Source organism: Natronorubrum halalkaliphilum, from assembly GCF_009834785.1.
GTDB classification, from domain to species: Archaea; Halobacteriota; Halobacteria; order Halobacteriales; family Natrialbaceae; genus Natronorubrum; species Natronorubrum halalkaliphilum.
Genome location: NZ_WUYX01000051.1, coordinates 230 through 49,682, shown reverse-complemented (window position 1 = coordinate 49,682; position 49,453 = coordinate 230). Strand labels below are relative to the sequence as shown.

General features: G+C 61.8%; 50 protein-coding genes, 3 tRNA genes, 1 rRNA gene and 5 pseudogenes (1 of these 59 only partly in view). 32 read left to right on the top strand and 27 right to left on the bottom strand.

The window, feature by feature from the left end; all coding sequences use genetic code 11:
• Positions 1–85: 85 nt before the first annotated feature.
• The 6 genes and pseudogenes from GS429_RS15600 to GS429_RS21945 all read left to right on the top strand — a co-directional run.
• Positions 86–1,069: pseudogene (locus GS429_RS15600) on the top strand (ISH3 family transposase); the annotation flags it as partial.
• 346 nt (positions 1,070–1,415) lie between these two features.
• Positions 1,416–1,907, top strand: a complete 492-nt coding sequence (locus GS429_RS15595; protein ID WP_160066267.1) for a cupin domain-containing protein — start codon at positions 1,416–1,418, stop codon at positions 1,905–1,907.
• 450 nt (positions 1,908–2,357) lie between these two features.
• A complete protein-coding gene (locus tag GS429_RS15590) occupies positions 2,358–4,439 on the top strand; it encodes a PAS domain S-box protein (RefSeq protein ID WP_328821430.1) in 2,082 nt (693 codons plus the stop codon).
• Between the two features lie 272 nt (positions 4,440–4,711).
• Positions 4,712–5,218, top strand: coding sequence for a GNAT family N-acetyltransferase (locus GS429_RS15585; RefSeq protein ID WP_328821429.1), 507 nt, complete (start codon positions 4,712–4,714; stop codon positions 5,216–5,218).
• A gap of 682 nt (positions 5,219–5,900) precedes the next feature.
• A pseudogene (locus GS429_RS22235) lies at positions 5,901–6,212 on the top strand (metal-dependent hydrolase); the annotation flags it as partial.
• Positions 6,213–6,446: 234 nt separating this feature from the next.
• Entirely contained in the window at positions 6,447–7,292 is an 846-nt protein-coding gene (locus GS429_RS21945; RefSeq protein ID WP_235920830.1) for a hypothetical protein, read from the top strand.
• A gap of 227 nt (positions 7,293–7,519) precedes the next feature.
• Here GS429_RS21945 and GS429_RS15565 read toward each other — a convergent pair whose 3' ends face one another.
• Positions 7,520–8,161: a hypothetical protein gene (locus tag GS429_RS15565; RefSeq protein WP_160066266.1), complete on the bottom strand. Its 642-nt coding sequence runs from the start codon at positions 8,159–8,161 to the stop codon at positions 7,520–7,522.
• Between the two features lie 375 nt (positions 8,162–8,536).
• On the opposite strand from GS429_RS15565, the gene fer reads away from it, so the two are divergent.
• Positions 8,537–9,709, top strand: coding sequence for a ferredoxin Fer (gene fer, locus GS429_RS22510; RefSeq protein WP_160066265.1), 1,173 nt, complete (start codon positions 8,537–8,539; stop codon positions 9,707–9,709).
• A 264-nt stretch (positions 9,710–9,973) separates the two neighbouring features.
• Here the strand turns inward: fer and GS429_RS15555 are convergent, their stop codons facing one another.
• The 3 genes from GS429_RS15555 to GS429_RS15545 form a co-directional block, all read right to left on the bottom strand.
• A complete protein-coding gene (locus GS429_RS15555; RefSeq protein ID WP_160066264.1) occupies positions 9,974–10,591 on the bottom strand; it encodes a metal-dependent hydrolase in 618 nt (205 codons plus the stop codon).
• Positions 10,592–10,766: 175 nt separating this feature from the next.
• Positions 10,767–11,363, bottom strand: a complete 597-nt coding sequence (locus GS429_RS15550) for a class I SAM-dependent methyltransferase (RefSeq protein WP_328821428.1) — start codon at positions 11,361–11,363, stop codon at positions 10,767–10,769.
• A gap of 212 nt (positions 11,364–11,575) precedes the next feature.
• Positions 11,576–11,869, bottom strand: coding sequence for a DUF7521 family protein (locus GS429_RS15545; protein ID WP_160066263.1), 294 nt, complete (start codon positions 11,867–11,869; stop codon positions 11,576–11,578).
• Between the two features lie 142 nt (positions 11,870–12,011).
• Here GS429_RS15545 and GS429_RS15540 point away from each other — a divergent pair, with 142 nt between their 5' ends.
• Positions 12,012–12,260 carry a CDGSH iron-sulfur domain-containing protein gene (locus GS429_RS15540; RefSeq protein ID WP_160066262.1) on the top strand — a complete coding sequence of 83 codons (249 nt, stop codon included), beginning with the start codon at positions 12,012–12,014 and terminating at the stop codon, positions 12,258–12,260.
• Between the two features lie 94 nt (positions 12,261–12,354).
• Here GS429_RS15540 and GS429_RS15535 read toward each other — a convergent pair whose 3' ends face one another.
• Positions 12,355–12,666 carry a DUF7091 family protein gene (locus tag GS429_RS15535; protein WP_160066261.1) on the bottom strand — a complete coding sequence of 104 codons (312 nt, stop codon included), beginning with the start codon at positions 12,664–12,666 and terminating at the stop codon, positions 12,355–12,357.
• A gap of 192 nt (positions 12,667–12,858) precedes the next feature.
• On the opposite strand from GS429_RS15535, the gene GS429_RS15530 reads away from it, so the two are divergent.
• From GS429_RS15530 to GS429_RS15520, 3 genes are all read left to right on the top strand, one after another.
• Complete coding sequence (locus GS429_RS15530) at positions 12,859–13,788, top strand: replication factor A (protein WP_160066260.1); 930 nt, start codon at positions 12,859–12,861, stop codon at positions 13,786–13,788.
• 1 nt (position 13,789) lies between these two features.
• Complete coding sequence (locus tag GS429_RS15525) at positions 13,790–14,428, top strand: RPA family protein (protein WP_160066259.1); 639 nt, start codon at positions 13,790–13,792, stop codon at positions 14,426–14,428.
• Positions 14,429–14,553: 125 nt separating this feature from the next.
• Positions 14,554–15,048 carry a VOC family protein gene (locus tag GS429_RS15520; protein WP_160066258.1) on the top strand — a complete coding sequence of 165 codons (495 nt, stop codon included), beginning with the start codon at positions 14,554–14,556 and terminating at the stop codon, positions 15,046–15,048.
• A gap of 54 nt (positions 15,049–15,102) precedes the next feature.
• Here GS429_RS15520 and GS429_RS15515 read toward each other — a convergent pair whose 3' ends face one another.
• Positions 15,103–15,780 carry an alpha/beta hydrolase gene (locus GS429_RS15515; RefSeq protein WP_160066257.1) on the bottom strand — a complete coding sequence of 226 codons (678 nt, stop codon included), beginning with the start codon at positions 15,778–15,780 and terminating at the stop codon, positions 15,103–15,105.
• Complete coding sequence (locus GS429_RS15510; protein WP_160066256.1) at positions 15,777–16,742, bottom strand: VOC family protein; 966 nt, start codon at positions 16,740–16,742, stop codon at positions 15,777–15,779. The genes GS429_RS15515 and GS429_RS15510 overlap by 4 nt, the downstream gene beginning before the upstream one ends.
• A gap of 154 nt (positions 16,743–16,896) precedes the next feature.
• Here GS429_RS15510 and GS429_RS15505 point away from each other — a divergent pair, with 154 nt between their 5' ends.
• The gene (locus GS429_RS15505; RefSeq protein WP_160066255.1) at positions 16,897–17,319 is read left to right on the top strand and encodes a DUF8146 domain-containing protein; all 423 of its coding nucleotides are present in this window, start codon (positions 16,897–16,899) and stop codon (positions 17,317–17,319) included.
• A 68-nt stretch (positions 17,320–17,387) separates the two neighbouring features.
• Here the strand turns inward: GS429_RS15505 and GS429_RS15500 are convergent, their stop codons facing one another.
• Positions 17,388–17,843 carry a DUF5814 domain-containing protein gene (locus GS429_RS15500; protein WP_328821427.1) on the bottom strand — a complete coding sequence of 152 codons (456 nt, stop codon included), beginning with the start codon at positions 17,841–17,843 and terminating at the stop codon, positions 17,388–17,390.
• 183 nt (positions 17,844–18,026) lie between these two features.
• On the opposite strand from GS429_RS15500, the gene GS429_RS15495 reads away from it, so the two are divergent.
• Together GS429_RS15495 and GS429_RS21940 are read left to right on the top strand one after the other, a co-directional pair.
• Positions 18,027–18,098: transfer RNA gene (locus GS429_RS15495), tRNA-His, on the top strand.
• Between the two features lie 453 nt (positions 18,099–18,551).
• Complete coding sequence (locus GS429_RS21940) at positions 18,552–18,719, top strand: hypothetical protein (RefSeq protein WP_201294033.1); 168 nt, start codon at positions 18,552–18,554, stop codon at positions 18,717–18,719.
• 1 nt (position 18,720) lies between these two features.
• Here GS429_RS21940 and GS429_RS15490 read toward each other — a convergent pair whose 3' ends face one another.
• Positions 18,721–19,581, bottom strand: a complete 861-nt coding sequence (locus GS429_RS15490; RefSeq protein ID WP_328821426.1) for an aldo/keto reductase — start codon at positions 19,579–19,581, stop codon at positions 18,721–18,723.
• Positions 19,582–19,674: 93 nt separating this feature from the next.
• Positions 19,675–20,199, bottom strand: coding sequence for a GNAT family N-acetyltransferase (locus tag GS429_RS15485; RefSeq protein ID WP_160066254.1), 525 nt, complete (start codon positions 20,197–20,199; stop codon positions 19,675–19,677).
• A 130-nt stretch (positions 20,200–20,329) separates the two neighbouring features.
• On the opposite strand from GS429_RS15485, the gene nthB reads away from it, so the two are divergent.
• From nthB to GS429_RS15465, 4 genes are all read left to right on the top strand, one after another.
• Positions 20,330–21,022, top strand: a complete 693-nt coding sequence (gene nthB, locus GS429_RS15480) for a nitrile hydratase subunit beta (RefSeq protein WP_160066253.1) — start codon at positions 20,330–20,332, stop codon at positions 21,020–21,022.
• The gene (gene nthA / locus GS429_RS15475; protein ID WP_160066252.1) at positions 21,015–22,148 is read left to right on the top strand and encodes a nitrile hydratase subunit alpha; all 1,134 of its coding nucleotides are present in this window, start codon (positions 21,015–21,017) and stop codon (positions 22,146–22,148) included. The genes nthB and nthA overlap by 8 nt, the downstream gene beginning before the upstream one ends.
• 197 nt (positions 22,149–22,345) lie before the next feature.
• A complete protein-coding gene (locus GS429_RS15470) occupies positions 22,346–23,596 on the top strand; it encodes an ABC transporter substrate-binding protein (protein WP_160066251.1) in 1,251 nt (416 codons plus the stop codon).
• A gap of 2 nt (positions 23,597–23,598) precedes the next feature.
• On the top strand, positions 23,599–23,901 hold the full coding sequence (locus tag GS429_RS15465) for a hypothetical protein (protein WP_235920829.1): 303 nt from the start codon (positions 23,599–23,601) through the stop codon (positions 23,899–23,901).
• A gap of 55 nt (positions 23,902–23,956) precedes the next feature.
• Here the strand turns inward: GS429_RS15465 and GS429_RS15460 are convergent, their stop codons facing one another.
• Genes GS429_RS15460 through GS429_RS15450 form a run of 3 tightly spaced genes read right to left on the bottom strand, consistent with a single transcriptional unit; the run spans position 23,957 to position 27,057 of the window.
• Positions 23,957–24,940, bottom strand: a complete 984-nt coding sequence (locus GS429_RS15460; RefSeq protein ID WP_160066250.1) for a carbohydrate ABC transporter permease — start codon at positions 24,938–24,940, stop codon at positions 23,957–23,959.
• Between the two features lie 6 nt (positions 24,941–24,946).
• A complete protein-coding gene (locus GS429_RS15455) occupies positions 24,947–25,906 on the bottom strand; it encodes a carbohydrate ABC transporter permease (protein WP_160066249.1) in 960 nt (319 codons plus the stop codon).
• 29 nt (positions 25,907–25,935) lie between these two features.
• The gene (locus GS429_RS15450) at positions 25,936–27,057 is read right to left on the bottom strand and encodes an ABC transporter ATP-binding protein (RefSeq protein ID WP_160066268.1); all 1,122 of its coding nucleotides are present in this window, start codon (positions 27,055–27,057) and stop codon (positions 25,936–25,938) included.
• 422 nt (positions 27,058–27,479) lie between these two features.
• On the opposite strand from GS429_RS15450, the gene GS429_RS15445 reads away from it, so the two are divergent.
• Complete coding sequence (locus GS429_RS15445; RefSeq protein WP_160066248.1) at positions 27,480–28,121, top strand: SOUL family heme-binding protein; 642 nt, start codon at positions 27,480–27,482, stop codon at positions 28,119–28,121.
• A 574-nt stretch (positions 28,122–28,695) separates the two neighbouring features.
• Here the strand turns inward: GS429_RS15445 and GS429_RS15440 are convergent.
• A tRNA-Phe gene (locus GS429_RS15440) sits at positions 28,696–28,769 on the bottom strand.
• A gap of 222 nt (positions 28,770–28,991) precedes the next feature.
• On the opposite strand from GS429_RS15440, the gene GS429_RS15435 reads away from it, so the two are divergent.
• The 3 genes from GS429_RS15435 to GS429_RS21935 all read left to right on the top strand — a co-directional run bounded on the left by GS429_RS15435 (position 28,992) and on the right by GS429_RS21935 (position 31,300).
• Positions 28,992–29,438, top strand: a complete 447-nt coding sequence (locus tag GS429_RS15435) for a DUF7344 domain-containing protein (protein WP_160066247.1) — start codon at positions 28,992–28,994, stop codon at positions 29,436–29,438.
• Positions 29,439–29,845: 407 nt separating this feature from the next.
• Entirely contained in the window at positions 29,846–30,760 is a 915-nt protein-coding gene (locus GS429_RS15430; RefSeq protein WP_160066246.1) for a hypothetical protein, read from the top strand.
• 363 nt (positions 30,761–31,123) lie between these two features.
• A complete protein-coding gene (locus GS429_RS21935; RefSeq protein ID WP_201294032.1) occupies positions 31,124–31,300 on the top strand; it encodes a hypothetical protein in 177 nt (58 codons plus the stop codon).
• A gap of 165 nt (positions 31,301–31,465) precedes the next feature.
• Here GS429_RS21935 and GS429_RS15425 read toward each other — a convergent pair whose 3' ends face one another.
• The gene (locus tag GS429_RS15425) at positions 31,466–32,272 is read right to left on the bottom strand and encodes a hypothetical protein (protein WP_160066245.1); all 807 of its coding nucleotides are present in this window, start codon (positions 32,270–32,272) and stop codon (positions 31,466–31,468) included.
• A 145-nt stretch (positions 32,273–32,417) separates the two neighbouring features.
• Between GS429_RS15425 and GS429_RS15420 the strand changes: the two genes are divergently transcribed.
• Entirely contained in the window at positions 32,418–34,208 is a 1,791-nt protein-coding gene (locus GS429_RS15420) for an ABC transporter ATP-binding protein (protein WP_160066244.1), read from the top strand.
• Positions 34,209–34,383: 175 nt separating this feature from the next.
• Here the strand turns inward: GS429_RS15420 and GS429_RS15415 are convergent.
• Positions 34,384–34,457 (bottom strand) — tRNA-Val (locus GS429_RS15415).
• A gap of 60 nt (positions 34,458–34,517) precedes the next feature.
• Between GS429_RS15415 and GS429_RS15410 the strand changes: the two genes are divergently transcribed.
• Together GS429_RS15410 and GS429_RS15405 are read left to right on the top strand one after the other, a co-directional pair.
• Positions 34,518–35,012 carry a DUF192 domain-containing protein gene (locus GS429_RS15410; RefSeq protein ID WP_160066243.1) on the top strand — a complete coding sequence of 165 codons (495 nt, stop codon included), beginning with the start codon at positions 34,518–34,520 and terminating at the stop codon, positions 35,010–35,012.
• 153 nt (positions 35,013–35,165) lie between these two features.
• Positions 35,166–37,094: an ABC transporter ATP-binding protein gene (locus tag GS429_RS15405; RefSeq protein WP_160066242.1), complete on the top strand. Its 1,929-nt coding sequence runs from the start codon at positions 35,166–35,168 to the stop codon at positions 37,092–37,094.
• 37 nt (positions 37,095–37,131) lie between these two features.
• Here the strand turns inward: GS429_RS15405 and GS429_RS15400 are convergent.
• Positions 37,132–37,571 (bottom strand): annotated as a pseudogene (locus GS429_RS15400) (IS4 family transposase); the annotation flags it as partial.
• 164 nt (positions 37,572–37,735) lie between these two features.
• Between GS429_RS15400 and GS429_RS15395 the strand changes: the two are divergent.
• Together GS429_RS15395 and GS429_RS15390 are read left to right on the top strand one after the other, a co-directional pair.
• Positions 37,736–38,437 (top strand): hypothetical protein, encoded by a 702-nt coding sequence (locus GS429_RS15395; RefSeq protein WP_160066241.1) that lies wholly within the window; start codon positions 37,736–37,738, stop codon positions 38,435–38,437.
• Positions 38,438–38,554: 117 nt separating this feature from the next.
• A complete protein-coding gene (locus tag GS429_RS15390; RefSeq protein ID WP_160066240.1) occupies positions 38,555–38,911 on the top strand; it encodes a hypothetical protein in 357 nt (118 codons plus the stop codon).
• Between the two features lie 17 nt (positions 38,912–38,928).
• Here GS429_RS15390 and GS429_RS15385 read toward each other — a convergent pair.
• The 4 genes and pseudogenes from GS429_RS15385 to GS429_RS15370 form a co-directional block, all read right to left on the bottom strand.
• Positions 38,929–39,147, bottom strand: a pseudogene (locus GS429_RS15385) (IS4 family transposase); the annotation flags it as partial.
• Positions 39,148–39,258: 111 nt separating this feature from the next.
• Positions 39,259–39,666, bottom strand: a pseudogene (locus GS429_RS15380) (IS4 family transposase); the annotation flags it as partial.
• A complete protein-coding gene (locus tag GS429_RS15375) occupies positions 39,665–40,009 on the bottom strand; it encodes a DUF5789 family protein (protein ID WP_160066239.1) in 345 nt (114 codons plus the stop codon). The gene GS429_RS15375 and the pseudogene GS429_RS15380, both read right to left, overlap by 2 nt.
• 87 nt (positions 40,010–40,096) lie before the next feature.
• A complete protein-coding gene (locus GS429_RS15370; RefSeq protein ID WP_160066238.1) occupies positions 40,097–41,089 on the bottom strand; it encodes a phosphatase PAP2 family protein in 993 nt (330 codons plus the stop codon).
• 119 nt (positions 41,090–41,208) lie between these two features.
• On the opposite strand from GS429_RS15370, the gene GS429_RS15365 reads away from it, so the two are divergent.
• Positions 41,209–41,946 carry a creatininase family protein gene (locus GS429_RS15365; RefSeq protein WP_160066237.1) on the top strand — a complete coding sequence of 246 codons (738 nt, stop codon included), beginning with the start codon at positions 41,209–41,211 and terminating at the stop codon, positions 41,944–41,946.
• 25 nt (positions 41,947–41,971) lie between these two features.
• On the opposite strand, the gene GS429_RS15360 is transcribed toward GS429_RS15365, so the two are convergent.
• Positions 41,972–42,454 carry a DUF5790 family protein gene (locus tag GS429_RS15360; RefSeq protein WP_160066236.1) on the bottom strand — a complete coding sequence of 161 codons (483 nt, stop codon included), beginning with the start codon at positions 42,452–42,454 and terminating at the stop codon, positions 41,972–41,974.
• Between the two features lie 131 nt (positions 42,455–42,585).
• Positions 42,586–42,996, bottom strand: a complete 411-nt coding sequence (locus tag GS429_RS15355) for a dihydroneopterin aldolase family protein (RefSeq protein ID WP_160066235.1) — start codon at positions 42,994–42,996, stop codon at positions 42,586–42,588.
• Positions 42,997–43,136: 140 nt separating this feature from the next.
• On the opposite strand from GS429_RS15355, the gene azf reads away from it, so the two are divergent.
• Together azf and GS429_RS15345 are read left to right on the top strand one after the other, a co-directional pair.
• Positions 43,137–43,880 (top strand): NAD-dependent glucose-6-phosphate dehydrogenase Azf, encoded by a 744-nt coding sequence (gene azf, locus GS429_RS15350; protein ID WP_160066234.1) that lies wholly within the window; start codon positions 43,137–43,139, stop codon positions 43,878–43,880.
• A 119-nt stretch (positions 43,881–43,999) separates the two neighbouring features.
• On the top strand, positions 44,000–44,971 hold the full coding sequence (locus tag GS429_RS15345) for an aldo/keto reductase (protein ID WP_160066233.1): 972 nt from the start codon (positions 44,000–44,002) through the stop codon (positions 44,969–44,971).
• A gap of 69 nt (positions 44,972–45,040) precedes the next feature.
• Here GS429_RS15345 and GS429_RS15340 read toward each other — a convergent pair whose 3' ends face one another.
• The 3 genes from GS429_RS15340 to GS429_RS15330 form a co-directional block, all read right to left on the bottom strand.
• Positions 45,041–45,655 carry a DUF309 domain-containing protein gene (locus tag GS429_RS15340; protein ID WP_160066232.1) on the bottom strand — a complete coding sequence of 205 codons (615 nt, stop codon included), beginning with the start codon at positions 45,653–45,655 and terminating at the stop codon, positions 45,041–45,043.
• 397 nt (positions 45,656–46,052) lie between these two features.
• Positions 46,053–47,147 (bottom strand): aminopeptidase, encoded by a 1,095-nt coding sequence (locus GS429_RS15335; protein ID WP_160066231.1) that lies wholly within the window; start codon positions 47,145–47,147, stop codon positions 46,053–46,055.
• A gap of 102 nt (positions 47,148–47,249) precedes the next feature.
• Entirely contained in the window at positions 47,250–47,987 is a 738-nt protein-coding gene (locus GS429_RS15330) for a queuosine precursor transporter (RefSeq protein ID WP_160066230.1), read from the bottom strand.
• A 337-nt stretch (positions 47,988–48,324) separates the two neighbouring features.
• On the opposite strand from GS429_RS15330, the gene GS429_RS15325 reads away from it, so the two are divergent.
• The gene (locus GS429_RS15325; RefSeq protein ID WP_006182670.1) at positions 48,325–48,519 is read left to right on the top strand and encodes a cold-shock protein; all 195 of its coding nucleotides are present in this window, start codon (positions 48,325–48,327) and stop codon (positions 48,517–48,519) included.
• A gap of 353 nt (positions 48,520–48,872) precedes the next feature.
• On the top strand, positions 48,873–49,145 hold the full coding sequence (locus GS429_RS15320) for a PadR family transcriptional regulator (RefSeq protein WP_160066229.1): 273 nt from the start codon (positions 48,873–48,875) through the stop codon (positions 49,143–49,145).
• A 269-nt stretch (positions 49,146–49,414) separates the two neighbouring features.
• Here the strand turns inward: GS429_RS15320 and rrf are convergent.
• Positions 49,415–49,453, bottom strand: a 5S ribosomal RNA gene (gene rrf, locus GS429_RS15315); it runs 98 nt beyond the window's last position.

Genomic DNA, 49,453 nt, shown 5'->3' with positions numbered 1-49,453 from the left:
GTTCATAACAATCGCCACTATCCCGCTTCAACTCCTTTGATCTACTGCCGCACCTCGACGCCACCTAGTGATTCAATGGAGCCCCTCGATCAATCACGTCTGTGAGACGACCGAGGACTCGCCACACGCCAATACCGTTCGAGGACACCTTACCGATCAGTTTGATCTTGAAACCGTCGAGGCGGTCGGAAACACGCTCCTTCAACGGGATGTCCTTGAGACGCTCCCAGATCGACCGGTGGAGGTCGTCGCCGACCTCCACCTCGATCCCTACTACGGTGAGGAGGACGAGACAGAGGCGTTGTACTTCTCGCAGGCGAAACGAGGTACCACTGCGTTCCATGCTTACGTCACGCTGTATGCGCGGGTGCGCAACAAGCGATACACGCTGGCGGTTCGCCAGCTGGTCGCTGGCGAAACCACCAGCGATGCCCTCGGTGAGTTCCTCGAACTCCTTGACGGCCTTGACCTGCGCGTCAAGGCCGTCTATCTCGATCGCGGATTCTACAACAGCACTTGCCTCGAACTACTGTACACGCACAACTACGCCTACGTCATGCCGATCGTCAAGTGGGGCGAGACGATTCAAGACGAACTCAGCAGAGGCTGGAGTCGCGTGATCGAACACGAACTCGCTGGGCGAGTAACGTTCCCTGTGTTCATCGACTGTGTCTACCAGCGAGGACGATACGACGAGCACGGGGTGGCGCGTCACGGCTACGCCGCTGACGCGCCGTTCATCGACACACCACGGGATGCACGGGAACACTATAGTAAGCGCTTCGGCATTGAATCGAGCTACCGGTTAGGCAACCAGAGCCTCGCTCTCACCAGTTCTCGGGACGCCGGGCTTCGGTTGTTGCTGTTCATCGTGAGTCTGTTGCTGCAGAACGTCTGGCGCTATCTCCACTGGATGTACGTGGCGGCGCCCCGCCGTGGGGGGCGCCACCTCTGGGAGTGGTCGTTCACGGAGTTCTGTGAGATGATCGTTCGTGCTGCCTGGACAGCCCTCGGTGTGCGCAGAGCTGTCCCAGCGAATCAACCACTCGACGATCGGTTCTTCCGGTAGCTGTCCCTGAATTGGGACAGCGGTCGTGAGTGGCGACACTGTCGCGTCGGCGGCGATTCGCCGCCGACAGCGACTCTTCAGTGCCGAAACTTACTGCTGCCATCTCTTCGAGACGACCCGAGCACAGTTCAAGCAGATTCAGCGCCTACTGGACAAGACAGTGAGGCTGTCGGTGTGATCGACTGAATCTGAGTCGGGCATTCGGTCGCTGCTGAATACAAGGCGCAAATCGGTCAGTGACGGGGCTGAGAGAGGGTCACGCGCGGTGGTTGTAGCCGGATTCGCCGACTCTCTGGTTTATTGCGAATACTGCTTTATCTCCTCATAAGTCCAATTATCATTCGTGATGAGTTCACAGGTTACGCCTGCGGAGGAGTACGACGTTATGCTCGGAAAGTTCGGTGCACGGCTCGACGTCCCCCGGACCGAGAACGAGGCAAATGTAGCCATCGTCGAGCACACGCTCCCGCCGCACACGCTGGCGGCACCGCTCCACCGCCACAGCCGTGAGGACGAAATCTCCTACGTACTGGATGGCGAGATGACCGTATTGGCCGACGACGAACTGACGACCGTTCCAGCCGAGGAGTCGATCGTGAAAGGCCGTAACGTCTGGCACACGTTCTGGAACGCCGGCGACGAACCGCTTCGCTTCCTCGAGATCATCGCGCCGGGCGAATTCTCGGAGTTCTTCGAGGAGATTTCGCAGATCTACCCACTCGACCCAGCGGACGAGGAGGCACTCGCTCGCTTCGCGGAGATCTGCGAGCGATATGACTTCGAGGCCGATCTCGAAAGTATCCCCAAGCTCTGCGAGGAACATGGCCTCCAGATCTAGAGGACAAGTCTAGCCGATTCCCACGATTTTCCATACTGTATTCATCCGTTGCGTGTTGCAAGCTGCTTCTGACAACAGTTCGGTAGCTCATTGAATTTCTGCAAGACACAGGCCGTGAATGAGCCATCACGAAGGAATCAGTAACAGCTTCGTGATGTGAGTCGATCACAGATCGGCAGCAACCAGCACGACGAAGGCATCCGTCCACTAATTCTCGTGCATCCAAGGTGGAAGGCGATTGATTGCCAGTTAACGGAAGAGCCATAATGTACTCCCCCCATAAGGGGGCTAATGCTTCCTCGGAGACGCCTGCTGTCCGCAACCAGTGCGAGACGCGTCGTCGGCCTTCTCGGCACCTTATTCATTGTATTTGCGGCCGGACGTGCGATCTTCGAGAGTGGTCACGGACAACCAACAGTGAATATATTTGTTATTACGATGCTGATTTCCGTGCCGGGATTCCTCCTCGTATACGGTACATATTGGCTCGCACAAGCCGATATCGATCCCGACTTCTATCCGCGTATTGCTGGCTGGTGTCTTGCCGGATTCGGCGTCATGGCCGGCATCATCATTGTTTACCACCTTCAGCCCGGAGAAAGCGTTTCCACGAACGCTCCGCCGATCCTGACCGCACTTGCCAGCGTTGCCGGCTTTGCCGTGGGTATCAACGACGGGCAAGCGAGAACGCGAACGTATGAAGTCGAAACTCGCAACGAGCAACTCGAACGCTATCGAGAGTACACGGATGACGTGCTGAACGCGATTGACGACGTTTTCTACGTGCTCGAAACCGATGGTACGCTCCACCGCTGGAACGACAGTCTCTGTGAGGTCACGGGCTACGAAGATCCGGAGGTCGCATCGATGCACGCGCTGGAGTTCTTCGACGAGGGCGATCACGACCGGATCGCTGATGCAATCGAGGAAGGATTCGAAACGGGGAGTGTGCAGCTCGAAGCGGAGTTTCGCACCAAGGACGGTGCTACCATCCCGTACGAGTTTTCGGCATCACGGCTCGCCGATCCGGAGGGTGAGACGGTGTTGGCGGGCATCGGACGAGACGTTACTGAACGGAAGCGACGTGAACGAGGATTGGCCCGCTTCGAAACGATCGTCGAAACGAGTCCGATCGGCATCACGATCGTCGACAGTGACGGCGAGATGGAGTTCGCCAACGACCGCGCCGAGGAGATTTACGGGCGGAGCAAAGCCCAGATCAACGATCTCTGCTTCGACGACTCCGACTGGAACGAAGTCGACATCGACGGCGAACCCCTCCCGGATGACGAGAAACCCTTCCCGCAGATTACGGAGTCCCGAGAACCGGTGTTCGATTATCTCAGCGGCGTCTCCCGTCCGGATGGAGAGCGGGTCTGGATCTCCGTCAACGGAGCGCCGGTCTACGACGAGCGCGGAGAGATCGACAGTGTCGTGTTCACCATCGAAGATGTCTCCGACCGACTCGAGCGGGAACGGGAGCTTGAACAGTACGAAACAATCGTTGAAACGGCTCACGATGGCATCTACGTCCTCGACGACGAGCGACGGTTCGTACTCGTCAACGAGTCGTTTGCGGATCTGAGTCCGTTTTCCCGAACGGAGCTACTGGGTCAACACGCCTCGTCGGTGTTCGGCGAGGAGTTCGCATCAATCGAGGCCGAACAGTGGGAGCGTGCGACTCCGGACGAGTTCCCGTCGTTCGAGGAGACGGTAGAGGCAGGCCCGAACGAGACCCGAACGGTCGAGAACCGGTTCGTTCTTCTGGGCGAAGACGCTCGAGAACGGCGAATCGGCGTCATCAGAGATGTCACGGAGCGCGAGGGGTATCGCCGAAAGCTGGAGGAATCGAACGAACGGCTCGAACAGTTCGCGTACGCCGCCAGCCACGACTTACAGGAGCCGCTTCGGATGATCACGAGCTACGTACAGTTGCTCGAACGGCGCTACGGCGACGAACTCGACGAGGATGCAGAGGAGTTCATCGACTACGCGGTCGACGGTGCCGAACGGATGCGGGAGATGATCGACGGGCTGCTCGAATACGCCCGCGTCGAAACGCAAGGCGACCCGCTCGAGCCCGTCGAGTTGAACGAGGTGCTCGACGACGTGCGCACCGATCTCCAGTTGCAGATTGAGGACTCCGACGCTCATATCGAGGTTGGCTCGCTCCCGCGGGTCAGCGGGGACGAGGGTCAACTCCGCCAGGTGTTCCAGAACTTGGTGACGAACGCGATCGAATACAGCGGCGAGGAACCGCCCCAGGTTGCCGTCTCGGCGGAGCGGAATGGATCGATGTGGCACATCTCGCTTCGCGACGAAGGGATCGGCATCGATCCGGACGAGACTGATCGCGTCTTCGAAGTGTTTCAACGACTCCACAGCCGCGACGAGTCCGAAGGAACTGGTATCGGACTTGCGCTCTGTCGACGAATCATCGAGCGCCACGGCGGCGACATCTGGATCGAGTCCGAACCCGGTGAGGGGGCGACGTTCTCGTTCACGCTGCCCCAAGCGCCTAATCACGCGTAAACGACTCGAGTCTGAGTGATTATCGACCTCTATTGTTCACTCATGCTCTGCATACTGCAAGCCGGTTCTGACAACAGTCCGGTAGCTCATTGAGTCTCTGTGAAATACAGGGCACGAGTGTAGTACGAACCGAAAGGTGACTACTGAGGGATGCGCCTCCCCTGAGAGCGACCAGTGATCACCTACTTACCGAGAGGGCCTTTTGATGATTCTACTGACCAATAAGTGGAGGAGAGTAACAGTTTATCTCTCCGGGTGGCAAACGAAGAGGCGTGTCTCTGGACGTACGATGTGCGGTCCCGGACGACGCGGCGGCAATCCGTGAAATCGCTCGCAAGAGCTGGCACGCCGCCTACGACCCGATCCTCGGAGAGGAAACCGTCACGGAGACGATCGACCAGTGGTACGCACTTGAGAACCTCAAGGCGTCGATCACCGAGTCACGTGCCCGTGAGGATGCCGTCTGCCTGATCGCCGAGGAAGCGGACGAACCTGTTGGCTTCGCGCATGCCAGTCCGCACCGCGAGCGGCCAGCAGTTGCATCGCTGAACCGGATCTACGTCCGTCCCGAACGGTGGGGCGAGGGAATCGGTACGGCGCTGCTCAAGCACGTCCAAGACTCCCTTCGCGGAGAATACGATCGACTGTACCTTGCCGTCCTCGCGGACAACGAGGTGGGCGTCTCGTTCTACGAATCAACCGGCTTCGAACGGATCGGAAGCCAGGAGAGCGACCTGAAACCGGAAGTCGAGGAATACGTCTATGAGAAACCACTCTGATCCGGCACCATAGTGTAATATTCATCGTATGTCACAGTGTTACCTTCGCATCCGCATGAATCGGTCAGATCCGGCTCGAGTGGCAACATAAGTGTCCTTATTGAAATCCCCATCCAGTGATAGGTTTCAGCGGGCTGCTGTATACAGGGTGCAAATGCGGGACGGGTTGAGAACAGGTCTACAAAAGGTAATATTGGTCGCAGGAGTCAGCAAACAAATATGTTCCAAGAACACTCGTGTGATCTGGCGATCAAAGAGTAACAGGAGGAGGTCGAACATTAATATCCACCAACCAATAGAGCAGACATGGTCGCTGACCACGTCACGAGACGTACGTTCAGTTTCGGTGTCGTCTCTGTGCTTGCACTAGGTTTTGGTGCGAACCAGTACGGGACAGACGCTGATCGGTCTGAATCCACGACTTCGGAGTCACCTGACAATGGTGTATCGACTGAAAATGAAGCGACATCCACCCGAACTGAGGAGCGAAACGGTGAGTCGGAGCAAATGGAAGACGTGTTCGCCGGTGCTCACGAACGACTCTGTACCTGTCCGACGTGTATGGGCGGGTTCTGATTTGGTTCGTCGGACGGTACTATCCGTCTAATCGAGAACAGGAGCATCAACGACGTACGGCGATTTGTGACGTGTAACTACTAGCGAATGCGGACTGTCGCCGCCGATGTGGCTTTGGGAACACGGAATAATGGGTTATCCCGTCTATTCGCTGTTTTGTCACCTCTACTACCGGGATTCACCCCAGTGGACTCGAGGTATTCACGGTCGTGTTCGGCTCCGTTCTGCCGGATTTAATCGATAAACCGCTGGCGTGGGAGTTTGGCGTCTTCGAGACCGGATATGCGCTCGGACACTCGGTCTTCGTTGCCGTCCCACTACGATTGTCGTCGGAATGTTCGCGCGCTCACAAGGATGTTCACGAGCGGTTCTCGCCTTCGGGATAGGCTATCTCCTCCGTCTTTCGGCCGACGTGATCGCTGTTTCGAGACCTATCTGATGCTGATGTCACAGTCTTACTGATCGGTTGATTCGCCGTAGTTCGGCCGGAATCACCTTTGAGAGCCCTTTCCGTCTGATTTTCGGGAAAATACGCGAAATCGCCGCAAATGTTCATCATCTTTCACGGCGTCTATACACCTACACTCATGTCATCGAGAGTTATCCACAGCCAAATCGTACAGCTTCTGATCGCCTCTCTCGAGGGTCGCCAATGAGCATGTCCTCGAGTGCCGTTCGCGTCGGCCACCAGGTTCGAAGCGGAGCGGGCTACGGGGCATCCCGTGTCCGAAAGCCCGCGTTTTACCTTCTGACGGCCGCGTTCGTGGCGTTCCTCCTGTTCGCCTTACGCGAGACGATGACGATGGTCGTCACCGCGTGGTTCGGCGGCTACGCCTTTCCCATCCACCGCGTCCACCACGTCATGATCGGCGGTACTTTGGCGGTATTCGCGGCGACGGTCGCCGTGCAGTTATACCGACCAACGAAGCGCGTGGGAGCGTTACAGGCGGCGCTCGCGTTCGCCGTCGCCGCGTTCGTGCTCACTGCGATCGCATCGGGACCGGCGGCAGTCGCCGAAATACTGGTGTTCCTCGTTCCGGTCGCCCTGATCGCCCTGTTGCATCCTGCCCGCAGCGAACTCGTGCCCAGACTCGAGGGAGCGGACCGCCGCGTACTCGCCGTCGCGGGGGTCGGCGCGATCGGATTCGCGGCGCTCGCCGCCACCGAGTTCGTGAACCATACGACGCTGGCCGACGAGCACGTCCTGATGGGCCACTACGAGTTCATGCTGTTCGGACTGGTCTCGATCGGTCTGTTCGGCCTGCTCGGCGCATTGAAGCCGGTCGGCTGGCGGATCCCGCTCTACGCCGCCGGCATGCTGGCGCTCCTCTTTGGCGCCAGTTCGCTCGCCTTCCCCGGGGCAGAACAGGGTTCGAGCCTCGGCACCGTCGGCGCGATCGCGGTGATACTCTGGGCAATCGCACTCATCGGCGTCTCAGAGTACGTCGAGCGTAGCGACTCGAACGAATCGCCGGCCGACAACGTCTCATCGGCGTAAGCGCAAGACCCGAAGAGAAAGTGGCACCACTCGTTTTTCGAGCGTGAACCACGACTATTCGCTCAAGTAGCTCGACGGATTATGGGATGGACAGGCGCAAAAGCTCGCGCTTCAGCACGGGGAGAATGCCAAGCCGATCTCGGACCCCATCTGCGCGCGTTCGCAAGTCAGCAGTTTCGGTCGCGATTTGCTCAACAGTCTGTTCTGCGAGCGCGCTGTCGAGTCGATCAGTTCAGCCCGGACGGGTACTCACCCGTCTTCTGGTAGTGGGAGACGACCTTGGCGAACGCGGCGATCTGGAGCACGACGACGAGGACGAGCGTGAGCAAGTACAGCCAGTGGAGCGGGTCGTCGGACGGAAACCCGGGTCGGAGATAGGCCCTGTCGTAGATGTGGACGGTAACGAGCCAGAAGATCGTGTACGCCCCGACGGTCTGATGCCACTTCCAGGCCTTCCCGCCCATGTAATCGTAGGCTCTGTTGTTCGAGGTAGTCGCGAGACCGACCGCGATGATCACGGCCACGAACGAACCGAACGCCCACGGACTCATGTCGGCCAGATAGCCGACGATATCCCAGTCCCTTGCCTGAAACACGAAGAGCAGGTGAACGACACTCCAGATAGCGAACCAGATCCCCAGTTCCGCTCGCCAATTCACCGGAAAATTCCCCGAGAACCGGCGTCTGATACCGGGCCAGAGCCGTACCGTTGGTCCGACGATCATCACCAGAACCAGGAGAAGCCACGGAACTGCTCCCACGACCCGCTGCTCGTGATACCCGGCGACCCACAGCAACACGGCGAAGACGACGCTACCGATACCCACTGCCAGATGGTGTGTGAGATCGTTGTTCGTATCTACCGACATATCGTTCTCAACGCCGAGATACGGCACTGTCCATTAAAATTCTACGTGTCCTACCGATCCATAGAATACGGCTGTCTCCCTGCAATTTCCCCGTGAGGGACCGGACAGATCAGATCCCTGGCTGGTGTTCGAAATGAACTAACGGACGATCCGGACGCTACCATCTGTGTTCCGGACGGGGACGACATCGCGTCAGTTTCGCACGAGTCCGCGTCCCGTCCCGACAAAGTCGCGTTTCTCTCGAGTCCGGATTGGCTGGTGTCGTTCCGAAAGCGGGGTATCGCGCCAGCGCTGACGGAACGGACGAGCAGGTGGCTCTCTTTCGACTGGAAACACGGGCGGGTTTGATATGGCACAGCGACTGTAGTTCCGTGTATGTACAACGAGATCCTCGTCCCGACGGACGGGAGCGAAGTGGCGGAGCGAGCCGGAGCCGTCGCCGTTCGGATGGCCGAACTCTTCGGCGCCGATCTGACCATCGTCTCCGTTCGAGAGTCGGGCGACGACGCGCAAGCGAAACGCGCCGTGGAAGATATCCAGGAGGACGCTATCGAGGCCGGCCTCACCCCACAGACCGAGATTATCGAGGACGAGGAAACGCCGATCCACCGGGTGATCATCGACTACGCCGAGGACCACGGCGTCGACGTCGTCGTGATGGGGACTCACGGGCGGACGGGAATCAGTCGATTCCTGCTCGGCAGCGTGGCCGAACAGGCCCTTCAGGAGTCACCGATTCCCGTCGTGACCGTTCACGAGGACACCGCCATCGACTTCGAGATCGACAACGTCCTCGTCCCGACCGACGGGAGCGAGGGGGCCGAGGCCGCCACGGAGCACGCGATCGACCTCGTGACTGAAACCGGCGGGACGCTCCACGCACTCCACGTCACCTCCAGCGGGCGCGAAGCGGAGTCGTCACCGGCCGACGACGTAGGCGATCGGGGTGAAGCCGCCGGCGTAGAGGTTGTTACGGCCACGCGGAGCGGTCGACCACACGAGGCGATCGCCGGATACACGGCAGAGGCGGAGATCGACGTCGTCGTGATGGGGACCCACGGTCGGACCGGTCTCAGGCGGTACCTACTCGGGAGCGTCACCGAACGCACGGTACGGTTCTCGCCGGTTCCAGTCGTCTCCGTAAAGCCGGAGTCGGCCGGCGCTACCGTCGAGTTCCTCGACTACGAGGTCGTGGAGGACAGGGGCTGGTCACTGGAGGACGACGACCTCTTCGAGAAGGCGACCGAGGCCGACCTGACGGCGGGAGCCTACGGGACGATGACCGTCGAAGAGGGAGAGTACATCCTCGAAGCGGCCGAGGCCGAAGGCTACGACTGGCCGTTCTACTGTCGCGGTGGTGGCTGTATCAACTGTGCGGCGACGCTGGTTGCTGGCGAGGTCGAAATGGAGGCCAACCGTAGCCTCTCCGACGAGGAGGTAGACGAGATGAACCTGCGGTTGACCTGCGTCGCCACGCCAACGACCGACGAGGTGAAACTGGTCTACAACGCCAAGCAACTCGAGCAGCTCCGGGACCGGATTATCTAGACGCGCTGTCTCCAGACGAGAGGCCGGGGATCGGTGATTGTTCGACGACGGCCTCCAAAGGGTCCCTAATCATCATCTCGGTACTGCCGGTCAATGCATCTCGATAAGCGGGATTAAATATAGATTTAATGACAAACATGTTCTGCACTCAGCAGACAGTCACTGCCAGCCATCGAGTTGCAACAGGGCCGAATCAGTACAGGAAAGGGAATTCCAGAAGGCGGTGCGTGACCAGTCGCCGCTGACTCCTACGGCCCAGGCGGATCATCGAACGCGATCGTCGACGACGTATCGTGACGGGAGATACGGTACCACAGCGGCCGGCAGGAACCGAACGAGGACCGTTGCGACCGTTGCGAGACGTCGACGGAGGACCGTGTACGTGCACCCGACGAGTAGCGTTCCGATGACGACGAATCGTAGGGGGCCGTCGACCAGCACGAAAAGCGGGACAGCCAGAACCGTCGACAGCAGTAAGTCCTCGAGGGCCCCGTCGTAGCGGATCACTCGACGCGGGGGGATCCACCGTCCGTGAAAGTGATCGTACACCGCCCGTTCGGAGGTCCCCTCCCAGGGACGCAGTTCCAGTCCGCCCCCGAATATGTCGGCAACGCAGTGTACGGCCGCCCCCAGCAGGAAGAACGTCACGGCGATCGTCGTCGGTGACGGAACCAACAGGGCGACGAGAACCGCTCCGGCCGCCAGGACGGAGTAGTACACCGGATAGTGGAGCGTCTTCCGGTGACCGGCATACAGGTCCAGATCGGGGAACAGGCCGCCGAGGAATCCGGCCACGAGTCCGACGGTAGCGAACTCCGGAGCCACGACTACGAGCGGCAACGCGAGGATCATCCCACTGAAGACGTGACTCGGGAGCATCATCGTGTTGCGGTAGTGGCGACAGAAAGATATGAAGCTGTCGGTGAACTCGACAGTCAGTCGCGTTGGCGATCGATAGCCCGCCCTCGCCCCGCCGGAACTCGCCGTCTGCTCGAGCGACGTACCTGAATCGTGATGGGATACGAGCGGCCTCGGGCCGGGATCAACCGCACCCGCATCAGTCTGGCGAGAGTTGTGGCCGCCACCGCGAGACGTCGTCTTCGTTGCGCGCGACCAGTGTCACGCGGGGCTCGCCGTCAACGCGATACTCGGCGTAGTAGAGGATCGTCAGCGCCGAACACGCCGTCAGGAGTTCGTTCGGCTCGAACCGGTAGGAATCCCCCGGACCCGATTCGCCCGCCGGCGACTCGAGGTAGTGTTCGTACCAGAGGACGCCCCCGGGAGCGAGGGAAGCGATCAGCGCCGGCAGTCGGTTACGCGCGTCGAAGAAACGCACCGTAACCAGATCGTAGACGCCGTCGGGAAAGCCGTAGCTGTCGACGTCGGCCAGGATCCAGTTGACGGTCACCGAACGGTCCGCGGCCCGTTCGCGGGCGCGGGTCAATTGCGCGCTCGAGATATCGACGGCGTCGACGGTCCAACCGCGTTCGGCGAGGACGAGCGCGTTCCGGCCGGTTCCGGTGGCGACGTCGAGTGCACGCCCCGCGGGATGATCGTCGACGAACGACCGCACGACCGGTGGCAGTCGCTCGCCTGACCGAGCGGTGGCGTGCGGAGCGTGTTCGTTCGCTCGTCGGGAGTCCTCACCAGTCACTGGGTAGTGCTCGCGGGAGCCAGTTCCTTATACTGTTGGACAGCAGTCAATACGAAGCCGATCGTGAATTCGGGGTCGCCGCCCACGGTGACGCCCCCAGCAAACCGATCGGATTCACGTCGTTCTGTTCAACAGTATTAGTTGTCCCAGTCGAGCGTCGGCGGTGTCCGTCGGTGACAGCACCGTCGCGGCGACCGGGACGGACGGCGAGGCTACGTAACGTACAGCGAGTACGCGATGATGAGAAATCCGACGAGCATGAGAACGCTCTCGAGGAGGATCCCGGTCATCAGCGAGACGCCGAGCAGTTCGTAGAGCAGGCCGGCGAGCACCAGTCCGAGGGTGACGAGACCGAACCCGGCGGTGAGATAGCCGAGCGCACGCTGTCGGGTTCGGCGGTAGGCTTTGAACGAAAAGTAGGTGATGAAACTGCCCACGAGCAGGATCAGCGTCTTGACGAGGGTGAGTGCGATGGCGACCGACGTTCCTGTCTCGTGGAAACTCATGCTATTCCGTACGCCGAAATGACGAACGGGACCCAAGTAGCTTGCGTCACGACGGTCGGGGCCGTATCGACCGCCCGCCACTCGGAACAAAATCCGTTCGATCGCCGCCGCGCTTTTCATCACCTCGCCCGAACCGACGGCTATGACACGATTGGTCGAACTCGAGGCGACGGGGCCGCGGAAGCTGGACCCCGCCGATATCGACGACGAAAAGGGAGACGTCGCGATCTGTCAGTGCGGACTCTCGGACTCGTTTCCCTTTTGCGACGGGAGCCACCGCCGGACGACGGACGAAGAGCCGGAGACGACCTACCTGTACGAGGACGGTGAACGAAGGGAACTCGAGCGGGTCGTCACGGCTGCGGACGACGAGGCAGAGAGGGGCGAATAGGGACGAATAGCAATACAGAGAGACGATCGGGAATCGCCCGATACCGTCGTGAACTTTGAACTGTAGCGAGCCCCCGGCGAGATTCGCTCGCCGCTCACCAGGTTTCGATCCGTCCTTCCTGTACGTCTTCGGCACAGCCCTCGCAGTCGGGATGGCCCTCCTCGTAGCAGGCCGGCCGGTACTGGTCGTCGAGCATGGCCGCGCGCTGCTCGGCGTAGCGACGGCAGACGATCTTCGCCCGTCCCGCCTCGTCCGAGGGGAGACTGCGAGCGTTTTTCGCGACTTCGTAGGCCTTTCGCGCCTCCGCGAGCTGTTCGTCCGTCGATCCGCGAACCTGTTCGTACTGCTCGCCAGCCTCCTGGAGCTTCGAGCGAAGGAACCGCTCGAGCCGACGACGATCCGCCATTATCGATTCGTTGGGTCGCGGCCCACATAGTCCCGTCGCCGAGATGCAAGCTGCACGGACCGACGGACCGTCGCTTCCTCCCCGGTTTAGACCGCCGATGTTCACTTTCACTGCGGCCCCGGTACTTTAAATACTGTTGGGCGCGAACCGAGGTATGCCTCCCAGTGAACACGAAAGAGGAGGCGTGACACAATGAGCGACGTACGACAGCACGCAGACGACATACATGACCAGTTTTCGGACCACATCGACGTCTCCGTCGAGGACGTCGAGGAGCGCCTGACGACGCTCGTCGACGAGTACAAAGTCCCGATGGACGAAGCCCGTCGGAGCGTCACCAACCACTACTTAGAGGAAGCAGACCTCGAGCGCGAGGACATCTCGCGGGGCGGCAGCGAGGCCGCGAACGTCGAGGACGTCGACGAGCCAGAGCAGTGGATCGACCTCACCGCGAAGGTCATCGAACTCTGGGATCCCCGGAGCGACTCCGTCGCGCAGGTCGGCCTGCTGGGCGACCCGACGGGAACGATCAAGTTCACCAAGTGGGCCAAATCCGACCTGCCCACGCTCGAGGAAGGCGGCGTCTACGAACTTCGGAACGTCGTCACCGACGAGTACCAGGGCCGGTACTCCGTCAAACTCAACTCGACGACGGTGATCGAAGAACTCGACGAGGAGCTCGAGGTCGGCGACGACACGAGCGAGATCGAAGGCGCACTCGTGGACATGCAAAGCGGCAGCGGGCTCATCAAGCGCTGCCCGAAAGAGGACTGTACCCGCGTCCTCCAGAACGGTCGCTGTAACGAACACGGCGACGTCGAGGGCGAGTTCGACCTCCGCATCAAGGCCGTCGTCGACGACGGCATCGACGCCCACGAGGTCATCTTCGACAAGGAAGCCACTGAGGACCTAACCGGACTGAGCCTGGAGGAAGCCAAGGAGATGGCGATGGACGCCCTGGACACGACCATCGTCGCCGACGAGATCATGGACGATATCGTGGGCACTTACTACCGCATCGAGGGGCCGACGTTCGGCCGCTACGTCCTGGCCGACGACGTCGAAGAACTCGACGGGCCGGCCGATGCTGAACAGCTGCTGATCAAAGCGAGGTCGATGTGACATGAGCCAGTCAGAACTCACCCGCGAAGTCGCCCGACGCGTCTTCGCCTCCGAATTCAACGATTCGACGTACACCTTCAAAGAGAGCGACGACGAGCGCGCACCCAACTACGCGCTCCTCCCGACCGGGGACCGCGCGAACCGCGTGTTCATCGTCGGAACGCTGACCGAGACCGAAGACGTGGGCGAGGACAGCGAGTACTGGCGCGGCCGCGTCGTCGATCCGACGGGGACGTTCTTCGTCTACGCCGGCCAGTACCAGCCCGAGGCCGCCGCGGTCCTCCGTGACACGGAGCCGCCAGCGTACGTCGCCATCGTCGGCAAACCGCGAACCTACGAAACCGAAGACGGCAGCGTCAACGTCTCCGTTCGACCGGAGTCCATCGCCGTCGTCGACGACGCCACCCGCGACCGCTGGGTCGTCGAAACCGCCGAGCGAACCATCGATCGCATCGAGGCGTTCGAGGAGTGGGAAGCCGAACAGGAAGCGCCGGAAAGCGCCTCCACGGCACCCACCAACGAGTACGCCCAGATGGCCCGCAAGCGATACGACTCGCCCGTCATCAACTACCGCAACGACGTGATTCAAGCGCTCGAGCAGCTCGAAGACGTCGAGAGCGACGCCGAAGCGCCGGCCTGAGACGGCGCTCGGTCGCCGTTTCGGTCTGGTATTCTTTTCGTCGGTCGCCGCTATCGAAGAGCCGAGAGTACGATCCAGGGACTGCCAGCACAGCCGTTACCGGGGAGCATCCCGTACGGTGTGCTATGCTGGAGACGGACGCTCCCCGCGACGATGACGACGATCGCGCTCGCCTCGTCGGACTGAATCACGTTGCACTCGAAGTCGGCGACATCGACGACGCCCTCGATTTTTACGGGTCGCTGTTCGCGTTCGACCTGCGGAGTCGAAGCGAGACGAAGGCGTTTCTCGACATGGGCGATCAATTCATCGCGCTCGCGGAGACCGACGCGGCGACAGCGAGCGCGGAAACCGACGACGCCCGTCACTTCGGCCTCGTCGTCGACGACGCGGCTCTGGTGCCCGACCGACTGGAGGTCCTCGATATCGACCGACTCGACGTCCCCGGACTCGAGTTTCGCGATCCGTGGGGCAATCGCGTTCAGGTCGTCGACTACGAGGAGATCCAGTTCACGAAGGCGGCGCACGTTCTCGAGGGGATGGGACTCGAGGGGCTCGAGAAGAGCGACGACGCGCTCGCGGAGCTTTCGGAGAAGGGGCTGGCCCCCGACTCGAGATGAGAGGACGCGGTGATCCGGAGTCACAACCGTCGTTCAGCGGGCCAGTAGTCGGGCTCAGTCCTCGAGAACGCGTTCGACCATCGCACCGACCGCCTCGAACTCGTCGTCGGTGACTTCGTGGCCCGTCTCCGGATAGCGTCGCTCGTCGACCGCGGCGGCTGCGTCCTCAAGGACGCGAGCCGTCTCGGTGACCCGTTCGTGATCGACGTGGGGATCGTCCGCGCCGTAGCCGATGAGAACCGGCGTTCCCGCGAGCGAGCCGTCGATAGCGGTCGATCCGAGCTCTTCGGGCGAACCGGGGAGCGTTCCCGAGAGGACGACGAGCCCGCCGTACCGAGTCGGGTTGCGCCGCACGAACTCCGCCGCGACGCACGCGCCCTGCGAGAAGCCCCCGATGACGGTCCGCTCGGGCGGGACGTCGATCGCTCGCGCTCGCTCGAGTGCGGCGTCGACGCAGTCGACGCTCGAGGAGAGCCAGGGCTCGTTGGTCTCTCGCGGCGCGGTCGCCGGGCGCGGATACCAGCGACTCCGTTCGGCCTGCGGGGCGAGGACGGCAAGTCCGTGGCGATAGGTCGGCTCGAGGAGATTGATGACTCCCTGTGCCGTCGCGCCGCGGCCGTGGCAGAGAATCAACGCGGCGTCTGCACCCAGAGCGGGCGCGCCGGCGGCGACCAGCGGCTGTCCGGCGTGGGGTCCCGAGACGGAACCCATCGAGCGATCCGCATCCGTCATCGCCCGCTCTCGTTCGGCGCCGGGGCCGTCAGTTCCGGAAGTTGGCTCTCGACCAGATCGCGGTCCTGCTCGAACCAGTCGGGCAGGTAGAGCGACTCACCGGGTCCGCCGTCCGGTCCGCTCGCTGCGACGCCGTCGGTCTCGGTCGCCAGTTCGAAGAGCACACCGCCCGGTTCGCGAACGTACAGTGAGTGGAAGAAGTGGCGATCCTTGACTCTGGAAACGTCGTAGTCGCGCTCGTCGAAGAGTTCGCGCCACTCGTAGAGGTCCTCTTCGCTCTCGACCGACACCGCGACGTGATGGAACGTTCCCGGCCCCTCGCGACCGAACGACGCGTCCCGATCGAGGATATCGACGACCGCGGCTCGAGCGCCCGACGCTCGGTACCGGATCCGATCATCGGCTTCCGCTTCGTGCTCGAAGCCCAGGGTCTCGAGGGTACCCGCCGTCGCGTAGGGGTTGACCGACAGAAGGGAGACGCCGTGAATCCCGCGGACCGCTTCGGCTACGGGAACCGGCCCCTCCGCCCACGGCTCGACGCCGGCACGGTCGACCGTCGCCGGCGACCCCCCGACGAGTTCGAGTTGTGTTCCGACCGGATCCTCGAGTCGGAGTGTTCGCTCGTCGAATCGATCGATAGGGTCTTCGACTGCGATGTCGTGGCTCTCGAGTCGGGTCCGCCAGTACTCGAGTGCGTCGTCCGGGACGACGAACGCGGCCGAGGCCACCTGCGGGGTCCCCACGCGGCCGGCGTCGCCATGGGGGTCCGGAAACTGTGTCAGCACCGTGCCGGGTGTTCCGGCCGCATCGCCGAAGTAGAGGTGGTGCTGGAGGATGTCCTCGTAGTTTACCGTCTGCGTGACGAGCCGCAATCCGAGGACGCCCCCGTAGAACTCGATCGCCTCTTGGGCGTCCCCGACGAGACCCGTTACGTGGTGGATTCCCGGCGTGTCGGTGAGCATAGGCGTGAGCGAAATTGGGTCTCGAGGCGGATAGCCTATCTGGTCCGGCGGAGACCGCCGTGGACCGCCGAGCGACGCTTCGGTCTGCGGTCTGCGGTCTGCGGTCGTCGTCTGACAAATGGTTAAGTGCGATGAACGACGAGTACGGGTATCGATGGGCAACAAGAACAAGACGATCTCGTTTCGCGTCAACGAGGACGCGTTCGAGGCGCTCCAGGATATCGCCGCAGAGCGCGACATCTCGTTGTCCGCGGTCTTCCGGGACTACGTCGACCAACTCGTCGAACACGACGGTCAGGTCGAAGTCGTTCCGCGGGCGGAACTCGAAGCGCGCAGCGGGGCCGACGGGGACGGAGACGGAGACGAGGATCGAACGTTCCCGCCGACCGTCGAAGTCCCGAAACGCTTCATTCGCGAACACGAGCGTCTCGAACTCGAGGCCGAACACCTCCGGGAGCAACTCGACGAGTACAAAGCGTACGTCAACGATCTGCAGGATCGTCTCGAGGAGGAGGAAGACGAGGTGCTGTTGCTCGACGAGTTAGACGACGAAGACGAGTCGTATCCGCTGCGGTAGCCGAGCTGAGAGTTGTACGTATCGTCCCTGGCGCTCAGGTCTCGAACCGAAACCGGGGACCGGCCGTCCTATCTCGCGAGGTTCTGTTTTTCCCGTCGGATCTCGTCGCGTTTCTCGTCTGCGCCTTCGACCCGCGCGAGTCCTTCGGCCGCCTCGAGCGTGCGCACGCCGTTGTCCAGAAACGAGAGGACGTCACCGGGGTAGGCGTAGACCATGTAGTCGTCGGTCATCACGTCGACGATCGCGTCCGGGCCTAGCCCCTGGGCGCGGAGTTCGAGGAGATACTGGATGAACTTCCGCTCGGCGCAGCCACAGTAGGGGTTGTTGTCGCAGTTACAGTCGAGGAAGTCCTGCGTGAAATCCAGCACGCGATCCCGCGTCGCGTCGTCGAGTTTCTCGAGGCCCTCGCCCTGGAAGAGCATGTCCAGCGTCGCGCCTTTGAACGCCCCCTTCGGGATGTTCGTCTCGAGCTGGGAGCTGAGCTGGCGGTGATTCTTGATGTAGATCTTATCGGTGATAGCCACGCGTTGGTGCTCCTAGAGGCTGTGTGCCGAAAAACGTCCCGGTCGTGAGCCGTGGGTCACGGACCGCCGTCGTCGGCACGCAGCCGGTAACACAGCCGAACCCGCGGTACGGACTCGCACAGGGTCGTACTCGAGTCGTAACGTATTTGAGTCCAACCGCTCCTAATTCAGGGTGTAAGCGTGTCCGGGTTGGGGTAGTGGTTATCCTTCAGCCTTGTGGAGGCTGAGACGCGGGTTCGATTCTCGCACCCGGACTTTTTCGCGACGAACGGACGTGAGGAGCGAAAAGTCCCGGGAGAGAATCGAATCCTGTCAGTCGCAGCGCCCGAACGAAGTGAGGGTGACCGTCTGGCTTTGGTTCGATTCTCGCACCCAGACGATTCCGCGGCTCGCGGAGTTGTTCGCCACGGCAGTCCTCATACGGTTTACTGTAGTCAATGACCGCCGATCACCGACCCTGTCCCTGGTGATCGGCGGTACATAGTTACAGCAATCCGTATCAGACTCTCGCAGTCAGGTTCAATTCCCCCGCCTGAACTGTCCGCAATACCCGGATCCGCGGGCCGCGGGTAGCCGGCGAGATCACAGGCGAGAGCGTGCGCTGAGACCGAGTACCCTCTGGTCGATCGATCCGACAGCAACCGGTGGAACTCGAGCAAATGCGGTCACCGATAACACCCAATACCGGCCCACCCGTAGGCTCGGCCAATGCCAGAACCGGACGGCCCCTTCGAGTGTGGCACCTGCGAGACGCCGGTGGCGTTCGAGGACGCCCGCCGCACGAAGACGATGGGCGGGCTGGACGCGACGAAGTGGCAGACGCTGTGCTGTCCGAGCTGCGGCTCGAGACTGAAGACGGTGTTCGTCGGCGGGTAATTCACTCCGCCGCGTCCGTCAATCGCTGTACCTCGTCGTCGGACAGCGACACCTGCGAGGCGGCGACGTTCGACTCGAGGTGGTCGGGATCCGACGTGCCCGGAATCGGGAGGATCACGTCCGAGCGCTCGAGCAGCCACGCCAGCGCGACCTGCCGACGGCCGGCGTCGTGGTCGTCGCCGATGTCGTCGAGGAGGTCGCCGTGTGCCTCGAGGTCGTCGCCGTCGATCGGTGCCCACGGAATGAACCCGATATCGGCCTCCGCACAGACCTCGAGCACGTCCGCGTTCGACCGATCGTCCAGGTTGTACCGGTTCTGGACGGTCGCCACGTCGACGTGTTCGCGCGCCGTCTCGAGTTGCTCGACGGAGACGTTGCTGACGCCGACCTGATCGACGAGGCCGTCGTCCTGGAGTTCGGCGAACGTCTGAATCGACTCTTCGTACGGCGTGTCGTCGTCGGGCCGGTGGAACTGGTAGAGATCGATGGTGTCGGTTCGCAGTCGGTCGAGCGAGGCGAGCACCTGATTGCGGATGTAGTCGGGGTCGCCGTGGGCGAGCCACTCGCCATCGCGGTTGCGCAGCAGACCGGCCTTGGTCGCGACCAGCACGTTGTCGGGGTCGCCGATGGACTCCCCGATGAGCCGCTCGCTGACGCCGGGGCCGTAGGAGTCGGCAGTATCGATGAAGTCGACGCCGCAGTCGACCGCTCGCTGGACGACCTCGCGGGCCCGCTCTTCGTCCTCCGGCGGACCGATTATTTCGTCGGCACAGAGTCGCATGGCCCCGAACCCGAGCCGGTGGACGGTCGTGTCGCCGATGTCGAAGGTGTCGCTCTCGTTCGTCGGTGTATCGCTGCTCACACGTCCGATACAGTCGGCCGTCTGATAACGGTTAACCGTTCATCCGCCGGGATCCGCTCACTACCGCTGCTGGGGCTGCCGAGAGATCACGCGTTAGTCCTCGAGCGAGTATTTCAGAAACTGCCAGTCGTCGACGAGTTCCGGCGGCGTCTGCGAGCCGTCGTACTGCGGGGTGGTCTCGAAGCCGAGGCCGCGATACAACGACCGTGCAGCATCGTGGTAGGGCGCGACGCCCAGCCGAAGCGTCTCGAACCCGTCGGCGGCCGCCGCGTCCGTCGCCGTTTCGACGAGCCGGCGCCCGATTCCGTCGCCTCTGTCGCCCGGTCGGACGTAGAGACGCTTCATCTCGATGTTCGTTCCGTCCAGTCGTTTGAGTTGTGCCGAGCCGGCGATCCGGTCGTCGACGAGGGCCAGCACGAGCGGTTCGTCGATCGCCGGCGATGCGAGTCGATCGAGGTCGTCGGCGACGATCGTCTCGATGTCCGCGCCGAACTCGTCGTCGTCGAACCACTCGCGGCCGCGCTCGCCGGCCTTGGTAAAGTACGCTCGTAGGAGGTCCCGAAGCTCGTCCTCGTAGCCCGTGATAGCCGTCCGAACGACGGTTACGCGGTCGTCCATACGAACGGTTTCGAAGTCGATGATGTAAAAAACAGTATGATTCCGCGTCGCGCCGAATCGACACGCGTTCGACCGTGGTCACCGGCCACCGGCCAAAGCTATTTGCTCGGACGTGGCGAATGCGGTTCGCATGAACGGCATCCACGATATGGGCGGGATGCACGGCTTCGGGACCGTTCCCGTCGACGACGACGCCCAGTTCCACGCCGACTGGGAACGAGTCGTCTACGCGCTGGTCCGAGCGATCCGTCCGCAAGAGATCTACAATATCGACGAGAGCCGATACGGAATCGAACGGATGGCGCCCGCGGACTACCTCGCGGCGACCTACTTCGAGCGCTGGCTGGCGAGTCTCGAGCGGAACCTCGTCGAAACGGGTCAGCTCACTGCGGACGAGATCGAGGATGCCCATCGACGCGCACGCGACCTCGAGAATCCAGCGGAGTTCGTCACCGAACGGCGGGACCCAGACCTCGCCGACCGAGTCAGGGACGTGTTCGAGCAACCGGCCTCGTTCGATCGACCGGACGACGACCCGCAGTTCGCCGAGGGAGACGCCGTTTGCGTGCGCAACGACCATCCCGAGGGACATACGCGCTGTCCACGGTACGTTCGGCGAACGACGGGCGAAATCCGAGACGTCCACGGAAACTACGTCTTCCCGGACGCGAGCGCTCGCGGGGAGGAACGCGACGAGCCGCTGTACACCGTCGCCTTCGACGCCGAGGAGGTGTGGGGAGCCGACGCCGAGCACCCCGACGATACGATTCACGTGGATCTCTGGGAGCCGTACCTGCGCCCCGCGGAGGAGACCGATGACTGACGATCACGAACGCGGAGCCGATCGTGAGCGCGAGCACAGCCGTGGGGGAGACCAGGAGAGCGGCCACGGCGACGAACACGATCACGATCACGACGATGGCCACGGCCACGGCCACAGCCACGACGGAACCTACGAGGACCCCCGCCCCCGCGTTCGAGCGATCCAGTCGCTGCTCGTCGAGAAGGGGCTCGTCTCGACGGACGCCATCGACGAGGCGATCGCCGCCTACGAACGGGACATCGGTCCCCAAAATGGGGCCCGCGTCGTCGCTCGGGCCTGGACCGATCCCGAATTCAAAGACCGGCTGCTCGAGGACGCGACCGCCGCGATCGAGGAGTTCGACTTCGAGGTCGGCGTCCAGCACATCGAGGTGAAGGAAAACACCGACGACGTCCACAACGCCGTCGTCTGCACGCTGTGCTCGTGTTATCCGTGGTCGCTGCTCGGTCTGCCGCCGACGTGGTACAAGACGCCAGCCTACCGCTCGCGTCTGGTCCGCGAGCCGCGTGCCGTCCTCGAGGAGTTCGGGCTCGAACTCGACGACGGACTCGACGTCGACGTCTGGGATTCAAGCTCCGAGATCAGGTATATGGTCCTCCCGAACCGTCCCGAGGGGACGGAGGGGAGCGACGAGGACGAACTCGCGGCCCTCGTGACCCGCGACGCGATGATCGGCGTGGAGCGACTCGACGCCCGCGGCACGGATGCGGATGCGGGGTCGGCGGCCGACGGCGGCGTCACCGATCCCGCCGGCGCCTTCGCGGACCTGCTCGGCGTCGACGCGGAGCCGACGTTCACGGCGCCCTGGCAGGCGCGGGCCTTCGGCGTGACCGTCGCGCTGTACGACGAGGGCAGCGGCTTCGACTGGTCGGCGTTCCAGCGGCGGCTGATCGAGGCCGTCGATGCGACGCCGACGGGCGCCTACGCCACCAACTGTGGTCGGGACGCCGAAGCCGACGCCGGCGCGATCGAACGGATTTACTCCGAACAGTGGCACGGAGCGCTCGAGCGGCTGCTCGTCGGTCACGACGTCCTCGAACCCGACGCTATCGACGCTCGAGCGGTCGAATTCGTCGCGGGTGAGCGAACGGCCGAGGAGTTCGTCGCCGGCAACCGAGGCCACTGACCGGCCGGTGCCGGTCAACAGTAACGTACGGTAATCGACCCGCGGTGAAGCGTTTGGGCAGGCCGCGCCGCTTCCCGAGGAGACGGTGGATACAGTGTCCGTTCTCGGAACCTATCCCGGGAGCTGACTGTGCATTTTCAGGTAATTACACAGACATGTGGGAAAGTATTAAGATTATGATCGGGATACGGCATCCTATGGGAGACAATAACACCCATGTCAGTCGCCGCGGGGCACTCCGCGGGATGGGCGGTAGCATCGTCGTCCTGACTGGACTCGGGAGCGTCGGGGGAGCGAGTGCACAGGATGCGATTACGGTAACCGCGGTCTGGACCGACGACGAGGAGGAAGACTTCCTCGCCGTGGTCGAGCACGCCGAAGACGAGACCGGACTCGAGATCACGTACGCTCCGCGGGATACCGAGACCCTTCTGACGGAGACGCTGATGGACTACGAAGTCGGTGTTGCACCCGCGGACATCGTCGTCATGCCGACGGAGGGACGAGTCCGGCGGGACGGCGAAGCGGGCCATCTGGAGCCGCTTGGCGATTTGTGGGACGAAGACGAGTACTCCACCGAACACAACGTGGTTGCGGCCAACGGCGAGGCTTACGCCGCCCCGTTCGGGATGGACCTCAAGCCCGGGTTCTGGTATCGCCAGTCGTTCTTCGACGAGCACGATCTCGAGGAGCCGGAGGACTACGACGAGTTCCTCGATCTGGTCGCCGAGATCGACGGCATCAGCGGCGTGGAGGCGCCGCTGGCCTCGGGCAACGGCGACGGCTGGCCGCTCAGCGACGTCACCGAAGCGTTCATCCTTCGCCAGGACGACGGCCACGAGCTACAGCAAGATCTCATCGAGGGCGACGCCGAGTTCACCGACGACCGCGTCGTCACCGCCTTCGAGGAGCTACAGGACCTGCTGGCCGACGGCTACTTCAGCGAGGTCCGGGACTTCGGCATCCAGTACGAGTTCTTCTGGGAGAACGAGACGCCGCTGTACTTCATGGGCTCGTGGACGCCGACGTTCGGCGCGATCGAGGACCCCGACGACCTGGACTACTTCATGCTCCCCGGGACCGAGGCGATGGTCTCGAGCATCAACTGGGTCACCGTCCCCGCCTACGTCGCCGATCCCGACGCGGCGAGGGACGCGGTCGAAGCGATCGTGTCGCCGGACGGCCAACAGGTCTGGACCGAACGCGGCGGGTTCGTGCCGTCCTCCCTCGAGGTCTCGGATGACGCCTTCGACACCGAGGTCATGCAAGATCTCTCGGAGCACGCGGACGAGGTCGAACTCGTCCCCGACCTGGACGACGCGCTGGGCGACCCGTTCCAGGCGGAGTTCTGGTCGCAACTGCTCGGGCTCTGGGCGGAGCCGGAACAGGACGTCGAATCGATCGTCGAGGCGCTCGACGGCGTCTTACAGGAGACTGTCGACGACTAGCCGTGACCGACCTCGGTGACGACGGTCGACGCGACGGCGGGATCGCCGACTCCCTCATCGTCGTCGGGCAAGAGGTGCGACGGAGCAGCGTCAACGCCGTCGCCGTCGATCTGCTGTACGTGTTCACGACCGCATTTTTCGCCACGCTCGCGGTTCGCGGCTTCTGGCCGCTGCTGATCGCCGCCTTGCCGCTGGCGGTCCTGTTAGCGTTCGCCTGGATGTCGTCGCGGCTCTTTCTGCTCACGAACCTCATCGTACTCGGCCTGGCCGTGGTGGCGACGCGAATGGACGTCGTGCCGTTGTGATCGGTGGGTCGCCAACGCGGCGACCCGCGAGACGTTCGAGGAAACGGCTGAAAGCTCAGTCCGCGACGGCGGCGACCATTCCGCGCTTGTAGTACCGTTCCAGCAGCAGGAACAGGATCACGGGCACGGCCATCGTCATGATCGATCCGGCGGCGATGAGCCCCCACTCGACCTGCACGCGGCCGCGCATCAGCGGCAGCGCCTGCGGCGCGAGGTAGAGTTCGGGCGAGCGCATGAACACCAGCGGGAAGAAGAAGGCGTTCCAGACCCAGGTGAACTGGATGACCGCGACCGAAACGAGCGCGGGTGTCGATAGCGGGAGGATAATCGTCCGGAAGATCTGGTAGCGCGACGCGCCGTCGATTCGCGCGGCCTCTTCGAGTTCCTTCGGGATGCCAAGCAGGTAATTCCGCAAGAACAGCACGACCCAGCCGAGTCCCCAGCCGATGTGGACCAGTATCAGCCCCATGTACGTATCGAACAGGCCGAACTCGCGGAGCGCGTTGTAGTTACCCATCGCGACGAGTTCCGGCGGCGCGGCCATGACCAGCAGTATCAGGAAGAACAGCGTCCGCTTCAACGGGAACTCGAATCGGGCAAAGGGATACGCCGCCATCACTCCGAGCAACATGACGACCAGCACCGCCGGGATCGTGACGATGAACGTGTTTCGGAGCGCCTGCCCCATCGGCGCCGTGCTGTGATTCCACGCCTGGTAGTAGTTCTCGAACGTGATCGTCATCCCCTCGAGGTGCCACCAGCCGCCGATGATCTCGGAGAGGGGGCGGATCGACGCCATGACCAGCCCGATGAAGGGGACGATCCAGAGGAGCGCGATGGTGATCGCGATGACGTACTTGAGGCCTCGTCGCTTCGAGGGAACGGCGTCAGCGATCCGTTCGCTCCAGGTTCGGTCGGCGACCGGCGCCGTCTCGGGTATCTCGTCGACCGACAGGTAGCGGCCGCCGTCGGCTCGGGCGTCGGTGTTCGCGTTGCGATCGGTCGAAGAGTCGGTGGAATTGAAGCTGTCTTCGGTCATGGCTGCTCAGTTCATTCGGGCGATGTACAGCGCGAGCGGGGCGACGATGAACAGTTGAATCAGCGCAACGACCATCGCCATCCCGTAGTCGATCTCCGGCCGGAACGCGGCGCGATACACCTCGATACCCAGCACCGAGTACGCGTGATTCGGGCCGCCCGCAGCACCGCCGGCGGCGTAGACGATGTCGAACATTCGCATCACCCAGATGATCCCCATGATGACGACCACGGCGGTCACCGGCTTGACCAGCGGCCAGATGATATCCCAGAACCGCCGCCACGCGCCGGCACCGTCGACTTTGGCCGACTCGATCAACGACGGGTCGATGGCGGAAAGCGCCGAACTGTACAGCAACATGCTGAATCCGGTGTGGACCCAGATGCCGCCCGCGATGAGGGCGTAGATAGCCACCTGCGGCGACTGCGTCCAGTTGCGGACCCACTGCTCCTGTCCGAGCACTCGGAGCACCTCGTTGAAGATCCCTGCCTGTGGATCGTAGATGAACATGAGGACCAGGCCGATGACGATCGGCGGGACGGTAAAGCCCGCAAAAACCATCGAGCGGAGGATTCGGCGGCCTTTGAGATCGGCGAACAGCAACGCCAGTCCGAGACCGAGGAACGTACTCGCCGGCACGTGAATCACGACCCAGAGGAGATTGTGCGTGAGCGCGCCCATCGGATACCGGAACTCCTGGATGTTAGACCAGTGGACGATGAGCGGATCCCTGAGCGACCGGATCCAGTTGTCCAGCCCGACGAACTCCTCCATCGTGAACGTATCCCAGGCGTAGAAGCTCCCGACGGCCGAGTAGACGATCGGACCCACCGAGAAGATCGCAAAGAGACTCAGTCCGGGAATCAGAAACACCGCCAGCGCAACCGCCTTCTCGCGGTCGATATTCAGGACTCCACCCACCTCGTTATCGGCGGCGAGCGCATCGATGTGGTCTCGTAAGCTCATGGAATGCTGGCTATGTGTGTGAGTCTCGGTCAGGCGACCAACTCGCCGCCGTCGTCGTACAGGTAGGCGTCGTCGTCGTCGAACGTCAGGTAGACTCGCTCGTCCTTCTCGACGGTCCACTCGGACAGCTTCGCGTTCACGATCTGGTCGTTGACGAAGACGTTGAGCAGGATGTACTCCCCCATCGGCTCGACGGTTTCTACCCGCCCTTCGATCACGTTCCCCGACGACGGCCGCGTGGTAGAAACGGTCAGGTCCTCCGGACGAACGCCAACGGCGACGTCGTCCCGAGCGCTGTTCGCCACCACACTGGCCGTACTCGCGTCGTCCTGTCCAGCCGTTTCCACGACGGCTTCGTCGGCGTCGATCTTGCCGGGCAGTTCGACGGTCCCCGCCTCGCCGAGATCGATCGAACCGTTCCGGCGGGTCCCCCGAAACAGGTTCATCGGCGGCGATCCGATGAACCGGGCTACCCACGCCGTCCGAGGTCGTTTGTAGAGCTCCTGAGGCGGTGCGATCTGCTGGATCGTCCCCCGGTTCATGACCACGACCGTGTCGGCCATGCTCATCGCTTCCTCCTGATTGTGTGTCACGTAGACCGTCGTGATCGCGAGTTCGTTCTGGAGCCGTTTCAGCTCGATCCGCATCTCCTGGCGGAGTTTGGCGTCCAAGTTCGACAACGGTTCGTCGAGCAGAAACACCGACGGCTCCCTGACGATAGCGCGAGCGAGCGCCACCCGTTGGCGCTGGCCCCCGCTCAGCGCCGCCGGTTTCTTGTCGACCTGGTCTTCGATGTGGAGCAGTTCCGTGACCGTTGCCACCTTCTGATCTCGGTCATCGGGTGACACCCCGCGAACTTTCAGCGGATAGCCGATGTTCTGTGCGACGGTCATGTGCGGGTACAGCGCGTAATTCTGGAAGACCATCGCGACGTTGCGCTCGCTCGGCGAGCGCCCGTCGACCCGCTCGTCGTCGAAATAAATCGCCCCCTCCGACGGCTGCTCGAGCCCCGCGATGAGTCGCAGCGCCGTCGTCTTCCCACAGCCAGACGGTCCCAGAATAACGAGAAACTCGCCGTCCTCGACCTCGAGGTTCAGCTGATAGTTCGCAACGGTGTTTCCCGCGTCAAAATACTTGCTCACACCGTCCATGGATATTGCTGTCATATACCATACTCTGAGGGCGGATTCACCCATTAATCCCGCCCATACCGCCAGAATTGTTGATATAAGCTCGTCAACGGGTCGGGGTACCGAGGGCAATATGGGACGGTCTCGAGTCGAACCGATCCCGTCACGTCATCAGCGGATTCGTCGACCGCTGTCAGCGGCACTCGAGTCGCCTCGCTTCGGAGCGTATCGTTCCGTGGTTTTGCACCTGCTTACGACGCTCACATAGTTGAACATGTCATCCTCGGATTGAACTGGAGAGAGCGCTCGAACCGCCCGAACGACCGCATCGAACCGCTTACACGGACCGTTCGGCTTGCTGACCCGGTCGAACCGACCTACGCGCGAAGGGGTCGATGTTCCGCCGGTGAAACACCTATCGACGTTCCAGTCGAACCGTTCGTATGGTCCGAAACTCCGCTATCGTCGCGGGCGTGGCCGGGGGCGCGCTGGCCGCCGCCGGCGCCTGGACGCTCTACCAACGGTCCACGACCGAAACCGTTCCGTACACGGTCGTCGCTCACATCGACGACGTCGAGCTCCGCCGCTACCCCGAACAGGCCGTCGTCGAGACGACCGCCACCTCCGAAAACGCGGCGTTCGGTCGGTTGTTTCGGTACCTTAGCGGGGCGAACGACGGCGGCGAGGAACTTTCGATGACCGCCCCGGTCGAAGTGGGCGACCCCGGACCGTCGATCGAGATGACTGCGCCCGTCGAGACCCGCCGCGTCCGCGGCTCTGATGAGGTTCGAATGGCGTTCTATCTTCCACCGGAGTACGACGTGGACTCGGCACCACGACCCACCAGCGACGACGTAACGGTCGTCGAAATCCCCGAGCGAACGCTCGCCGCCAGGCGGTTTACGTGGCGGCCCACGGACGCCCGCGTCGCTCGCGAAACCGAACGGCTGCTGGAGACGCTCGAGACGGCCGGCATCCCCCTCGCCGACGACCCGTTCTTTCTGGGGTACGACGCCCCGTGGACGCTGCCGTTTCTCCGGCGCAACGAGGTCGCTGTGGAACTCGAGGCCTACGGCGGATCGTGATCGACTCCGCTATCGGTGGGTTCGTGACGCTGGTGGGTATCTGGAGGACAGGTCGGGTTCTGACGGCATACTCGGCTTCGCTGTGCGCAACTGATAGGATTCGGAATCGGTCCTCAGTTTCTGCACCTGCTCGCTACGCTCACGGATTAGAAACATGCCGCCTCCCGGATTTGAACCTCGCCGAGACGTTCCGGGTCGCTCACTGCGTTCGCTTCCCGGGCTGCGACTCGTCTGGTTCAAATCCGCTCGGGATGCATACCTGCGGCTCACGAATTTGCTCGCCGCAGAAGTATGCCGCCTCCCCGATTTGAACTTCCGAAAGACTCGCTTTCGCTCGTCTTTCGACTTCCCGCTTGCTGCGCTCGCGGGAACGGGGACAGCCCGATCTTCAGTCGGGTCCAGTAACTTCTCGAGTCTATATCGCGTGAAAAAGCCATGCCGCCTTCCCGGGTTTGAACCTCGCCGAGACGTTCCGGGCCGCTCACTGCGTTCGCTTCCCGGGCTGCGACTCGTCTGGTTCAAATCCGCTCGGGATGCATACCTGCGGCTCGCGAATTTGCTCGCCGCAGAAGTATGCCGCCTCCCGGATTTGAACCGGGGACAGCTCGATCTTCAGTCGAGTGCTCTCCCAGTCTGAGCTAAGGCGGCGCAGTTCTATCTCCGTCCATCGTATAAAAAAGGATTTCGAATCGGAGTCGCCGTTCGAGCGGTCCACCTCGGCACGGGATATGACCGGTGTTGTTCCGATTAGGCCAACACATCGAAAAGTAACGACGAGAATACGATTTGTTTACCAGTCATTGACGCCAGTCTGTTGGATTTTCGGATATTCAAGACACCCTTTTCCGGTCTGGCGAGTAACATCGTGTTATGGAAGCGCTTACCTCGGGTCAGGGAGAGCAAGAACTCTCTGCAGATACCATCCTGGAGCTGCTGGCGAACCGCCGCCGCCGATACCTTCTCTACGCGCTCCGCGGCCAAGAGGGACCGATCGAACTGTCGACGCTCGCCGAGCAGGTCGCCGGCTGGGAGCACGACGTCCCGCCTGACGAGGTCGCCAAGAACGAGTACAAGAGCGTCTACGTCTCGTCGGTCCAGTGTCACGTCCCGAAACTGGCCGACGCGGGCGTCGTCGATCACGACGAAGACAATCACACCGTCGTCCTCTCGGATAACTTCACCCAGCTCGAGCCCTACCTCCGCGTCGTCGTCAAAGACGAACCGGAGAACTCGACGCTACACGCGGCCCTCGAGACGGAGTCCGGCGACGGACTGTTGGGACAGATCAGAGAGAACGTCGCGCGGCTCAAACACTAAGGCATACGCGGGACCGGCGTCCCGTGGAGAGGTATCGTCGTTCGAGCAGTTCGACTCGAGGTTCGGAGGGCTGATTTCTGTCGTCGAGCGCGTTGGCAGTTGCGATTCGGAAGACGCCGCTGGAAACGATCCTCGCGCCGCGATACCGATTCTGTTGACTCGAAAGCCGTTCGCTTCGACGTAGCCTCGAATTACCGGCAGCCGGGAGGGTAATTACCGGCGTATTTATCCATTGTGTGGCAGTTCGAACCAGTAACCGGGGGCGACCACGTACCGTTTCGTGCTCCCGTCGAACCGGCCGCGCGATACCGGTCGCCCGTTACCCGTCCCCTGCTCGTGAGAACGTCACGGCTACCGGACTGACACGGTCAATGGATTGATCAGCGGTCGCGAAGTAGCGGCCCAAAATGGGTCGAGAGCACTCCGTCGGAGAACTCCTCGAACGCGCGGTCACGACGCTGCGATCGGAAGGGCCCCGCGAGTTGTACCGTCGAGGCGGTCCCTATCTCAAGCGGCGTCGGGATCGGTGCTGGAAGCGACTGCTGGCTCGCGCAGGCGGTATTCCTGCTGCGCGGGCGTACCTCCGGGCTCGTCGGATCGTTCGGCCCGACACGATCACCGACGCAGAGCCGTTTGAGCGGCTGTGGATCGATCCCGGACGGATCGACCTGCAGGTTCGGACGGCATCGAACCGCTGGGGACGGGTCGTCGACGGCGAGTGGGACCGAGCGGCGGTTCCGTTCGAGGAAACCGTCTCGTACCGGAGCGTCGAGGCGCATTTCCGGCACGGGACGCCCTGGCGAGAGACGGCCGAATTCGAACAGTACCGCGAGCGACTCGAGGCAGGGGAGCAGCCGAAGGGGTGTACCACCGAAGAGGAACTCGAGAGCCGCTTCGAGGAACTGGATGCGATCTACGAGCAGATCGCGACCGACGGCTATCGCTCACAGCCCGCCCTCTGGGCCGACCGACCCGAGTACCAGCGAACTGTATTCTACAAGTGGGATCGGACGCTCGACCCCCGACTCGACGAAGTGACCGTGAGTATCGGTCGAAACGGTTCGATACTACACAGCGACCGCGGCGATCACCGGCTGGCGATCGCCACGTTACTCGACTGCCCGACGATTCCGGTCCTCGTCCGACGCCGACACGCGCGGTGGCAATCGATCCGGGACGAAATCGTGTCGGCGACCCGGCGGTCGGACCTGACCGCTCGAGCCAGATCACACCTGGACCACCCCGACGTACGACGGTGTCACGAGTTCGAGGAGCCACCAGCCGAGAACACGCGCTCAGCCGCGAGTACGGCCCGAGACTGACGGTTTCCAGACGACTGATACGGATTGCTGTAACTAGTTACCGCCGATCACCAGAGCGGGATCGGCGATCGGCGGTAATTGACTACAGGAAACCGTATGAAGCCGTGGACGGTCTCCTGTTTCCCGTGTAACCGTCATCGATACGCATCCTTGAGCCGTCTTCTCCTCCAACAACGGGTGTGCTGACTGCGCGAGTACGAGCGATGGTGGACACCGCGTTTCGACTGTTCCCGAACCTCAGTAGCCAACGGGAAGGGGGAAACACCTCGATACCGACGGGCCCGGTGAACGCAGCCACCGATTTCGATGCGTCAGTGGCTCCGTAACTATCCGGGTCCGTCCCGGGGAACACAGACGAGGATCATGCTCGAATCTCGAGATGGCGAGGCCTTCCGACCCGCACCCGTCCCAGAAGCGTGGCATCCACACTCGAACGACGGGGTCGTCGGCGTTCGAATCGCGGCGATGGACGACGATCAGCCGTCGTCGTCGGAATGGATCTGGTCGACGAAGTGGCTCGATCTCACTGCTAAGCGATAGTCGGTTTTTATCCCGATCTCAGCCTCGCCTGTCAGTTGCAGCGAAGCGATCACTCGCGTGGCACAGACGGGGACCGAGTTCGAATCGGACGATCCGCTGTAACTCTTTCCCGGCGCGACCGCACGACCGCTCGCGGTCTCCGGCACTGACTGACAGCAGTCCGTATCAGTTCGCGGACTCGACGGTGTTCTGGAGCGCCGGATGATCGGACTCCGTTCCGTTTTGTACGTACCGGTCCCGCCGGTTCATCCACTCCCGGTGGCGAACGAGAACGCCGACCGGAATCGACTCGAGGCCCAGCAGTTTCGCGATCGCGAGTCGGTGGCGTCCGTTGACGAACAGGAGTTCGCCGTCGCGGCCGATATCTACGAGTACTTCTTCGGTTACCCCGAGCAACGAGTCGTAACCGAGTTCTCGCTGAGATCGATACCCGTCGCGACGGATCCGCTCGTAGAGTTCGTCGATGCGAGCACAGCGCTCGAGAATACCGTCTCTGGTGGTAAGACTCCGCCAGGACGGGCGGTTCTCCTCGGCCAGTTCGAGACACCGCTCGACGAACGGCGTCTCGGTCCAGTCGATCCCATCGACGAAGTGGGCCCGCATCGATCGGAAGAAGACGCTCTCCTCGAATCGCACCGCGCGATAGAGATCGTAGCGGTCCCGGTAGTCGTCGTCGATGATCACGACGTCGTCGAGATCGGGGCGATCCCAGTCGCCGTCGCGGACGGTCCCGAGTTGCGCGGCCTTCTCGTGGTACGGTGGATACGGCCGACCCGTGAACGTACGAATTCGGGTTGGATCGACCGTGAACGTCGCAAACGGATCCGGTGGGTGGTCGAACGGGTTGAAATCGTCCGTGTTCACGCGCCGGATATACGCGTTCTTCGCGGCGGTCGGCGCAGTCACCGGCACGGACGCGTACAGTTGCTCGAGCGTTTGAAGCGACAGCCACGATCGATCGCCGAGAGACATATGCTCGTCAAACCACAATCGGGCGGAAAAACTGATACCGTCGTTCACAGAATTCAGCACCTGATTCTCAGGCGGAAGTGACCCTCTTCGATTCCCTAACGTTCTCATAACAATACCTGTTCGGCGCATGTTTCGATTCGAATTCATGTCTACCGAGGACCTTACACGTCGCGAGAAACTCCGGGGGTTGTTCCTGGTTGCGACCTACCGGCCAGCCGTGACACTCTTCCTCATCCTCTGTAGTGGAATCGTCGCTGTACTCGAAGGGGTGGGTGTGAGTTTCATCGTCCCGATCATCGAAATGGCGCAGTCATCGGGTGACGCCGCAGCCCAGGACGATCGGATCGTCGAGGCGTTCGTGACCGTCTTCGAGATTGCCGGGATCCCGTTCACGCTGGGGTACATCGTGGCGACCGTCAGCGTGATCATCTCCATTCGGTACATCTCGTCGTTTCTGGTCGGATGGATGCGCGTCTGGCTCCGGACGAACTATGTCCGTGATCTCCAGTCTCGCGCCTTCCGAAGCGCACTCGACGCGCGAGTCGCCTACTTCGATCGGGAAGGCTCCGACGACGTCCTCAACGCGATCGTCACGCAGGCGGAGTACGCCGGTAAAGTGATCCGTGACTTCGTCCGCTTCTTCGAGCAGGTGCTGTTGATCGGGATGTACCTCGCGATCGCGTTCTACATCTCGCCGCTCATGACCGTCGTCGCCGGGGTGGCGATCGCGTCCCTGACGTTCCTCATCCGGCACGTCCTCGAAGGCGGCTACGACGTCGGCGATCAGGTCGCCGACGCGAACGAGGGAATCCAGCAAAACGTCCAGACGGGAACCCAGGGGATCCGGGACGTGAAACTCATCGGGATGCACGACCAACTGTACGACCAGTTCTCGACGCACCTCGATCGATTCACGGACTCGTCGATCAAACTCGGTCGCAACGAAGCGGCGATCGGCTGCGCCTATAACCTCTCGATCGCCGTCATGGTATTCGGGCTGATCTACGTCTCTATCACGTTTGCCGACATGTCTCTCGGAGCGCTGGCCGTGTTCCTGTTCATCATGTTCCAGCTCGGCCCGCGGGTCAGCAACGCGAACGAATACTTCTACAAGGTCGAAGGACGCCTCCCGCACCTGGTCCGCACCCAGCAGTTCATCGAAGAACTCGAGGCGAACGAGGATATTCGCGGCGGCGACCGGCCGGTTCCCGAACCGGCGACGCCGATCGCGTTCGAGGACGTCTCCTTCGCCTACGAGGAGGACGAACCGGTCTTACAGGACCTCTCGTTCCGCGTCGACGAGGGCGAGTTCATCGCGTTCGTCGGCCAGTCCGGCGAAGGGAAGTCCACGATCGCCTCGCTGCTCGCTCGACTGTACGCCCCCGACGACGGCGAGATCACCGCCAACGGCACGCCGATCGACGAGTTCGATACCGACGAGTGGCGCTCCCGAATCGCCTTCGTTCGACAGGATCCGTACATCTTCAACGAGACGCTCCGCGAGAACATCACCGTCGCCAACGCCGATGCGACCGAGGCGGAGATCGAAGACGCTTGCGAGATCGCTCAAGTCACCGAGTTCCTCGATGAGTTGCCCGACGGCTACGACACCGAACTCGGCGACGACGGCGTTCGCCTCTCCGGCGGCCAGCGCCAGCGGGTCGCCCTCGCCCGCGCCCTCCTCGAGGACGCTGACATCCTCGTCCTGGACGAAGCGACGAGCGACCTCGACGCGACCATCGAACGCCGCGTCCAGGACGGCATCGAGTCGATGTCACAGGAGTACACCATCGTCGCCATCGCCCACCGGCTCTCGACCGTCCGGGACGCCGATCGGATCTACGCCCTCGAGGGCGGGACGATCGCCGAACACGGCGAACACGGCCAGTTGCTCGAACAAGAGGGTGCGTACGCGGAGCTGTACGCGGTGCAGTGATCCTCGATCGAGTTTGCGAGCGGCTCGAGTGACGTCTATGGGAACGCAGATCGATGGGCTCGAGCGGGTTCGAACCACCTGAACTTCGCTCACTACCGTTCGCTCGTTCCGTCGTTCGAACCCACCGCTCGCATCACAGTGCTGGCGCTCACGAATTTGTTCGCGCCAGCAATAGTGGGCTCGGGCGGGTTCGAACCACCGACCTCGGCCTTGTAAAGGCCGCGTCATAACCAGCTAGACCACGAGCCCGCATCCGAAGCAAGTCCCCCCGCCCGAATAACCTTTACTTTCTCGCGTCGCAGGCAAACCATGGTCTTCGAGCGCGTCTGGAAGGCACTGTTGGCCGTCGTCGCGGTGTCTCTGCTCGTCTTTCTCGTCCTCCAGATCGGACTCGTGACGCCGCCCTGGGCCGAGGATCGGGCGGAGGTTCGCGTCCTCGACGGTGACACGGGCGACGAGCTCGCGACCGTCGAGGCCGAGGTCGCGGACACCCGCGCCGAACGCTACACCGGGCTGAGCGATCACGACTCCCTCGAGGAGGGCCACGGAATGCTGTTCGTCCACTCGAGCGAGCGCGAGCGGACCTACGTCATGCGCGGGATGGAGTTCGACATCGACATCATCTTCATCGACGCCGACGGCGAGATCACGACGATCGAGCACGCTCGAGCCCCCGAGCCGGGCGAGGACGGCAACGATCTCGAGTACACGGGACAGGCCCAGTGGGTCCTCGAGGTACCGCGGGGCTACGCCAACGAGACGGGGATGAGCGCCGGTGACGAGGTCGAGATCGAGTACGAGTGAGGCGGTTGCTGTAACGATTTCCTGGAGCAACTGCGATACGGAAGCGGTTGCACCGGGGATGACTTACAGCAGTCCGTATAAGCCGCGACCCGCGCGGGAGGTGTTTCGATTCGTAGCAAACCCTTATTGGAGGCGATCCCCGAGACGAACGTAATGCAGGATGTCGACTGGGACGAGGACGACCCGTTCGAAGAACAACGGGAGAACATCGACAGCCCGATGAAGCGGCTGATCTTCGAGTACGGTCGTCCCTACTGGTTTTCGGTGACCGCCGGGATCACCGGCAGCGTGCTGGCGCGATTGCTCGATCTGATTCCGCCGATCTTGCTCGGCGTCGCGATCGACGCGATCTTTCTTCAACAACAGGCGTTTAGCATCCGGTTCATTCCGGACGCGTGGTTGCCGACGGATCAGACCGAGCAGTTCGCGCTCACCGTCGCGATCATCGCCCTCTCGTTTCTCGTCGGCGCGGCGTTTCACTGGATTCGCAACTGGGGGTTCAACTCGTTCGCACAGGACATCCAACACGACGTGCGAACCGACACGTACGACAAGATGCAGCGTCTGGACATGGACTTCTTCGCCGACAAGCAGACCGGCGAGATGATGTCCATCCTCAGCAACGACGTCAACCAGCTCGAGCGGTTCCTCAACGACGGGCTGAACTCCGCGTTCCGGCTGGGCGTGATGGTGATCGGGGTCGGTGCGGTCCTCTTTACGATCAACCCGCAACTCGCGCTCGTCTCCATCGCTCCCGTGCCGCTGATCGCCGTCTTCACCTACGTCTTCGTCAAGAAGATCCAACCGAAGTACGCCGCCGTCCGCTCCTCGGTCGGGAAGGTCAACTCCCGTCTCGAGAACAACCTCGGGGGCATTCAGGTGATCAAGGCGAGCAACACCGAAGGCTACGAGTCCGAGCGCGTCGACGACGTCTCGCGGAAGTACTACGACACCAACTGGGGGGCGATCAACCTCCGGATCAAGTTCTTCCCCGGCCTGCAGGTCATCTCCGGAATCGGGTTCGTGCTCACCTTCCTCGTGGGCGGCTACTGGGTGTTCGCCGGCGCACCGGGACCCTTCACCGGCACGCTCGAGGTCGGACAGTTCGCGACGTTCATCCTCCTGACCCAGCAACTCGTCTGGCCGATGGCCCAGTTCGGGCAAGTGATCAACATGTACCAGCGCGCGGAGGCCTCGAGCGAGCGGATCTTCGGTCTGATGGACGAGACCGGCCGCATCGAGGAGAACGCCGGCTCCGAGCCGCTCGAGGTCACTGAGGGCCGTGTCGAGTACGATGACGTCACCTTCGGCTACAGCGACGCGGAGACGATTATCGACGACATCTCCTTCGAGGTTCCGGGCGGAGAGACGGTCGCACTTGTCGGCCCGACCGGCGCCGGAAAGTCGACGGTGCTCAAACTCCTGCTTCGGCTCCACGACATCGACGACGGGGCGATCCGGGTCGACGGGCAGGACATCCGTGACGTCTCGCTGCCGAGTCTTCGCCAGTCGATGGGGTACGTCGGCCAGGAGTCGTACCTCTTCTACGGCACCGTCGAGGAGAACATCACCTACGGGACCTTCGAGGCGAGCGAGGCGGAAATCGTCGAGGCCGCCAAGGCCGCCGAGGCCCACGACTTCATCGAGAACTTACCGGACGGCTACGACACGATGGTCGGCGAGCGCGGCGTGAAACTCTCCGGCGGCCAGCGCCAGCGCGTCGCCATCGCCCGCGCGATCCTCAAGGATCCGGACATCCTCATTCTGGACGAGGCGACCAGTGACGTCGACACCGAGACGGAGATGCTCATCCAGCGATCGATCGACCGGCTCACCGAGGATCGAACGACGTTCGCCATCGCACACCGCCTCTCGACGATCAAAGACGCCGACCAGATTCTGGTCCTCGAGGGCGGCGAAATCGCCGAGCGCGGCACTCACGGCCAACTGCTGGACAACGCCGGACTCTACTCACACCTCTGGGGCGTTCAGGCCGGCGAAATCGATGAACTGCCCCAGGAGTTCATCGAACGCGCCCAACGGCGGACCGCGCGAACGGAAGCCGGCAACGACGACGACTGAGCGATCGGGAGGAACTGAATAGGGCATTGGTCTTTAGTTAGGCCTTATCAGCCGGTTTGATGGTGGTAGCGAGTTGCTCTTGGACAACCGGACGTTGTTTGTGGATCTTCTGCGTGTCGGCGATGAGATGGTCAAGGAGTGGTGATGGAGAAGATCCGAGGGAGCCACTCAACCGGTAGAGAATGAGTTGGGCGTGCGATCGGAAGGTCCCAGCCCAGCGTTCCGGCGAAAACACGAGGTCATCGTCTGCGTGCTCAATACCAGACTACGCAACTCACGACTCACGACCAAGGACAACAGCGCCGCGTACAGCAGAATCTCTACGACGTATTACTTCGTCGTATCGAACTCATCCAGTCTGTACTGCGTCTTCAGTTCCCGAAACAACGCGAGAGATTCGTGATGTACAAGTGGTAGTCGTCGGCGTCCTCGCTTGCGGACGCCGACGACGCGGAACCATCTCGTATCACGTGACTGTACAGCCTAGTCTGTCCTCGGTGGAGAAGTTCTCAGTCCAGTATGAGAGTCATCACTGGCCAGTGAATTTTGGCTTGCTATCCAGACACGTTTACTACCTCTGAATTTCTATAAACCTATAAATAGTAAAAATTTATATATTACACCTTGGATGTACAATTGCTGTGTCAAATAACAACCCGAATCCCAAGACGAGACGGAATTTTGTACGAACAGCCACAGCTGGTTTGTTCACAACTACAGCACTAATGACGAGTGCTCAAGCGAACAAGGCGGAAACCACCGATTCAGGGGAAGTGAAAATTGAAGATGGAGAGATCGTGTATAGAGGTCCGAAGAAGTCTGTTTCCCCGGACCAAGCGGCAGAAAGTGCTGCTGATGTCTCGCACTCCGACCTTGATGGATACATGCAGACGGGAGTGGAAGGATTGAATGAAGCCAAGTCTAACGGGTATGTCGAATTTGAAGAAAAAGATGGTGTACCACGGGTAGTCCCAACGCAAAAAGGGCTTGACGAACATGGTCCATCACAGCAAATCGGTATCCTCTGCGGGAAAAACGATTATGAAGCAGAAACCACCTGGCGTGGTGGGGTACGACATGCATTTTACTTCGACGATAGCCTGAGCCGTAATATCGCGGCGGCAATGGCATCCGGTGCAGCAGCAGGTGTGATTGGGTCAAAGATTGCTGCTGCTACCGGAGTCGGTGCTCCTGCTAGCGTCGTTTCCGCGGTTGCTGCTATCCTCGCAGGTCTTGGTGCAACGCTAATGTTTGAAGCTAACGAGGGCTGTGGTGTTCGTATTCGTCACTATCCTGCAGCACCACCAGTGCCGGGTGTTGGAATAACCTTCAAACCTCAATAAAGCGCATTCACACGGTCAAACAATATCGAAACATAGTGTTTATTAAATCTAATTATAGTCATAATATTTTAGACCAATACCAAACACATATGTATGTATAGATTGTAAGTTGATCCCATGGTATTCGAGGGATTTACAACAGGTTCGTTTATTGTTATTGTTTTCGCCATTTCTATGGTAGTAGTAAGTATAGTAAGCCTCGCCGACTTTGCTTTGATCGCTCACGACATTACAAAATCATATTTTGGAAAAGTGGTTATGATCGGTTGGATACTCGTTGGGATATGGGGTGTTGGAATGATTACATTAGTCACGACTGAAACGATAGTTTCTGTACCACTTGCATTTGTGGGACTTCTTTTCACACTCTGTCTGCTCAGTTACGAAACAATCCTCTACAGTAGAAGTAGTCTGGATGATGGGGTGCGCCCAAGTGTACAGTGGTTATTAAATCGAACTAATGATAACAAATGATGTCCGTTGGTCTTTAGTTAAACCCCAGCAGCCGGCTCGATGGCGGTAGCGAGCTGTTCTTGGAGAATCGGACGTTGTTTGAGAATCTTCTGTGCGCCGGCGATGGGCCGGTCAAGTAGTGATGGCGGAGAATACCCGAGGGAGCCACTCAACCGGTAGAGAATGACCTGGGCATGCGACCGGAAGGTCGCCGCCCAGCGTTCCAGCGAAAACACGAGGTCATCATCTGCGTGCTCATACTGTCGAACAGAACGACGTGAAGATCGGTCGCTCTACTTCGGCCGTCTCCGACGTCGACGGCCGCGAATTCGCGACCGACTTCGTATTGACTTCTGTCCGACAGTATCAATGACCAGACTACGCAACTCACGACTCACGACCAAGGACAACAGCGCCGCGTACAGCAGAATCTCCACGACGTGTTTCTTCGTCGTGTCGAACCCATCCAGTCTGTACTGCGTCTTCAGTTCCCGAAACAGCGCGAGGGATTCGTGATACACAAGTGGTAGTCGTCGGCGTCCTCGTTGCAGACACCGACGACGCGGAACTGTTTCGTATCACGTGACTGCGTGCCCGCGTACTCTCTTCGATCAAACTCGATCTCAACTTCGACATCGATGTACTTGCGCCAGAGATCGACCACAACGTCGAAGATTTTCTTCCCAAGAAAATTGTGCGGGCCCGCCATTCCTGGAGTTCGTCGGTTACAACCGGTTAGAACTACGCTTCAGCCGCCTCACGAAGTAGCCGTCGTCAGAACGACTCCTGTCCGCCCTGATCGTCCTGGTCCGGCGCACCCTCGTCCTGTCGGTCCTCACCGGCCGCAGGGGGCGTCCGATCGCTGTAGTTCTTCCGTCCGATGGCCTCGTCGCCGACCATGTTCATGATCGCCTGTTCGACCTCGCCGTAATCCCTGTACTCGTCCTCGTTCAGCGGGCCGATGATCCCCTCGAGCGTCGCCGTCTCGCCCTCCATATCGATCTCTTCATCGCCGTACTCCTCGAGCAACTCGTCCTCGCTCATCGGGTACTCCGCGGACTCGAGTTGGTCGCCGAGGTTGCCCAGTTCGACGCCGAGTTGGCGATTGTCGTCGGTCATAGTCGAAGCGTGGGCGAGGCGTCGGAAACCGGTTGGCCCTGCGTTCGCCACCGATTGCGTCGGCGGACTCGGACCGGTGGAAACCGCTCAGGACGGCCGGCGCGCGACCGCGACCGCCGGCACCACGACGAGCACACCGAGAGCCGCGGCCGGAACGACCGCTTCGACGCTGCCCTCGAGCGCAGTGATGCCGGCGAGCAGTGCAAGCGCTACCGTCGCCGACTCGGTGTGGTAGGCCGGTTGCGGTGTCGATCGTGATCGCGACGCCGTTGTCGACGATGGGGGCGAGGAAGAACGTAACTGCGGTCGAGCGATCGACCATGCCGCAAGCGCCCCGGCGGCGAGTGCGGCGTACGTGACCGACCGGCCCGCGGACCCGCTGGCGACCATCGCCAGGAGCGCGAGGCCGAGTGCCAGCGCGAACGCCGTCGTCGTCCGGTCGAACGGGGAGCGCTCGAGAAGCCACAAGACCGCAGCCAGGTAGACGACACCGAGGACGATTCCGGCGACGATATCGCCGGGATAGTGAACCGCGAGGACGACTCTGGAGAGGCTGATTGCGAGGATGAACACACCTGCAGCCGCGAATCGAACGCGTCGCGTTCCAGTTCGAACCGTCAGCGCAAGCAGGCCGTAGGCGACGGTCGCCCCGAGTGCGTGGCCGCTCGGAAAGCCGTAGCCGCCGAGAGTCACCGTCGAGATGTAGGTCGGCTCGAGTGCGGCGGGCAACGCGGCGGGAGTCGCCGCGACGAGCTCCGGTCGCGGGAGCACGAAGAGGTACTTCAGCGCGGTCATCGCCGCCAGCCCGCCGACGACGACACCGACGAGCCAGACCGCTGGAACGCGGGGGGTCAGTCCGGGTGTGGCGTCGGATACCGCGGCGTGTTCTCTGCCCGCCGTGCTCGTCCGGTGACCGGATCCGCCATCGTTTCCTCGCCACGTGAGAAGCCACGACGCCGCGATGGTGATCGATAGCAGCACCCAGACGTCGCCGAAACGCGTCACGAGCGCCGCCGCGAGAAGCAGCCACTCGGGAACGGAGCCGTGGAGGGACTCGAGGAGGCCGCCGCCGCGATACATGGCTGCCGGTTGGACACGCGGTACAATAACGGACGGAGTAGCGACTGCAAGTCGGCGGTCCACGGTGACCCGCTGCAGCCACCGGGAGTTTCATGTCCGCTCCGCGGGAGGGGTTCCGCATGGACCTACGCGACGCGACGTGGACGGACGTCCGCGACTGCGAGACCGACCTCGCGGTCGTCCCCGTCGGTAGTACGGAACAACACGGCCCGCACGCCCCGCTCGGGACGGACGTCGTGGCAGCACAAGCGGTCGCCGACGCCGGCCTCGAACAGTTCGACCGCGACGTCGTCCGAGCGCCCGCGATCCCGGTTGGGGTCGCCGAGGAACACCGTCAGTTCCCCGGAACGATGTGGGTGTCCGAAGACACGTTTCGGAACTACGTTCGCGAGGCCGTCGAGAGTCTTGCCCACCACGGCTTCGATCGGGTCGTCATCGTCAACGGCCACGGCGGTAACGTCGACGCCCTGCGGGAGGTCGGCGGGACGATCACGCGGAGCGGCGAGGCCTACGCCGTCCCCTTCACCTGGTTCGAGGCCGTCGGCGAGCACTCGGCCGAGATGGGCCACGGCGGCCCGCTCGAGACCGCCCTGCTTCGCCACTGCGAGCCGGAACTCGTCCGGGAAAACCGGATCGACGAGGCGAGCGCCGGCGGTGCTGACAGCTGGGGGGAGTGGGTGAGTTACTCGAATCTTGCCTACGATGCGGCGGAGTTTACCGAAAACGGCGTCGTCGGCGATCCGAAAGACGGGGACGAACAGCGAGGGGCGGAACTACTCGAGTTGGCGGCGGACGCGCTGGTTCGACTGCTCGAGGCCGTCGCCGAGCGAGATGTCTCGCGACCCGAGGGTCGGTAACGGCTGTCGGTTCGGAGAGCTGGCGTTACTCTTCGTCTTCGGTTTCGTCTTCGGCTTCCTCGTCTGTATCCGCTTCGGCTTCTTCGTCTTCGCCTTCATCCTCGGACTCCGCCGCCCCACCGGCCGCTTCGAGCGAACCGCGAAGCGCCGGCACCGTCGAGGTGAGCTCACCGACCTGCTCGCCCGCTTCGGAGATGTCTTCGATGGTCTCCTCGAGTTCGGCGATCTCGTCCTCGAGATCGTCGGCGTCCTCGAAGGCGTCGGCTCGCTGGCCCATCGTGAACCACTTCTTGGCGTCTCGAAGGTGCGCCTCGGCGTCGCCGGCATCCAGTGTGGAGTTGAGGCCGTTGAGCACGCCCAACACGTTGTCGGCGTCGGTCTCCCAGACGTCGTCGGCCGCCGGGAGTGCGTCCCAGGCGTCCTCGAGCGAGGACTCGACGTCCTCGCGCATCTCGTTGGCCGCCTCACCGAACAGTTCCTCGTCATCGCCGAACGTCGCTTGACTCATGCTAGCTCCTTTGCGGGGACCGTGGTTAAAAGGTCGCCCGAAAGTGAAAGTGAAATCCCGCTCGAGCAGTCCGATATCGGCGAATCGACGGTCTGATTTCGAAAACGAAGTGACTGCCGAGCGCTCGCCGCTTACGATTCGCGAACCGATTCGACCCGCATCAGCGGATAGCCGTCTTCCATTTCCATGCGCGTAAGGACCGTACACCCCTCGTAGTCGACGACGATCTCGACCTCGAGAAAGCGGCCCGTCAGTTCGGTGTAATCGGCCGTCGACGCGGCGAGTTCGGCCTCGAGTTCGTCGGTTCGGACGTCGACGGTGACCTCGGTACAGTGGGGCTGGTTCTCGATCGACTCCGCCATCGCCGTCGCGAGACTTTGGGCGCTCTCTGGCGAGACCGGCGTCCCGGCGAACTGGTGGTAGAGCGTGCCGAACTTGATGCCCGCCTCGAAACAGGCGGCCTCTGCGTCGGTCGGGGTGTCGGCGTCGGTCTCAGTATCGGCATCGGTATCGGTAGCCCTGTCGCCGTCGGTGTCGTCCATACGCCATCACTCGGCCTCGAGGACGTTTTCGGTTGTGATATGGGCCGAACAGCATTTCCAATAGCCATATCCTGCGGTGAGGCGTAGCGCCGAGTCGGAATCGCACGTTACTTATCGACGGTATCCCTCACACCGAACGAATGGCACAGTCGGTCCTGCTTACGGGGGCTGCGGGGCGGGTCGGGGACGCGATCCTCGGCAGGCTCGCAGACGAACACGAGTGGCGCTTGCTGGATCGCGACCCACCGACGGACGAGCAGCCGGGGGAGTTCGTCGTCGCGGACATCACCGACGACGAGGCCGTCCGCGAGGCGATGGACGGAGTCGACGTCGTGATCCACCTCGCGGGTGATCCGCGTCCGGAAGCGCCGTGGGACAGCGTGCTGACGAACAACATCGACGGCACGCAGACCGTCTTCGAGGCCGCCGTCGACGCCGGCGTCGAAAAGGTCGTCTTCGCCTCCTCGAACCACGCCGTCGGCGCCTTCGAGACCGACGAGCGCACGCCCGAGATGTACCGTACGGATGATGACTACCTGCTCGACGGGACGGAACTGCCCCGACCGGGGAACCTCTACGGCGTCTCCAAAGCGGCGGGCGAAACGCTCGGTCGCTACTACCACGACGAGTACGGACTCTCCGTCGTCAACGTCCGCATCGGGAACCTCACCGAAGGCCACCCGCCGATCGACTACGAGCGCGGACAGGCGATGTGGCTCTCCTACCGCGACTGTGCGCACCTGTTCGATCGCTGTATCCGCGCCGACTACGGCTACGAAATCGTCTACGGCATCTCCGACAACGACCGCAAGTACTACTCGATCGATCGCGCCCGCGACGTTCTCGGGTACGAGCCGCGGGATAACTCCGCCGACCACGACTGAGCAGCAAGCTTCGTTGTCCGTCGGTGGTCCTCGAAAACCGAACATCGAAACCGAACATCGAACGCCGGCAACCGCACGACTGAAGCCCCACCGTTCTGTCGTCTAATACGGATACTACCATGGAGTACACGACGCTCGGCACCAGCGGAATGTCGGTCAGCCGCATCGGACTCGGCTGTATGAGTTTCGGCAGCGGCCGCGAGTGGATGCTCGACCGCGAGGAAGGAACCGAACTCATCGAGCGCGCCATCGACCTCGGAATCAACTTCTTCGATACCGCCAACGTCTACTCGACCGGCGAATCCGAGGCAATCCTCGGCGACGCCCTCGCGGGCTACGACCGGGACGAACACGTCATCGCGACCAAGGTCTACGCCGAGATGGATCCGGACAACCCGAACTCGAGCGGCCTCTCACGGAAAACCATCGAACAGGAACTCGAGGCGAGCCTCGACCGATTAGGTATCGACACCATCGACCTTTATCAGACCCACCGCTGGGATTACGACACCCCGATCGACGAAACCCTTCGAGCGCTCGACGACGCCGTTCGGCGCGGGTCGGTACGTTATATCGGCACGTCCTCCATGTGGGCCCACCAGTTCGCCGAGGCGCTGCAGACGAGCGAGGCGCTGAATCTCGAGCGGTTCGCGACGATGCAAAACCACTACAACGCGTTCTACCGCGAGGAAGAACGCGAGATGCTCCCGCTGTGTGAGAAGGAAGGTATCGGCGTGATCCCGTGGTCGCCCCTCGCTCGCGGCGTCGGTACCCGCCCGCACGACGAACTCGACACGACGACCCGCGGGCAAACGGACCAGTACCTCGAGCAGATCCCCTACCTGCAAGGCGGCGGCGAAGAGATCAACGAGCGGATTCAGGAACTCGCCGCCCAGAAGGGCGTGACGATGGCCCAGATCAGCCTCGCCTGGTTGCTCCACAAGGAATGGGTCGATGTCCCCATCGTCGGCACGACGAGCGTCGACCACCTCGAAGAGGCCGTCGAAGCGATCGAACTGGACCTCTCGGACTCGGATCTCGCCTACCTCGAGGAGCCGTACGAGCCGCTGCCGATCGCGGGCCACGAGTGATCCGAAGCCGCCACAAGCACGGCTGAGAGCTGGTCGCGCTCGAGATTCACCGTCGGCGGAAAACCGCGTTCAGAACAGCCCTTCGACGTCCGACTCGCGCGCTTCTCGCCGACCGACGTGAGACGTCAATCGCCGGTAGACGATCCCTCGGTGCTCCTCCTCGCGAACGAAGTCGAACAGGAGCGTGATAAACCGACTGTCGTCGTCACCGGCCTCGAGATCCCGTCGAGCATACGTTCGCGCCTGTTCGATCGGCTCCGCGTCGAAGCCCAGTTCGTCCGCGAGAACGGTCGCTGCGATCGCCGTCGGTCCGAACGCGAGCGTCGACAGCGCCGGTCTCTCGCCTTCGTGCTCGAGTCCGACCGGCGGCCGGCGTTCGATCAGTTCGGGATCCGCCGCGAGATCGGCGAGGAACGATCGAATCGGCGAAAGCCGAACCGCTCGAGCGGTCTCGGGCAACTCGGCGAGATACTCGTGAGCGCTGTCCGCCAGTCCAACGGCACCCACCCAGTTCCGGTTGCGGGCGTGGTACACCGCGGCCGTGAACTGGATCAACCCGTGGAGCAGTCGCTCGTCGTCAGTGCCGGACTCGAGGTCGAGCCAGTGTGCTTCCCAGGCGTCGTGGGCGGCGTGATAGTAGCCCGCGTTGTAGATCGCGGCTCCTGCCCGGAGCTGGTCGCGCATAGCTCGTCTAGGGACTCGAGAACCGAGTTACTATCGACTGGTGGACGGAACGTCTGAAAGCGGTGAGCGCCGGATACGTACCGCCTCCGGCGGGGCGGGCAGACAACAAAAGTACGCTACTCACATCCATAACCGCCGTCGCCGACTGAAACGGCGACCGCGTTTCGCTCGGGAGCGAGCAGTGTACGGGACGAGCGGCGAGTCCCGACCGGTTACTGTCCGCCACCGGTCACGGCGGTACTCGGTGAGAGGCCGGAAACCATCATTAGTATGGACCGACTTCGAACCATGGTGATATATGGTGACAATACACAATAGGTGATTAACGGGGTACTACCCGCTCCGAATCACTGACTCGGGCACTTCCTCTCGGACGCGCTAATCACGGGTTACAGTCTCACTCGAAGCCGTCTTCCCAACGAAATCGGCCATTACGTTGGACGACGTCGCCGTCGATCTCGAGTCGCGAGTCCTCGCTGACGTCAGTGATCATATCGACGTGCACTGCAGAGTCGTTACCCGACTCGCCGTCGGGAAGGTTCGAATCGTAAGCCCGACCGAGCGCGAGATGGATCGTGTCGCCCATCTTCTCGTCGAAGAGGATGTTATCCGTATAGCGATCGATACCGCGGTTCATCCCGATTCCCAGTTCGCCGAGTCGGCGCGCACCGTCGTCGGTCTCGATGATTTCGGTGAGGACCGCCTCGCCCTGGTCGGCGTCGTAGTCGACGACCGCCCCGTCCTCGAACTCGAGACGGACGTTTCGGACCGACTCCCCGTGGAGTGTCATCGGGACGTCGAAGGTCACCTCACCCTCCGTCGCGTACGGCGCGGTGAACACCTCGCCGCTGGGGAGGTTGTGCGAGTCATAGGCGACCGACGCAGCGCTGTTAACCGCCGTCCGACCGTCGATCGACATGGTGAGATCGGTACCGTTCGAAACGAGTCGGACCTCCGACCCGTCGTCGAGCAACGCTTTCATCTGGGCCATCTCGTCGGCCAGCGACTCCCAGTCGCGCAAGATTGCGTCGTACGCGAACGTCTGGTACTCCTCGTAGGCCATGTTCGCCTGCTGGGCCAGCGAGCGCGTCGGATGGACCGTCGACACCCAGCGAGTATCCATTCGAGCCTCGCGAAGTTCGCTTCTGGCGCTGTTGTACGCCTGTCGCGTTTCCCCCGGAACGTCCGCCGTTGCACTCGTGTTTCGGCCGCCGCCGAGTGAGAGGTACACATCCGCGTTCTCGACTAACGCGAGTTCGTGAGCCGGGTTTTCGTCAAACTCGCCGTCGTGCGCTCGCAGGTACGCGCGAGTGATCTCACCGGAGCTGTACGTCGCGAGCAGGTTTGCTCCCCGCTCCCCGAGCGCTTCGGCGACCGCAACCGCGAGTTCGTGGGCATCGGGCCCGACGGAGAGAACGACGTTATCTCCGTCCTCGATACGAGCGCTCCAGTCGACCAGTACCGCCGCGTGTTCGCGTACGCGTTCGTCCATATTCGGTCTCTCTCGAGCAGGCCACTAAACGCTCTCCGTTCGGGCTGGCGAATCGCCACTCGCGAGGAACGGGCGCACGATAAATAACTCGGCGTACGTAACTTACGCGGCAGTGGTCTCTTCGGCGCCCGTCGCCTCACGAGACCGAACGAACGAGACGACCGCATAGACGATCGGCGTATCGAGCACGGCGATCGCGAGTTTCAGCAGGTACTGACCGATCATCAATGCGAGAAGTTCGCCGACGCCGAGAACGGGACCGACACCGAGAAGCGCGGGCGCAATCGAAAAGGCGATTCCAACGAAAATTACCGTGTCGATGGCCTGACTGCTCGCTGTCGACCCGATGTTTCGGAGCCAAAGTCTCTCACCGCCGGTATACTCCCGGATCCGGTGGAAGACGATCACGTCCCAGTTCTGACTGACGACGTACGCGAGCAGGCTTCCGAGAACGATGTTCGTCGAGGCCCCGAGCACGTCGGCAAACATTCCGGGATCGATACTGGTCTCGGCTGCTGGTGCCGCGATCGTCGACCAGACGAGAACAAGCACAACGAAATTCATCGCGAACGCGACGTTAACGACCACCTGCGCCGCTCGCCGCCCGTACAGTTCCGCATAACAGTCGCTGGCAAGGAAAGTTAGCGCGTATGCAAGCGCCGCTCCGGGGAGCACCAGCTCCGCACCGGTGATCGGCAACGAAAACGGCAATGAAAAAGCGAGCACCTTCGACGCCGTCAACTGCGCCGTCACCAGTGCCGTCACGAACAGCCCGATCAACGAGACCTGCGCGATCGTCGGGACAGCGGCCACCTGCGCCTGAGATTCCGACTGGCTCATGCAAATTTCGTATCCATCGAGGCCACCTAAACGATTCGAGACGGCCACGAGACCGGATGACGCTGCGAGACCACGAAACCACGAGGCCACCCGAAGAACGAACTCGAGTTCGAGAACGTATCATTCGGCGCGAAGAGAGACCGGTCGGCAACAGTCGGCAGCGGGCACTTCTCACCGTTCCGAGTGTATTTATGTCAGAAAAACGCCCGACTGAAAAACGCGAGATATTCCTCCGACAAACGAGATTTCGGATGTTTGCCCGAACCGTGTGTCTGCCTCTCGAGAGGAGATGTATAACACAATGGTTATACGTGCCCCGGCACTTTCTTTGATTGCAATGGCGAAAGGAAACGTTGATTTCTTCAACGACACAGGCGGCTACGGTTTCATTGAGACGGACGACGCAGACGACGACGTATTCTTCCACATGGAAGACGTTGGCGGTCCGGACCTCGAAGAAGGCACAGAGATCGAATTCGACATCGAACAGGCCCCCAAGGGCCCCCGCGCCACCAACGTCACCCGCCTGTAACACGGCTTTTTACGTTCGGTAACCGGGTTTCACAGTCGAATACCCATTCTTAGCACACTACTCCGACAGCGATAGCGACGGCGTTCATACCACCAGTCTTCACCCCTGTACAAACAGTTTTACAACCGTATGTAGCATATCTGGTTGGAAAAGCGATCGCAATTTTCGAGCGATCGCCACCATCTCTCGTCAGGCAGTGAACCAACCACACATAACTGTAGCCACCTCTTACTCATTCTGGACATAATTGTCAGTTCAGTTATTTCAGTTAGCCCGTCAAAACAGCCGAGAAACAGTTGATACGAAATCGATAACAAATAGTCGATCAGTTGGTGTGTCGATGTGGTAGCAAAATGGACGATCTGACCGGATTTCAACGCGATCTGCTGTACGTGATCGCGGGAGCTGACCAGCCGTCTGGCCAGGAAGTAAAAGACGAAGTCGAGAAGTACTACAACAGTGAAATCAACCACGGGCGATTATATCCGAACCTCGACACGCTCGTCAACAAAGAGCTCGTCGAGAAAGGGCAACTCGACCGGCGGACGAACTATTACGCGATTAGTGACCGCGGGCTCGAGCAAATCGAACAGCGCCGAGAGTGGGAACAACAATACATCGACTAACCCGAGTCGTACCACTCATTCTGTTCCCGCTCGGTCATGGTCGCCGGGTTCCGTCAGCCCCGTCCATCGCATTAGACCGACCGCAGTGACCCGTCCGGAAGTTCTCTTCCCGGACGAAATCGGTTCCCGAGATTGCTCGAGTCTTGACGCTGCTGTGGAAGCCACTCCAGAACTGTGTCCCACCCTTCGTACAGCACACCGGTAGCGTCGACGGCATATCCGCATAGAAGTGTCTCATCGAAGAATATTCGAATTATATGCAAAACGCCACACAGCGGTTGCTGTCTGGCAGTTGAGTATGAGTAGGA

Bases quoted from the DNA above. Each gene is read 5' to 3' on its own strand.
- GS429_RS15595 (WP_160066267.1), top strand. From the start codon at position 1,416: ATGAGTTCACAGGTTACGCCTGCGGAGGAGTACGACGTTATGCTCGGA.
- GS429_RS21945 (WP_235920830.1), top strand. From the start codon at position 6,447: ATGAGCATGTCCTCGAGTGCCGTTCGCGTCGGCCACCAGGTTCGAAGC.
- GS429_RS15565 (WP_160066266.1), bottom strand. From the start codon at position 8,161: ATGTCGGTAGATACGAACAACGATCTCACACACCATCTGGCAGTGGGT.
- fer (WP_160066265.1), top strand. From the start codon at position 8,537: ATGTACAACGAGATCCTCGTCCCGACGGACGGGAGCGAAGTGGCGGAG.
- GS429_RS15555 (WP_160066264.1), bottom strand. From the start codon at position 10,591: ATGATGCTCCCGAGTCACGTCTTCAGTGGGATGATCCTCGCGTTGCCG.
- GS429_RS15545 (WP_160066263.1), bottom strand. From the start codon at position 11,869: ATGAGTTTCCACGAGACAGGAACGTCGGTCGCCATCGCACTCACCCTC.
- GS429_RS15540 (WP_160066262.1), top strand. From the start codon at position 12,012: ATGACACGATTGGTCGAACTCGAGGCGACGGGGCCGCGGAAGCTGGAC.
- GS429_RS15535 (WP_160066261.1), bottom strand. From the start codon at position 12,666: ATGGCGGATCGTCGTCGGCTCGAGCGGTTCCTTCGCTCGAAGCTCCAG.
- GS429_RS15530 (WP_160066260.1), top strand. From the start codon at position 12,859: ATGAGCGACGTACGACAGCACGCAGACGACATACATGACCAGTTTTCG.
- GS429_RS15525 (WP_160066259.1), top strand. From the start codon at position 13,790: ATGAGCCAGTCAGAACTCACCCGCGAAGTCGCCCGACGCGTCTTCGCC.
- GS429_RS15520 (WP_160066258.1), top strand. From the start codon at position 14,554: ATGCTGGAGACGGACGCTCCCCGCGACGATGACGACGATCGCGCTCGC.
- GS429_RS15515 (WP_160066257.1), bottom strand. From the start codon at position 15,780: ATGACGGATGCGGATCGCTCGATGGGTTCCGTCTCGGGACCCCACGCC.
- GS429_RS15510 (WP_160066256.1), bottom strand. From the start codon at position 16,742: ATGCTCACCGACACGCCGGGAATCCACCACGTAACGGGTCTCGTCGGG.
- GS429_RS15505 (WP_160066255.1), top strand. From the start codon at position 16,897: ATGGGCAACAAGAACAAGACGATCTCGTTTCGCGTCAACGAGGACGCG.
- GS429_RS21940 (WP_201294033.1), top strand. From the start codon at position 18,552: ATGCCAGAACCGGACGGCCCCTTCGAGTGTGGCACCTGCGAGACGCCG.
- GS429_RS15485 (WP_160066254.1), bottom strand. From the start codon at position 20,199: ATGGACGACCGCGTAACCGTCGTTCGGACGGCTATCACGGGCTACGAG.
- nthB (WP_160066253.1), top strand. From the start codon at position 20,330: ATGAACGGCATCCACGATATGGGCGGGATGCACGGCTTCGGGACCGTT.
- nthA (WP_160066252.1), top strand. From the start codon at position 21,015: ATGACTGACGATCACGAACGCGGAGCCGATCGTGAGCGCGAGCACAGC.
- GS429_RS15470 (WP_160066251.1), top strand. From the start codon at position 22,346: ATGGGAGACAATAACACCCATGTCAGTCGCCGCGGGGCACTCCGCGGG.
- GS429_RS15460 (WP_160066250.1), bottom strand. From the start codon at position 24,940: ATGACCGAAGACAGCTTCAATTCCACCGACTCTTCGACCGATCGCAAC.
- GS429_RS15455 (WP_160066249.1), bottom strand. From the start codon at position 25,906: ATGAGCTTACGAGACCACATCGATGCGCTCGCCGCCGATAACGAGGTG.
- GS429_RS15450 (WP_160066268.1), bottom strand. From the start codon at position 27,057: ATGGACGGTGTGAGCAAGTATTTTGACGCGGGAAACACCGTTGCGAAC.
- GS429_RS15445 (WP_160066248.1), top strand. From the start codon at position 27,480: ATGGTCCGAAACTCCGCTATCGTCGCGGGCGTGGCCGGGGGCGCGCTG.
- GS429_RS15435 (WP_160066247.1), top strand. From the start codon at position 28,992: ATGGAAGCGCTTACCTCGGGTCAGGGAGAGCAAGAACTCTCTGCAGAT.
- GS429_RS15430 (WP_160066246.1), top strand. From the start codon at position 29,846: ATGGGTCGAGAGCACTCCGTCGGAGAACTCCTCGAACGCGCGGTCACG.
- GS429_RS21935 (WP_201294032.1), top strand. From the start codon at position 31,124: ATGCTCGAATCTCGAGATGGCGAGGCCTTCCGACCCGCACCCGTCCCA.
- GS429_RS15425 (WP_160066245.1), bottom strand. From the start codon at position 32,272: ATGTCTCTCGGCGATCGATCGTGGCTGTCGCTTCAAACGCTCGAGCAA.
- GS429_RS15420 (WP_160066244.1), top strand. From the start codon at position 32,418: ATGTCTACCGAGGACCTTACACGTCGCGAGAAACTCCGGGGGTTGTTC.
- GS429_RS15410 (WP_160066243.1), top strand. From the start codon at position 34,518: ATGGTCTTCGAGCGCGTCTGGAAGGCACTGTTGGCCGTCGTCGCGGTG.
- GS429_RS15405 (WP_160066242.1), top strand. From the start codon at position 35,166: ATGCAGGATGTCGACTGGGACGAGGACGACCCGTTCGAAGAACAACGG.
- GS429_RS15390 (WP_160066240.1), top strand. From the start codon at position 38,555: ATGGTATTCGAGGGATTTACAACAGGTTCGTTTATTGTTATTGTTTTC.
- GS429_RS15375 (WP_160066239.1), bottom strand. From the start codon at position 40,009: ATGACCGACGACAATCGCCAACTCGGCGTCGAACTGGGCAACCTCGGC.
- GS429_RS15370 (WP_160066238.1), bottom strand. From the start codon at position 41,089: ATGTATCGCGGCGGCGGCCTCCTCGAGTCCCTCCACGGCTCCGTTCCC.
- GS429_RS15365 (WP_160066237.1), top strand. From the start codon at position 41,209: ATGGACCTACGCGACGCGACGTGGACGGACGTCCGCGACTGCGAGACC.
- GS429_RS15360 (WP_160066236.1), bottom strand. From the start codon at position 42,454: ATGAGTCAAGCGACGTTCGGCGATGACGAGGAACTGTTCGGTGAGGCG.
- GS429_RS15355 (WP_160066235.1), bottom strand. From the start codon at position 42,996: ATGGACGACACCGACGGCGACAGGGCTACCGATACCGATGCCGATACT.
- azf (WP_160066234.1), top strand. From the start codon at position 43,137: ATGGCACAGTCGGTCCTGCTTACGGGGGCTGCGGGGCGGGTCGGGGAC.
- GS429_RS15345 (WP_160066233.1), top strand. From the start codon at position 44,000: ATGGAGTACACGACGCTCGGCACCAGCGGAATGTCGGTCAGCCGCATC.
- GS429_RS15340 (WP_160066232.1), bottom strand. From the start codon at position 45,655: ATGCGCGACCAGCTCCGGGCAGGAGCCGCGATCTACAACGCGGGCTAC.
- GS429_RS15335 (WP_160066231.1), bottom strand. From the start codon at position 47,147: ATGGACGAACGCGTACGCGAACACGCGGCGGTACTGGTCGACTGGAGC.
- GS429_RS15330 (WP_160066230.1), bottom strand. From the start codon at position 47,987: ATGAGCCAGTCGGAATCTCAGGCGCAGGTGGCCGCTGTCCCGACGATC.
- GS429_RS15325 (WP_006182670.1), top strand. From the start codon at position 48,325: ATGGCGAAAGGAAACGTTGATTTCTTCAACGACACAGGCGGCTACGGT.
- GS429_RS15320 (WP_160066229.1), top strand. From the start codon at position 48,873: ATGGACGATCTGACCGGATTTCAACGCGATCTGCTGTACGTGATCGCG.